The sequence below is a fragment of the bacterium genome, from assembly GCA_035559435.1.
Lineage (GTDB): Bacteria > Zixibacteria > MSB-5A5 > WJJR01 > WJJR01 > JACQFV01.
This window is the reverse complement of sequence record DATMBC010000050.1, coordinates 1-57,671: the sequence shown is the minus strand read 5'-3', so window position 1 is coordinate 57,671 and position 57,671 is coordinate 1. Positions and strand designations below refer to the sequence as shown.

Here is a 57,671-nt window from a genome sequence, read left to right as displayed (position 1 = left end):
TGCAGGGCGGCGACAGGCCGCCCTGCCTTTTTTTGTGTCTTGGTTGCGGCCGCGCCATCGGCTAACTTCGGCGCATGGCCAAAGACCCTTCGCCCGCCAAAAAGGGCACCAGCAAGCCAATCCACAAACCCGAACGCCCGGCCGCGGCGGGACTGTCCTTTGCCGACCGGATCGCCCTGCACCCATTGCGCTGGGCGATTATCGCCTATGGCGTTCTGACCGTGATCTTCTTCTCCAATGCGCTCTTTTTCCCGGGACGAATGATCTACGGCACGGACACGATGTCGGCCGGGGTGTTCTTCCGGACTTTCTACGCCGACTTCTGGCAGGAGCATTTCCGCATGCCGCTGTGGAATCCCTACATCCACGCGGGCCTGCCATTTGTCGACGCGATGCACGGCGACATCTTCTACCCGGCCGCCATCCTGCAGATCATCCTGCCGGTGACCTATGCGCTGGGGTTCAAGCTCATCCTGCACATCTTCCTGGCCGGCGTGTTCATGTTCCTGTTTCTGCGCGCGCAGGGGCGCAGCGACCAGGCGTCGTTCATTGGCGGCCTGCTCTACATGTTCACCCCGTGCCTGGTGTCGCTGTTCTATCCGGGGCATGACGGCAAAGTCTATGTGACCGCGCTCACGCCCCTGGCGTTCTTGATGGTTCACCGCGGAGTGACCACGCGACGGATTCCCTGGTTTCTTGGCTTCGGGCTGGTGTATGCGCTGATGATTCTGACGGCGCATGTGCAGATGTCCTACTACGCCGCCTGGGGGCTGGGGGCCTACTTCATCTTCCTGCTCTGGGATCAGTACCGTTTCCAACCGGCCAAGATTGCCGCGCCGGTCGGCGCCTTCGCCATTGCCGTCGCGCTGGCGGTGGGCGCCGCCGCCATGCAATGGATGGCTCCCTATCAGTACCTCAACAAGCACTCGCAGCGCATTCAGCACAGCGAAGGCGGCGGCTATGAATGGTCGTCCTCCTGGGCGATGCACTCAGAGGAAGCGCTGTCGCAACTAAACCCCGCTCTGCCCGGGGCGAACCTGGCCACCGAACCGGCGACCTACTGGGGCGACAATCCGTTCAAGCTGAATTCCGAGGCGGTCGGTGTGATGGCGGTGATGCTCGCGCTCGTCGCGATTCTCGTTGCCCGCTCGCCGATGATGTGGTTTTTCGCCGGGCTCTCGATCGTCGCGCTCCTCCACGCGCTGGGCGATTCCACGCCCGTGTTTCGATTGTTCTTCGAGTTCGTGCCCGGGGTGAAGAAGTTTCGCGCGCCCTCGATGATCTGTTTCCTCTTTGCCTTCTCGTGGGTCGTCATGGCGGCGCGGGCGCTGGATGTGCTCGGACAGTTCCGCGGACAGCCGTCGGCGACGGGCAAAAAGGCGAAAGACCCGATGAACACGATGATGATCGTGGCCTTCGCCTATTCGGCGATCGCCATCATCGGACTGATCGGCGGCTCGACGTTCATGAGCGGCTGGTTGTCGCTGACCGGCGGCGCCCTCACGACCGAGAAGGCGATGGCGATCACCAACAACGAGAATCACGTCCGCATCGGCTTCCTGATCGGCCTGGTCGTCGTGTGGGGACTGGTCGGGCTGTTCCGGTTGCGTCGCGGCGGCTCGTTGGGCACAACCGGGCTGACCGCCGGACTGTCGGCGCTGGCGGTGCTGCCGCTGTGGCAATTCGACGCGCGCTTTGTCGAAACGATCACCCCCGCGCAGGTTAACCAGTTCTACGGCGAGCGTCCGATTCTCGGCCTCATCCGCGGCAACGCCCCGAAGCAGCCGTTCCGGGTGCTGAATTTGCCTCGCACGTTGGAGGACAACTACCTGGCGCTGCATGGCATCGAAGAGCTCTCCGCCACCGCCATGCATGGCAACCATCTGCTCTTGCATGACAACTTTGTCGGACGGCATGATGCGTCCCCGGCGCTGATGACCAACCGCGCCACGCGCAACCTCTTAAACACCGTGTTCATTGTCTCGCCACAACAGGGAAACGAGGCGGGATTGACGCTGGTCGGGCAGACGCAGGGGTTGTACCTGTATCGCAACGAGGACGCGTTGCCGCGCGCGGCGGTCTTCTACCAGTACGAGGTGGAGCCGGACTCCAACGCCACCTTGGCGCGCCTGCGCGATCCGGCGTTCCCGTACCGGAGCCGCCTCATCCTCGACCAGGCGCTGAGCCAATTGCCGCCCAGCGAAGCGAGCGCGTCGGAGGCGCCGTTTACCCCCGCGCGGGTGATCGAATGGGATGTCGATCGCTTTGTGGTCGAATACACCGCCGACCGCGACGGGATTCTCTGGCTGTCGGAGAATTACTACCCCTGCTGGCACGCCACCGATGAGAATGGGCAATCGCTGCCGATTTACCGCGCCGATTATGCGTTCCGCGCCGTGGAGGCCAAGGCCGGCACGCACCGGGTGACCTTTGCGTTCCATAACAAGGTCTTCTCGATGTCGGTCTGGATCTCGCTGGTCTGCGGCGTGATTCTGCTGGCGGGAACCGTGTGGGCGGTCCGCACCGGTTCGACCACCCTCAACGCCATCGACCACAAACCGAGCCCGGCACACGTCAAATGACGGACCGCAACGACTTCCGACCGTTCGTCGCGCCAACCGAGTCACTCGCTGAGTTCACCGTCAAGTCGGCGGTCGCCGGCGTCATCTTCGGCGTGCTGTTCGGCGCCGCCAACACGTACCTCGGGTTGAAGGCGGGCCTGACGGTTTCAACCTCGATTCCGATCGCGGTCATGACCATTGCGATGTTCCGCGCTTTTCGGATGGCCGGCGGAAGATCGACCATTCTTGAGCACAATCTCTCGCAGACGATCGGCTCGGCATCGTCATCCCTGGCCTCCGGCACCATCTTCACTATCCCGGCGCTGTATCTCTGGGGCGTGGCCCCGTCCTTCCTGTACATCTCCCTGTTGGCCTTGCTGGGCGGGGTGCTGGGGACGGCGATCATGATCCCGTTGCGCCAGTATCTGATCGTGCAGGAGCACAAGAATCTTCCTTACCCGGAAGGGACCGCCTGCGCGGAGGTCCTCGAGAGCGCGGAGGGTCATGGCGCGCAATCGCGACCGCTGTTTCTCGGAATGGCACTGGCGGGGATCTACGAATTCGGTCTTGGATTCTTGCGCCTGTGGAAGGAGTCGCCGCGTACCGGGATCATCGGTCTCCCGAAGGCCGAGGTGGGCCTGGAAGCGTCACCGGCGCTGCTGGGAGTCGGCTTCATTCTCGGCCCGCGGATTGCCGCGGTGATGGTCGCCGGCGCGGGGTTGTCCTGGGTCGTGCTGATCCCGATCCTCCATTGGTATGGCACCACGCTGACGGCGCCGCTCTTTCCGGAGACCGCTAAACTGCTGCCGGACATGACGACTCAGGAAATCTGGGGGAAATACATTCGCTATCTCGGCGCCGGGGCGGTGGCGATGGCCGGCATCATGACCATCATCAAAGCCGTTCCAACCATGGTGCAGTCATTCAAACTGGGATTGCGCGGGCTCCGTCACGGAACGGCGGGCGACACATCCCGACCGCGCACCGAGCGCGATTTGTCGATGCGGATCGTCCTCGGGCTGGTGCTGGCGATCGCCGCGGCGATCGTGTTTATCCCGCATCTGGTCGGCGGATTCGAGACCATCGCCGCACGAATCGTCGTCGCGCTGGCGATCTGCATCTTCGCCTTCTTCTTCGTGACCGTCTCGTCGCGCATCGTTGGCCTGATCGGTGTCTCGTCGAATCCGGTCTCGGGCATGACGATCGTGACCTTGCTGGGCACCTCGTTCGTGTTTTACCTGCTCGGTTGGACCGATGGGCTCGGGCAGATGACGGCGCTGTCAATCGGCACCGTCGTGTGCGTCGCGTCATCGATTGCCGGTGACATGTCGCAGGATTTGAAGACCGGCTATCTGGTCGGCGCGACCCCTTACAAGCAACAGTTGGGCGAATTCATCGGCGCGATCACGTCGGCCTGGGGCGTGGCGTACGCGGTCGACGTGCTGCATCACGCTTATGGGTTTGGCACGGTCGCGCTGCCGGCGCCGCAGGCGATGCTGATGAAGACGGTGATCGAGGGTGTGCTTTTCGCGCAGCTGCCGTGGACGCTGGTCTTCATCGGGGCGGGCTTCGCGCTGCTGGCCGCGCTGCTGCGCATCCCCGCGCTCCCGTTTGCCGTCGGGCTCTACCTGCCCCTGACCACCATGACCCCGATCTTTGCCGGCGGCCTGGTCCGCTGGCTGGTGGACCGTCGCGGCCGGGCCAACGGCGACAGCGGCGATCGCGATCGTGGTGTCCTGCTGGGATCGGGATTCATCGCCGGGGTCGGACTGGTGCGCGTGGGGCTGGCCGCCTGGATTTATTTTGTCGGCCTTCCGGAAGGGATCGGTGAAGAATGGGCCGGCTCCTTCTCCGGCTGGCTGGCGTTGGCCTTGTTTGGGTTCCTCGCCTGGACGCTGTGGCGCCCGGGACGGAAGACGGCCTGAGCCTTCGGCCGCATCAGTTTCGCTGTCCTGTCGCTCTGAGTCTTTCCGTCGATATCGGTGAAAAAACGGGCGGCACCGCGGGGTTCGCGAGGCCGCATGACGGTTCCGGGCTCAGCCCCGGATCACCTTGCTCACAATATCCCGTCGCAGGATCAGGCCGGCTAATCGGCCATCCTCATTGATGACCGGAATGCGGCGGATGTTGCGGAAGAGCATGAGCGCCGCCACCTCGACAATCGGCGTGTCCTCGGTGGTGGTGTAGAGGCGGGTGGTCATGATGTCTTTGACTTTGATCTCATCCTCGCGGCGCAGGAGATCGTCGAACGGCTCCGTGTCGGGGGACAGCGACAGATTCTGGATCAGCGATTCGAAGTTGGGGAGGGCGGCCTTGATCAGGTGTCGCTCCGAGATCATGCCCACCGGCTTGCCTTCGGCGTCAACCACGGGCATGCCCGACACCTTGTAGCGATAGAGTTTGTTGGCGACGTCCTTGAGCGAATCGTCGGGCGAGACGGTCACCACGTCGCGGTGCATCAGGTCGCGCACGGTCAGTTGCTTGCGGATGGTCAGCCCGGTCTCCCAGATCACGCGGACCAGCGCCTCGGCATTCGGAGCGCTGATCAACTTGCCAAGGATCTGCTCATCGCGGGCCAGTTGGGCCAGCCCGGAGAGGGTTTGCAGGTACAGCTGCGCGATATTGCGCGGCGTCAGCAGCAGGCAGACCACATGCAGCGGACGGCCATCGGGGGTGGGCGCTTTGATGCCCTTCTTGGAGATGCCGATGGCGACCAGCATTTCCTTGACCAGATCGGTCCGGGCATGGGGGAAGGCAAAACAGCGTCCGAAGGAGGTGTTCTCAATCTCCTCACGGTCGGCGATGGAGGCGAGGACGCCGCCGCGGTCGATCTCCGGATACTTCCGGACGACCAGGTCCATCAGCTCGGAGATGGCTCCGGCCTTCGACTCGGCGCGCAGGTCGGGCGCGACCAGCGCCGGATCCAACATGGCTGCCAAACGCATGGGAATTATGCCTCCACCAATTTCGGCGCGGTCCGCTCGATGACCGTCGGGGCGGCGAACCCGCCGGAGACGATAAACTTGACCGCCTCTTCGGTTGTCATCGCCAGATCAAACACCTCGGATTCGGGAACCAGCACGACAAACCCGGTGACCGGCGTGGGTGTCGACGGCACAAAGACCGCCACCATCTGCTCTTCGGCGGCGCCGGCGCGCACCCGCGGCCTCGACGACACAAACCCGACCGTGTACAGCCCCGGCCGCGGGTATTGAATCATGACCGCGCGGCTGAAGGCCTTGCGCTCGGTCGACGTGATCGCCTCAAGCAACTGCTTGGCGGCGGTGTAGACCGCCCGCACCAGCGGCGTGCGGACAAAGATCAGTTCGCCCAGTCCGAAGAGACGCGACCCCAGCACATTCCGGGCAATCACACCCACCAGAAAGATCAGAAGCAGTGTCGCCAACAGCCCCATTCCCGGAATCTGATGCTGCAGATACCGGGCCAGGATCGGGGACAGCAGGCCATCGACTTTCTGGAAAAGGAAATACAGGACATAAACCGTCACCGTGACCGGAACAACGACCAGCACGCCGGACACGAAGACACGTTGCAGTGTGCGGAGAATCTGACGGCCCCACGGGCGCGCCGCTGGAGGGTCGCTGTCCATGACCTGTGCCCTTGTGAGGGCTGGCACACAAATACACACCCCCGGCAACGTCTGTCAAGACGTAACGGGGGCGCGACGGCTACTCGAAGAGCGGCGGCTTGGGGGAGTCGCCGGGGGCGGGTGGAGTGGGGGCGGCCGGCGCGGTGACGGCGGGCGCGCCGTAGGCGGCCGCGCGCAGGCGCAGGAACACCTTGGTCCAGACCAGTGAGTCAAAGGTCCCGAAGTAGGCGCCCACCAGGATCACAAACGGCGCCAGCACCAGGATGCCGTAGACGATCGCCAAGGGCTTGCTCACCGCCCAGATGCCGATCGCCGGCAACATCAGGACCAGCCCGATTCCCATCAGACCGATTCCCACCGCGATGGCGATGGCCAGCTTGATGAGCAGCACCGTGACCGTCGGCTGCCATTCGCTCTTCACCAGCGACCAGCCCTCGCCGATTGACTCGATCACCCCGCGGTCTTCGAGGACGACATACCGTTCGGCGTAGGCCCAGACCACCACCACCGCGGCGATCCCGAAGAAAAAGAGCGGAATGGCCGGTAGCAGCGAGAGAACTCCCAACGGCACTGAGATGGCGAAGATGGCGACTTCGAGCAGGATCAGGATGACGACGAAGGAGAACATGATCAACCATTGGGTAAGCGTCACACCCAGCATCGGCCAAAAGCGTTTCAGGCCGAAGTCCCAGCCGCCGGAGAGCGTATGCGCCCCGCCGGTCTCAATCTGGTAGGCGTTGTAGATGAGCGCGGACTTGGAAATGGTGTGCAGAGTGATAATGATCACGCCCACCACAAATCCCACGAGCAGGATCATCGCCAGCGCGGCAAGGATCCAGGCCTTGATCTCGTCAATCCGTTCCAGCCCGCCGCCGCTGTCGCCGGGGATCTGCAGTCCGCCGCCGGCGCCGCCGGCAAACAGGCCAAACAGCCAGAGATACTTGTAACGCCAGGCGATGGCGAACGAATCGCGGATGATCTCGGAGATCGGGAGCGTGGTCATGCCGGCCCTCCTGGCGGCGAAGTGCGCCCACAAGGACTCGAACCTTGGACCCGCTGATTAAGAGTCAGCTGCTCTACCAACTGAGCTATGGGCGCAGAACGGACAACAAAACGCGGTGCAAGAAAACGGGATTGACCGCCCGAGGTCAACCGCTTTCACGGAGGGCGCGGCCTACCGCTTGCAGGGATGGGGGCAATTCGTCGGGTATGGGTAACAGTCGGCGGCTTCGCAGAACGCCTGCGGCGCGCCGCGGAAGGCCACCTCAATCAGTCGCACCACATCGACCACATCGGTCGTGCCGGTGCAATCGACATCGGTCAGTGGGGCCGGCTGGTAAATGCAAAGGGGCGGATCGGCCCCGCGGAATGCCGCACTGACGGTGAGGACCACATCCTGCACGCCTATCAATCCATCGCCTGAGGCATCACCCATGCCGCAGGGAAACCAATCGACAAAACCCAGCATGCACATCGAGTTTGCGTCAACGGCCCGCTCGCCGGCGATCCACTGCGACGGCGCGGTCAGGTGCGTCGAATCGGGGTTCAACACGAGGTCATCGGTCACGAAAGTCGCCACACAGGGGATCGAGTCTGCCACGCCAGTTTGCGCCGCGCGAACCGCAGTCAGATAGGGATATGGATCACCCGGAGCATGGGCCATGCCCGACGGCAGACGGCCGACAGTTATGCCGACCTGATCTGACACGGACCATGATTTCATCCGGCAGATTAGTCGATTGAGGAGATCCCCGAATTCCTGGGCCGCTGCCGCGCTTTGGGCATCGGCCTCTCCGAGCATCAGGACAAAGTCCAGCCGGTTGATGACATGCCCATCCGCTTCCAGCGTGGCCGCCGCCGTATTGTAGACGGCCTCCAGTTGATCGACCAACAGCCCGGTCGAATCGGGATGCCACTCGACGCCTAGACGCGTGCCGTTGAACGCGAACTTCACGATCGCCAGGGAATCGAAGGCGTTTTCGGACTGAAGCAGGTCCGTGGTGTGTCGGCCAAGCCCCAATTCCGGTCCGCCGCCGCTGACATATCCGCCGAAAACCGCTCCGGTCGGGTCGGTTTGGGGCTGCAGGGGCACAAAGCCGTTGGATGAGAGTCGCAGAGCAGGATTGGCGATGGCCGCGAACGTCCCCTCTTCATACCAGAAGCGCACATCGGCCTGCGGCGCCTGTTGCTGCGGCGTGAGATCGGCGACGTTGGCGCCATATCCCACTGCGTGAGCGTCGCCGGCCACAACGATGACGACATAGCTGGCCGCCGATGCCGTATTGGCGGCCAGAACGGCGCAAAACGTCGCAACGAGAACCTGCGCCGCCAGCCGGCGGCACTCGGTCAATCGAACGATCTTCATAGGCCTCGACTTACTCGGGGATGCCGAGATGGTCCAGGATATAGGCGAACTCGAAGGCGATGTCTTTCAGGTAGTCGTACCGTCCGGTCGCGCCCATGTGCCCGGCGCCCATCTCTACCTTAAAAACTAAGTCGTTCCGGTCGGTTTTCAAAGCGCGAAGTTTGGCCACAAACTTCGCCGGTTCCCAATACCCGACACGGGGATCGTTCAGCCCGGCGTCGATCAGCATGTGGGGATAATCCTGCGCCCGGACATTGTCGTAGGGCGAATACGACAGCATGTAGTTGTAGAATTCCCTGTTCTTCGGATTGCCCCATTCATCAAACTCGATGACCGTCAGGGGAATGGACTCGTCAAGCATGGTGTTGATCACGTCGACAAACGGCACACTGGCAAAGATTACCCGGAAGAGGTCGGGGCGCATGTTGGCCACCGCACCCATCAAAAGCCCGCCGGCGCTGCCGCCAAAGGCCGCCAGGCGGTCGGCCGCGGTGTACTTGGCGGCAATCAGGTGCTCGGCGCAGGCGATGAAGTCGGTGAATGTGTTCTTCTTCTTGAGCAACTTGCCGTCGTCATACCAGGCGCGCCCCATCTCGCCGCCGCCGCGCACATGGGCGATGGCGTAGATCACGCCGCGATCCAGCAGACTCAGACGATTGGACGAAAACGTCGGGTCGCTGGTGGCTCCGTAGGCGCCATAACCATACAACAGCAGGGGAGAGGAACCATCCAGCGGCGTCCCTTTTTTGTAGACCAACGAAATCGGAACCTTCACGCCGTCGGCGGCGGTGGCGAAGATGCGCTCCGACTGGTATTGCGCGCGGTCATACCCGCCGCGCACCTCATATTCCTTCTTCAGTTCGCGCGCCCGGGTGGTCATGTCGTAATCGAAGACCGACCGCGGCGTGACCAGCGAATTGTAGGTGAAGCGCACCACGTTGGTGTCGAATTCGGGATTGGCCGCGCCGAAGAAGGTGTAGACCGGCTCGGGGAACTCCACGTAGTGGAAATTGCCGGTGGTCAGATCGATGATGCGCATCTTCGGCAGGCCATTCTCCCGCTCATAGACCACCATGTGGCCGGCAAAGCACTCGACCTCGTCGACCTTCACGTTCTCGCGGTGCGGCAGAAACTCGGACCAGTTGGCCACGCCGGGGTTGTCGATCGGCGCGAAGACGACCTTGAAATTCCGGGCGCCGTCGTTGGTCACGATGTAGAACCGGTCGCCGCGGTGGTCGACCGAGTATTCGACATCGGGGCGACGCGGCGCGATGACCTTCCACTCGCTGTCGGGGGCATCGCTGCGGATGTAGCGGTACTCGCTGGAACTGATGCTGCCGAGGCCGAGCAGGAGATACTGCCGGCTTTTGGTCATGGCGATGTCCATGTAGAAGGACTCATCAGCCTCCTCATAGACAAGTTTGTCGTCGCTGGGAGGAGCGCCGAGGGTGTGCTTCCACAGTCGATAGGGACGATGCGCCGGGTCGAGGGTCGTGTAAAACAACGTTTTGTTGTCGGCGGCCCACTTCACGCCGTAGGTGTTGGGGATGGCATCGGCAAGATTCTGGCCGGCGGCCAGGTCGCGGATGTGGATGGTGTACTCTTCCGCGCCGTTGGTATCGACCGAGTAGGCGAGCAGGCGGTGATCGGGGCTCACTTCAAAAGCGCCGACGTCGAAATGCTCAAACCCCTCCGCCTCCTTGTTGACGTCCAGCAGAATTTCCTCCGGCGCTTCCAGCGACTTGTGTTTGCGGCAATGGATCCGGTACTGCTTGCCTTCCTCGGTGCGGGTATAGTAGAAGTAATCGTCCCGCCGTTCCGGCACATCGAGGTCGGTCTCGACAATCCGCCCCAGCATTTCCTGATAGAGCTTCTCCTGCAGGGGTTTGGTGTGGGCGGTTTTCGCCTCCATGTATTTGTTTTCCGCCTCGAGGTAGGCAATCACCTCGGGGTTGGATTTGTCGCGCAGCCAGAAGTAGTTGTCGACACGGACCTGGCCGTGGATGGTGTCGACCTTGGGGATGATCTTGGCGACCGGCGGTGTGGGTTCGGATTGGGCCTGGGACTGATTCATGGGAACGATTGTGATCACGGCCGCAAGCAGGGCGGCGGTGATGGCCACGCGGCATTCCTTTCGGCTGCGCATGAAGGGCTCCTGGTGGTTCTTGCTGCGGTTTGCCAAAAACACGGAAGGCGGCGTCCGCACACCGAACGCCGCCCGGAGATTTCCGAGTTCAGTTTCCGCTAACGCAGATTCTTCTCTTTGAACAGCACATGCTTGCGCACCTTGGGATCGTACTTCATCAGCTCCAGCTTCGTGTCCCCTTTGCGCTTGTTGCGCGTGGTGACATAGAAGTAGCCGGTGCCGGCGGTGCTTTCCAGCTTGATCTGTTCGCGTTTCGACTTGGCCATGACTGGACCTGCCTTCAAGTTTCACCCGGCGCAAGCCGGGCAGACAATAAGTATAACCGATACAATCCCGTTCTGCCAGCCCATTTCACCGGCCGGGGAGCAAAAGGGCAAAGATCGTCCTGAGTCGTTGCGTATCAACACGATCCGGCAATCGGGCCGGATGCCAATCGAGGAGCCAGGCCTGCGTCGACGCAAGTTTCTAGCCATCACCGGCGGCACAATGGGGGCGCTGGGCCTGACCGGCTTCAGCGTTCGTTGCGCCTTCTCCGCGCCGCCTTATCAAGGTCCGGTGAGCGATCACTTTGACGGCAAGCGGTTTCTCAATCCCGATCCGAAGCCGATGGCCGGTGGCGGATCGATGCTCAAGTGGATTCTGAACCGTGAGCCGGGCCACTGGAATGATTGGACCGAAGTTGCGCCGCAACCGCCGCCGCCGGAGCGTGTCGGCGCCGGGCAGTTGCGCGTGACCTTCATCAATCATGCGACGGTCCTGTTGCAACTCGACGGCCTGAATATTCTCACCGATCCGATCTGGGCCGAGCGCGCCAGTCCCTTCACCTGGATGGGACCGAGGCGGCACAAGGCGCCGGGGATCGCGCTTGATGCCCTGCCGCCGATCGATGTGGTGCTGGTCAGTCACAATCATTACGACCACATGGATCCGGTGTCGCTTCAGACACTCCAGACGCTGCACCACCCACGCACCATTGTCACCCTGGGCAACCGTGCGTTTCTTGAGCCGCTGGGGATTCCCATCGCCGCCGAGTTGGATTGGTGGCAGACCGTTGACCTGAGTCCGGGGGTGCGGTTGCACTGTGTTCCCGCGCAGCACTTCTCCGGACGCGGCTTTTGCGATCGCAGCGCGACATTGTGGGCGGGGTTTGTGCTGGAGTCGATGGCCGGGAATGTCTACTTCGCCGCCGACACCGGCTGGGGGCCGCATCTGGAGGACATCGGGCAGCGTTTCGGGCCGTTCCGTCTCGCGCTTCTGCCGATCGGCGCGTTCCGTCCGCGCTGGTTCATGTCGCCGGTGCACATCAGCCCGGAGGAGGCGATCAAGGTACACAGACTGGTGCGCGCGGCCGTGACGGTGCCGATCCACTATGGCACCTTCCATCTGGGCGACGATGGCGAGACCGAGCCGGTCGAAGTCCTCCACGCCGCGCTGGCACAGGAACCCGACCCCAAACCCGACTTCTGGGTGCTCGCCCATGGCGAAGGGCGGGAGGTGGGGATGATCGCGCCGGTTGCGTCCTAACAGCCCAGATTCTGTGAGTCGTGGGAAGAAATCCTTGGAGTAGGTCTACTGAACTAAGCGGCCGTCTTGCGCCGTCGTGGCGTGCTGCGCCTCCTGGCGCCAGCCCGGGCAAGCTCTTCCTTTCTGGACTTCGCCCATGCCTTGATCTGCCGTTCCCGACGCATGGCGCTTCCCTGGTCCGGGTGCTTTTCGGTGTGCAGGAGCGACACCGGCCGCCGCTGGGCGGTGTACCGCGCGCCGCGTCCCTTGTTGTGCTTTTCCAGCCGGGCGTCGACATCATCGCTGATGCCGGTATAGATCGACCCGTCCGCGCAACGGACCAGGTAGACAAACCAAGGCTTGCGGATTTTCACCATCGGCCGCCCCCACAACCTGCACCGCACAAGCCGATGCCTGCCCAAAGCCAGCGGAGAGGCCGGGATTCGAACCCGGGAGTGGGTGTTAGCCCACTAACTGCTTAGCAGGCAGCTGCCTTAAGCCAGCTCGGCCACCTCTCCGGTATGCGGACGTCGCACGGCCGTGGCCCTTGCGGCCCGACCGTGCGACCAAACGTCACATAATACGGCCTCGCCGATCCAATTGCCAGTCTCCCGTGCGGCTGCCGGCGGGTCGCAGACGCTCTTGGAGGGTGGCGAAAATCGCCACTGAAAAAGTCCAGAATTTCTTGACACGGCCGCGGAGACCGGATTAAATCGGTGTTGCACCAGACACACGGAACTGTGTCTGCGACCTTTCAAACGAAAACATCGTGCTTATGCAGGCGCCCGAATCTCCGGGCAGGCCGCAGGCGCAATGACATGAGTGACGAGATAACGGAAGGCCAGGGGCTGACCGGGGGCGACTCCCAAGCACCTCGTTCCACACCCGCCGGAGAACCGGTGGGGCCGGAGGTGCGCCGTGTTCCGCCGACGGAACGTGGGGCGGTGGCGGCGCCAGTGCCGGTGCCGCCGCGTCCGGAGAAAAAGGCCGATGGTCTGCGGCGCACCGCCGCCGCCGAGGAATCTGACACCAACATCTGGCGCTATTCGCGCCGGGACTTCTTCGCCAAGCTGGGCTGGCTCTCGGTCTTTTCGTTTCTCGGCGTGATGCTGATCGGCACGCTGCGTTACATGTTTCCGCGCGTGCTTTTTGAACCGTCGCCGATCTTCCGCGCCGGATTCCCGGAGGAGTATCTGCCCGGCACCGTCTCCACCAAGTGGATGAAGGATTTCCGTGTCTGGGTGGTGCGCGAAGGAAACCGGATCTACGCCCTCTCGGGAATCTGCACGCATCTGGGTTGCACTCCGCGCTGGCTGGAGAAGGAAGACAAGTTCAAGTGCCCCTGCCACGGTTCCGGGTTCTACCGCACCGGGGTCAACTTCGAGGGTCCGGCGCCGCGGGCGCTGGAGCGGGTCAAGATTTCCCGCGCCGAGGATGGCACGATCCTGATCGACAAGTCGATCAAGTTCCTGTACGAAAACGGCGGCTGGGACAATCCCCAGTCGTATCTGAGCGTTTAGCCCTGCACGAAAGACGGGTCGCGCATGCCGCTTGCGGATCTCAAAAAGTCGGTCACCAAATCGCCGGTCTGGAAGTCGGTCTTCCGGCACGACTACAAGGACACCGAGCGCAACCGCTACCTGCAGATTCTCTCCAATATCTGGCTGCACCTGCATCCGACCAAGATATCACGGCACGCGGTCGAGGTGCGCTACACCTGGGGGATGGGTGGGATTTCCTTCTTCATCTTCCTGGTGCTGACGGTGACCGGCGTGGTCCTGATGTTCTACTACCGGCCGACCGACCAGTACGCCTACTACGACATGAAGTACCTGATGAACGATGTCCCGTTCGGGGCGTTCATCCGCAACATGCACCGCTGGGCGGCGCATGCGATGGTCATCACCGTCTGGCTGCACATGCTGCGTGTGTTCATGACCGGCTCCTACAAGCCGCCGCGCGAATTCAACTGGGTGATCGGCGTGATCCTGCTGGTGCTCACCCTGCTTTTGTCCTTCACCGGATACCTGCTGCCGTGGGACCAGCTGGCGATCTGGGCGGTCACGGTTGGCACGAACATGGCGCGGGCCACCCCGCTTTTGGGACATGAGGGTCCCTTGGGGCCGCAGATCGGCATGAAGCCGGACAACGATGTGCGCTTCCTGCTTCTGGGCGGCACACAGGTCGGGCCGCCGGCGCTCTTGCGATTCTATGTCCTGCATTGCGTGTTCCTGCCGGTGGCGATCGGGATCTTCATGATTGTGCACTTCTGGCGCATTCGCAAAGACGGCGGGATTTCCGGGCCGACGGGGAAGGTGTAGGGGGCGGTAGCGGATGGCATCGGTGTGTGGGAACAACGCGGCCCGGCGGGCGGCCAATGCAATCGGCGAGTGACGACAGGGTAGGTTGAGAGCATGCATCAACTCTGGGACATCGTCAGCAAGGGTGACAACATTCCGATTGTCATCATGCTTTTCCTCGTCGCCTTCTATGTCTGGTGGGGGATGAAGCAGGCGTTGCGCAACGACGCCAGTCTCGAAAAGACCGGCGCGCTGCCGGTGCCCGACAAGGTGCATGTCTGGCCCTTCCTGGTGCGGATCGAATTTCTGGCCGCGATCGTGGTCATGGCGCTGTTGACGGTGTGGTCGATCTTCATCAACGCGCCGCTGGAAGAAGCGGCCAATCCGACCCGCACCCCGAACCCATCGAAGGCGCCCTGGTATTTCCTCGGCCTGCAGGAAATGCTGGTCTACTTCGACCCGTGGATTGCCGGCGTGGTGCTGCCCAGTCTGATCATCGTCGGGCTGATGCTGATACCCTATATCGACATTAACCCGCAGGGCAACGGCTACTATTCCTACAAGCAGCGCAAGTTCGCCATCTGGACCTACATGTTCGGGTTCATCGTGCTGTGGGTGATCCTGATCTTCGTCGGCACCTTCCTGCGCGGTCCGGGGTGGTACTTCTTCTGGCCCTGGCAGACCTGGGATCCGCACAAGGTGGTGGCGTTGACCAATGTCGATTTGCATGAGCTCTTCGGCATCCACGACAAGACGATCGCGCTCATCTTCGGGTTTGTCGTTGTGGGCGGCTACTTCGCTCTGGGTCCGCTCTTTTGGCTGTGGAAGCGCAAGTCGATGCCGGTCCTGGAGAAGATGGGGCTGGTGCGCTACGCCATCGTCTCTTTCCTGTTTCTGTCAATGATGGCGCTGCCGATCAAGATGCTTCTGCGCTGGACCCTGAACATCAAGTACGTGTGGGTGACGCCCTGGTTTAACGTCTGAGACCCGGCATGAGTGAGCACACGCCCCCGATGCGCCGCACCGAGATTCCGGTCGAAAAACGCCCCTATGGCGTGTACTTCTTTGTCTTCGCGCTCGTCCTCGCGCTGGGCACGCTTTGGGCGGTGGCCGATGAGGTGATCGTCCGGCGGCCATGGAAGGACTGGCAGCGCCGTTTCAATGAATACGAATACAGCATGATCGCGGCGCGCCGCGATTCGCTGGCGGCCGCGCTGGAGCAGGCCGAGCAGACGGCCGATCCGTCGCAAACCCGCGCCGGGCTTCAGCAGCAGCTGAATGCGATGCGCGCGGCGCTGGCGGACAACAATCAGTACCATGCGCTGCAGACGGAGCTGAAAGACCGCGATTTTGATCTGTTCAAGGTCAACCGCGAGTACCAGTTCACCAAGAGCACCTACGACGAAAAATTCTACTTCTATACCGAAGCCAAACACGCCGGGCACGATTACGGCGAACTGGAGCGGGAGACCGAGTCGCTCAAGCGGGTGATGGACTCGCTTCTGCCGATCATCCGGGTCAAGGCCGCCGGGCGCGATTCGATCCAGCATACCATCGACGCCCTCGAGGGGCCGATTGATTCGCTGGCGGGATTGATTCAGGGGAAGACGCAGGAGATTGCCAAACTGGACGAGCGGCTGGCGGCGATCAAAAGCCGGCCGATCAAAGTCAAGCAGGTCATCCTGCCCGACTATGAACCCAACGAGTTTGGGAATCCGATCATCCGTGTCGACCGCTGCATGACCTGCCATGTCGGCATCGACAAGCCCGAGTTCGCCGGCGCGCCGCAGCCGTTTGCCGCCCATCCGCGCATGGATGAGTACTTCAAGAATCACCCGGTCGAGAAGTTCGGTTGCACACCCTGCCATGATGGCCAGGGACCGGCGCTGACCGAGGCGGACGCGCATGCGCCCAAGAAATACTGGGACCACCCGATCCTGGCCGCGCACATGCGCGAGGCGGGCTGTCAGAAGTGCCACCAGAACCGCATCTGGCTCAACCACGCCGAGAAACTGACGTTGGCGCAGGAAAAGGTGCGACGCTGGGGCTGCTTCGGATGCCACGACATCGAGGGGTACAACCACCTGGCGAAAGTCGCGCCGCGCTTGGACAAAGTGAACGCGAAGGTCAGCGCCGAGTGGATGTTTGACTGGATCAAGAATCCGCGGCACTTCCGCCCCGACACGCGCATGCCCAATTTCCGCATGCCCGATTCGGAAGTGGTGGCGGTCACACATTATCTGCGCGCGGTGTCAAAGGATTCACCGGGCGAGAATTGGCCGACGTACCGCGCGACCGGCGATGCGCGCCGCGGGCTGGAACTCGTCCAGTCGGTCGGATGTCTGGGCTGCCATCAGATCGGCAACCTGGCGCAACAGGCCGGCGATGTTTCACGCGCCGCAAAAATCGACCACGGTCCCACCCTTTCGCGCATCGGCAACAAAGTCTCGGGGGCATGGCTCTACGGCTGGCTGAAAAACCCGCGCGCCTACAACCCCGACACGCGCATGCCCTCGTTGCGCCTGACCGACGCCGAAGCCGAGAACATCACCGCCTACCTGCTCACCCTGCGCGATCCCGCCTACACACCCACGCCGTCGCCGTCGCTGCCGTCTTCGGCGGAGGAACTGGCGCGGCAAGGCGAATACTGGATCCGCACCTATGGCTGCTTCGGATGCCATGAGATTCCGGGCATGGAGAAGGAAGGGAAGGTGTCGGTTGAACTGACCACCTTCGGCGCCAAGGATGTCACCGAGCTGGCGTTCGGCGACGCGACCGAATTGCCCGAGACCTGGGAAGCCTGGACCATGGGCAAGTTGACCGACTCGCGCCGCTACGAAACCAAGCAGGTGGTCCAGCGCATGCCCGATTTCGCCATGAGTGAGGAGGACGCGCAGCTGATCACGATGCTGTTGCGCTCCTGGGACGGGCGCAAGGTCTATGAGGATTATCGCGAAAAGCTGGACGACCGTCGCGAACGGTTGGAGGCGGGACGCACTCTCATCGATCATTACAACTGCACCGGCTGTCATGTGCTCGAGGGGCGCGGCGGCGACATCCGCGCCTACATTCCCGACAAGGGGTATCAGCCGCCGGTGCTCACGCCCGAAGGCGCCAAGGTGCAGTCGGACTGGCTGTTTAAGTTCCTGCGTGAACCCTATCCGATTCGTCCCTGGTTGCAGGTGCGCATGCCGACCTTCGGCCTGACCGCGGCGGAGATCACGGCCATCAATCAGTATTTCATGGCGTACAACGGGGTGATCGCGCCGTTCCATTATGTGAAGGTTGAGGACCTCGACCCGGCCTCGGTGCGGCGCGGCAAGGAGATCTTCGACGACTTGCAGTGCCTGTCCTGCCATGTCCTCTCCGAGGAGTCGCTGGCCCAGCGGGGCGCGTCCAGTCTGGCGCCGAACCTGGCGTTGGCCCACGAACGTCTGCGTCCCGACTGGATCATCGACTGGCTGACCGACCCGCAAAAGATCGATCCCGGCACCAACATGCCGTCGTTCTTCTATTCGGAAGGCGAGCGACTTTACGATGACGCCGATGAACAAATCCGGGCGCTGCGCGACTACCTGTTGACACTCAAACCGCTTTAGGAGACACGACCATACGGGACACGCGCGGCGCTCGCAGGATTGCGGCGCCGCGCGGCGTTTTGGGCTCTTGGATCGACACACTGGTTGGTGTAGATTGGCCACAAGGAGCAGACCATGAACTTCCTGGATGACATGAGATGGCGCGGGCTGGTGGTCGACATGACCCCCGGCTTGGAGGAGCACTTCCAATCCCAGACCGTGACCGGTTACATCGGCTTCGACCCGACCGCCGCCAGTCTGCATGTTGGCTCGCTTATGCAGATCATGAATCTGGCGCGCCTGCAGCGGGCCGGGCACCGTCCGATTGCCGTGGTCGGCGGCGGCACCGGCATGATTGGCGACCCCAGCGGCAAGGCCAACGAGAGGCCGCTATTGACGGTGGCGCAGGTGGAGGAGAACGCGGCGGCGATCCACCGCCAGTTGCAGAAGTTCCTCGATTTCGACTATGGCGCCAGCCGCGCGATCTTCGTCAACAACGCTGACTGGCTCAATTCGCTCAACTTCGTCGCGTTCCTGCGCGACATCGGCAAACATTTCTCGGTCAACGCCATGATCGGCCGCGAATCGGTGCGCCGGCGCCTGGAAAGCCAGGAGGGGATCTCCTTTACCGAGTTCTCCTACATGCTCTTGCAGGCGTACGATTTTCTCATGCTCCACGAACGGCACGGCTGCACCCTGCAAATGGGCGGCAGCGACCAGTGGGGCAACATCGTCTCGGGCGCCGATCTCATCCGGCGCATCCGCGGCGGGCAGGCCTTCGGGCTGGTCTCACCGTTGGTGACCACCGCGAGCGGAACCAAGTTCGGCAAGACCGAAGCGGGGACCGTCTGGCTGGATGCGTCGCGCACCTCTCCCTACAAATACTACCAGTTCTGGCTCAACACCGACGACAAGGACGTGGTTGACTACCTGAAGTTCTTCACCTGGTTGGACCAGAAGACCATCGGCGAGTTGGCCGAGGCGACCCGGAGCCGCCCCGAGGCGCGCGAGGCGCAGAAGGTGTTGGCGCGCGAGGTGACCCGGTTGACTCATGGCGATGATGCGTTGGCGCGCGCCGAGCAGGTCTCGAAACTGTTCTTCAGCGGCGAATTGGCGGAGTTGTCGGCCGCGGAATTGTTGGATGTCCTCGATGACGCCCCGTCCAGCGAGATCCGCCGCGCCGAAATCGACGGCAACCGGCTGGAGCTGGCCGCGCTCCTGCATCAGGCCGGAGTGGCCACTTCGAAGAGCGATGGCAAGCGGTCGATCGAGGGCGGCGGCATCTATCTCGGCGGCCGCAAGATCACCGACCGCGATTATGCCGTTTCGATGAGCGACAGCATCGAGGGCAAACTCTTCCTGCTACGCAAAGGGAAAAAGCAGTACCACGTGGTGCGGATCACCGATTAGGCGGGACCGCGACAGTTCTCATGCCGCCACCAGCGCACCGTGTCGCTTGACCGGCACAACCGACGTCGTGTCGATCGCGGCGCACGCGGCCAGATCGGCGCCGAATCCCAGCGACATCAGGAACTGGCCGTGTTCGCTCTGCCAGAGCGCCATGTTGGGATCGTCCTTGTACCGATCCCAGAGCGCCTGCGCGGCGTAGGCGCTGTCGGTGGCCGGCTCGGCGTGCTCGGAGACCTCCCACAATTTGGCGATCAACGCGCCGGCGCAGACCGCATCCTCGAGGGCGAAGCGTCCCTCCTTGCCGGCGCAGACGATCAATGTGGTCAGCCCGATTCTGTCGATGGCCTCGGCCGCCGCCGTGAGATTCACAAACCCGGCGACCAGGGTCTCAGCCTTCTCCGGCGCGTTGGCCAGCGCCACCGCCCCGTTGGTGGAGGCGTAGAGCAGCGTGCGCCCGCCAATGGCTTCGGCTGTGTACTCGGAGGGCGAGTTGCCGCAATCGAAGCCGGGCAGTTTAACCCCGTCGCGCTCGCCGCACAGCAGGGCATCGGTCCGCCGGGCGGCACGAGCCGCCTCCACCGACGCGAAGGGCACCACCTCGCGCGCGCCGTTGGCCAGTGCGGTGCAGATTACCGTTGAGGCCCGCAGCACATCGATGACGACATAACAGCCCAGCGTGTCCTGGAATTGGGCCAGATCCTGCGCGCGGTTGCCGGGGGAGAGGGAGACAGAAATGAACATAGAGGAATGGCGCGCCACCGGTCGGGGTGGCGCGCCGAAGTTGTTCTTATCGATGGCTGGTATTGGCGACGAAGGGCGGCTTGACGACCGTGGCGGGAACGCCCTTGTCGCGGATAACGATCTCTAGCTTGGTTCCGACCTTGCTGTGCTCGGCAGCCACATATCCCATGCCGATCCCCTTGTCCAGCGACGGTGAGTGCGTGCCCGAGGTCACGGTCCCGATGGCGGCGCCGCCGGCGCGGATCTCGCACCCGTGACGCGGAATCGCTTTCTCGTCCATGACGAAGGCGACCAGCTTGCGTCGCGGGCCGGACTTCTTGATATCGAGGATGTGCTGTTTCCCGACGAACTCGAACGGCTTGTTCTCCTTGACCACCCAGCCCAGCCCCGCTTCGATCGGACTGGTGGTCATGTCGATATCGTTGCCATAGAGCGCGTACTTCATCTCCAGGCGTAACGTATCGCGCGCGCCGAGACCAATCGGCAACATGCCGAACGCTTGCCCGACCTCCATCGCCTGCTCCCAGAATCTCACCGCCAGATCATTGGGCAGGTAGATTTCGAATCCATCCTCGCCGGTGTACCCCGTGCGCGAGAAGACGATCGGGCGACCATCGTACTTCGTGTCGGCCGCCCAATAGAAGGGGATCGAGTCGAGGTCGTGTTTGATCAGCCGGCCGACCACATCCTGCGCGCGCGGACCCTGGATGGCCACCAGCGCGGTCTCGTCGGAGTGATTGGTCAGTTGGACCCCTGGCGGGCAGTGCTGCTTCAGCCAGGCGAAATCCTTGTCGATGTTGGCGGCGTTGACGACCAGCATCGCCCCCTCGGGGCGGCGGTAGATGAGCAGATCATCCACGATGCCGCCCGTGTCGTTCATCATCACAGTGTACTGGCACTGGTGTATTTTCAGCGCGCTTACATCGTTGGTGGTCATGCGCTCGAGGAACTCGATCGCGCCGGGTCCGCGGACGTCGAATTCACCCATGTGGCTCAGATCGAAGATCCCGACGGACTGGCGCACCGCGCGGTGCTCCGGGATGATTCCGGAGTACTGCACCGGCATGCGGTAACCGGCGAAGGGCACCATCCGACCGCCCAACCGCTCGTGGATCGCGGTCAGGGGCGTGAGTTTCAATGGCGCCGTTGCGGTTTCCATGTCTCCCCTCCTGCAATGCCGTTACGCGGCGTGACGGCTGGTGTAGTTGAGCAGTCCGCCTTCCATCAACACCGCGCGGTTGAAGGGCGTCAGGTCGTACGTCAGCGGGAAGTCGTACCCCTTGGTGACGTTGCGGGCCATGAGCGGCGCGCCACTTTTGATCTTGTCGGCCAATCCGGGGATGTCGAGGACATCGCCCTGATCGATGCGATCATAGTCGGCCGGGTTGGCGAAGGTCAGCGGCGGAATGCCGAAGTTGACGAGGTTGGCGTGATGAATGCGGGCGAAGCTCTTGGCGATGACGGCCTTGACCCCCAGGTACATCGGCGCCAACGCCGCGTGCTCGCGCGAGGAGCCCTGTCCGTAGTTGTCGCCGCCGACAATGATGCCGCCCTTTTTCTCCTTGGCGCGGCGCGGGAAGTCGGGATCGACACGGACAAAGACGAACTCCGAGATCGCCGGGATGTTCGACCGCAGCGGCAGCACCTTGGCGCCCGCCGGCATGATGTGATCGGTGGTGATGTTGTCGCCGACCTTCAGCAGCACTTCGCCATTGATGGCGCTGGGGAGCGGCACCTGCTTGGGCAGGGGCTTGATGTTCGGTCCGCGCTTGATCTCGACCTTCTGACGGTCCTGCGGCGGCTTGACGATCAACGCGTCGTCGAGCGGGATCTCATCCGGCAGCACGACTTTCGGTTCCGGACCCCAGGTGCGCGGGTCGGTGATCTCGCCGGTCAAGGCGCAGACGGCGCAAACCTGCGGCGAGGCGAGGTAGACATTCGCGTCCTTGGTGCCCGAACGCCCCTCGAAGTTGCGGTTGAAACTGCGGATCGACACGCCGCCCGATGGCGGCGCCTGGCCCATGCCGATGCACGGCCCGCAGGCCGATTCGAGGATGCGCGCGCCGGCGGCGATGATGTCGGCCAACGCCCCCGCCTGCGCGATCGCGGTGAACACCTGGCGCGAGCCGGGCGTCACCGTCATGCTCACGTTCGGATGCACATGCTTGCCCTTGAGGATGGCGGCGGTCACCATCAAATCGTAGAGGGATGAGTTTGTGCAGGAGCCGACGCACACCTGGTCGACCTTCAGTCCCGCCACGGTGCGCACCGGCACCACCTTGTCGGGCGAGTGCGGCTGGGCGATCATCGGTTCGAGCGTGTTCAAGTCGATGACAACCTCGCCGTCATAGGTCGCGTCGGGGTCGGCCGCCAGCGGCGTGTAGTCCTTCTCGCGCCCCTGCATCGCCAGATACTTGCGCGTGTTCTCATCCGATGGGAAGATCGACGTGGTGGCGCCGAGTTCGGCGCCCATGTTGGTGATCGTGGCGCGCTCCGGCACGGTCAGACTCTTGACGCCATCGCCCGCGTATTCGAGGATCTTGCCGACGCCGCCTTTAACGGTCAATTGGCGCAGAATCTCGAGGATGATGTCCTTGGCGGCGACCCAGGGCTGCAGTTTGCCCTTGAGATTGATGCGGATCACCTTGGGCATGGTGAGGTGGAAGGGGCCCCCGGCCATGGCCACGGCCACATCCAACCCGCCGGCGCCAATGGCCAGCATCCCCAGGCCGCCGTTGGTGGGCGTGTGCGAATCCGAGCCCAGCAGCGTCTTGCCCGGAACGCCGTACCGTTCCAGATGCACCTGGTGGCAGATGCCATTGCCCGGACGGGAGAAATCAATGCCGTAGCGGGCGGCGACGCTCTGCAGATACTGATGGTCGTCGGCGTTTTCAAAGCCCGCCTGGAGCATGTTGTGATCGACGTACGACACCGAGCGTTCGGTTCGGACCTTGTCGATGCCCAGCGCCTCGAATTGCAGGTAGGCCATCGTCCCGGTGGCGTCCTGCGTCAGCGTCTGGTCGATCCGGATGGCGATTGGCTGCCCGGCCACCGGCGTCCCGTCGACCAGGTGCGCGTTGATGATTTTTTGAACGAGATTCTGACCCATGGTCTCCTTCCTTCGCTTGATCGATGGCGTTGTATCAGGCGGCGATGTCGGCCGTCGCCCGACGGGCGGCGTCGCGGCCATTGCGCGCATTCTTCAGTTCGGCCCTCAAGAATCGCCCGGTGTGGGAGCGCTCGTTGCGCGCCACCTCTTCCGGCGTGCCGGCGGCGACAATCATTCCGCCGTCCTCGCCCCCTTCGGGACCGAGGTCGATGATCCAGTCGGCGGTCTTGATCACGTCGAGGTTGTGTTCAATCACGATCACGGTGTTGCCCCGGTCGACCAACTCGTTGAGGACGCCAAGGAGCATCCGGATGTCCTCAAAATGCAAGCCCGTCGTCGGCTCATCCAGGATATACAACGTCTGGCCGGTCGCGGTCTTTGACAATTCGGTCGACAGTTTGACACGCTGGGCCTCGCCGCCGGAAAGCGTGGTCGCCTGTTGGCCGAGGTGAATGTAACCCAGCCCGACCTGCGAGAGTGTCAATAGCTTCTGCCGGATGCGCGGAATGTTGGCGAAGAATTCGAGCGCCTCATCGACGGTCAGGTCGAGGACATCGGCAATGCTCTTGCCTTTGTACATGACCTCGAGCGTTTCGCGGTTGTAGCGCTTGCCCTTGCAGACCTCGCAGGGCACATAGACATCGGGCAGGAAGTGCATCTCGATTTTGATGATGCCGTCGCCCTCGCAGGCCTCGCAACGCCCGCCCTTGACGTTGAACGAAAAGCGACCGGGTTCATAGCCGCGCATCCGGGCCTCCGGCAACTGCGCGAACAGGTCGCGGATGAAGGTGAAGACGCCGGTGTAAGTCGCCGGGTTCGAGCGCGGCGTGCGTCCGATCGGCGACTGGTCGATGTCGATCACCTTGTCCAGCAGCTTGAGCCCGTCGATCCTGCGGTACGCCAGCGGCGGATGCTTGGCGTCGAAGAAATGCTGGGCGCAGATGCGGTAGAGCGTCTCATTGATCAAGGTCGACTTCCCCGATCCCGAGACACCGGTCACGCAGGTGAGCACGCCGAGCGGGAATTCGACGGTGACATCCTTGAGATTGTTGCCGCTGGCGCCGACGAGGCGCAACGCGTCGCCATTGCCCTTGCGGCGCAGGCGCGGCACCGGGATGGAACGACGGTGGCTGAGATACTGGCCGGTGAGCGAGGACCTGGTGGCTTTGATCTTGGCGGGCGGCCCGATGGCGACAATCTCGCCGCCGTTTTTGCCCGCGCCCGGTCCGAGGTCGACGACGAAATCGGCCTCCTCGATGGTCTCGCGGTCATGCTCCACTACGATCACCGTGTTGCCGAGGTCGCGCAGTCCGGTGAGGGTGTCCAGCAGACGGCGGTTGTCGCGCTGGTGCAGTCCGATGGAGGGTTCGTCGAGGATATAGAGCACGCCGACCAGGCGCGAGCCGATCTGGGTCGCCAGACGGATGCGCTGCGCCTCGCCGCCGGAGAGCGTCTGCGCCGAGCGGTCCAGCGTCATGTAGTCGAGGCCGACATTGACGAGGAATCCGAGCCGCTCGTTGATTTCCTTGAGAATCTGCCGCGCAATTTTCAGTTCGCGCGGATTCAGTTCAAGATGGGCGAAAAAGCGCGACGACTGTTTGATCGGCATGGTTACGACATCATGGATCGACTTGCCGCCGACGAATACGGAGAGCGCCTCGGGCTTCAGCCGCGCCCCCTTGCAGTCCGGGCAGGGGGTCATGCGCATGTACTGTTCGATCCACTGACGCACCGACGACGACTCGGTTTGACGGTAACGCCGCTCGAGGTTGGGGATGACGCCCTCGAACTTGCCGGTAAACTCCCCCTTGCCGCGGCCGTTGGAGTGCTCATAGGCAAACCGGAACTCCTTGGAGCCCGATCCATAGAGAATCACCTTCTGCGCCTCCTTGGGCAGGTCGCAGAACCGCGTGCGAAAGTTGAAGTTGAAGTGATTGGCGACTCCGCGCAGCATGAAGCGGTACCAGTTGGCCGGATCTTCGCCCCAGGGCACGATGGCGCCCTCGAAGATCGAACGGGTCGGGTCCGGCAGGACAAGATCGGGATCGATTTCGAGTTTGTGGCCCAATCCGCCGCAGGTGGAACAGGCGCCGAAGGGGGAGTTGAACGAAAACAGGCGCGGCGACGGCTCCTCGAACGACAGTCCGCAGTTGGGACAGGCCGCGTTTTCGGAGAAGACCGCCTCGTCATGCGACCCGATCACCACGCGGGCGGCGCCGGACGAGAGACGCAGCGCCGTCTCCAACGAATCGGCCAGACGCGATTTGATGGTCGGCGCGGCGACCAGACGATCAACGACCGCTTCGATGGTGTGCTTGACCTTCTTATTCAGGGCGGGCGCCTCATCGATTTCGAAGATCTCGCCGTCGATGCGCACCCGCACCAGCCCCTTCTTCTTGATCTGATCGAGGATGTCCTTGTGCTCGCCCTTGCGGCCGACCGCCAGCGGCGCCAGGATGACCAGGCGCGTCTTCGCCGGCAGGTCCATCAGCTGATCGACCATCTGCGAGACCGTCTGCCGCGCGATCGGGCGGCGGCAGCGCGGGCAGTGGGGGATGCCGATGCGCGCGTAGAGCAGACGCAGGTAATCGTAAATCTCCGTGACCGTGCCCACGGTCGAACGCGGATTGCGCGCCGAAGTTCGCTGCTCGATCGAGATCGCCGGCGAGAGACCGTCGATAAAGTCCACATCCGGTTTTTCCATCAGACCGAGGAATTGGCGGGCGTACGCTGACAACGACTCGACATACCGCCTTTGCCCCTCGGCGTAGATCGTGTCAAAGGCCAGCGATGACTTTCCGGACCCGGACAGTCCGGTAATGACGACCAGTTTGTCTCGGGGGATCTTCAGCGATAGGTTGCGCAGGTTGTGTTCGCGCGCGCCTTTGATTTGAATGAAGCCAGACATACGAGGCAGGACCTTCCGTGCCCACACGGCTCGAACGACTTAAGTGACTGTCGACAAGGCGTTAAATGCCGCCAAGCTCGTAAGGTAGCCGTTTCGGCAATAACAGGCAATCACTTACCGGAGTTTCCGTAGTCGGTGGGAATAAGCGGCGTACCCAGTTGTAATGAGGGCGTTGCGGCGGTCTGGCGGGTCGCATGTGATGGCGATCCGTCGACTTGCACGGTTGTGTCAGAGCCGTAATACGCGGGCCAGAAAGCGTTTGACTGCGGTTCGCGGAGGTGGGTAAATTCGCGGTTTCGCGTGGCTTTCTGAATGCCACACAACGGTTAAGGACAACCTTGAACGGGGAGAGGCAATTGCGTCGTATCGCGGGATTTCGTCGTCACGCCGTCGTGACGGTAGCGGCGTTGACCGGGGGGCTTCTCTTGCTGGCCGCGGCCAATGGGGAAGCCGCGGGTTTTTCGACCGCCGGGGTCGGGCTACGCGCCCGGTCGATGGGAGGAGCGTTTCGCGGGGTCGCCAGCGACTGGAGCGCGCTGAGTTACAACCCCGCCGGACTGGCGTTTCTGGAGAAAAACGAGTTGAACGCAACGCTCGGCACCTACACGCCGCGTCTGGCGTACGATCCCAACATCAGCGCCAACGGCATCGATCAGGGATTCCTGGCGGCGGACACCTCCGGCGAGCTGTATTCCACCAACGACACCTGGCCGATACCGTCCCTCGCATTGGTGATGGCGCCGCGCGAAGGGTCCAGCTGGGCGTACGGTGTCGGTGTGCTGTGGCCTTATGATGTGAACTACCAGTGGGATCTGTTCCGCTCGCCGCTGGGCTACAACACGGATTATAAGTTCAACACCAAGCGCAACTTCCACACCGACCTGGATGTGATGGACATCCACCCGACGCTGGCGCGCCGCTTCAGCGACAAGCTCGCCGTCGGCGTGGGTCTGTCCATCGCGCGCGGCGATGTGGTCTTCCGCCGCGTGATCGGGTTCGAGAACAACCTGCATGACTTGCTCGACGATTACCCGATCGACAACTTTTACGGCGACTATCGGATGGAAGGCAACGGGTTCGGTGTCGGCGCCAACATGGGTTTGCTGTGGCGCGCCTCCGAGAAGCTGAACATCGGATTCAGCGCGAAGACGCCGATGACGATCCCGATGGACGGCACCGCGGAGCTGAACATGGCGTGGCCGATCAACGCCGAGCGGCGCGACATTGAAGCCGATTTGTTCCCGGATGTGACCCGCTCGTATTTCCTCGGCGTCAGCGATCCGGTCCGCAGCGCAAAGAGTTATTTCCGTCAGACTTACGAATACGATCTCGATCTGCCCGCCGCCATCGGCGCCGGAATCGGCTACACCGCCAGCGACCGTCTGCTGTTGGCCGTGGACCTGGAGATGACCTTCTGGTCGGCGGTCGAGCAGTGGCAGATTGATTTTGCCGACTCGGGCATGGCGACCGGCGTGGGCGAACTGACCAGTCTCACCGTGCCGTTTGGCTGGGACGATCAGATTCGCGTATCCGGCGGCTTCGAGTACCTCGCCAAGGAGAACGTGGCCGTGCGCGGCGGCGTCTACTACGACGGCGGCGCGGCGGTGGACTCCACCTTCACACCCAACTTCCCGGATGTCGGCGACCGCATCGGGCTGACCGCCGGGTTTTCGTACGTGATTTCAGGGCAATGGGAATTGGCCGCGGCGCAGGAGATTGCCTTCGCCTCGGAGCGGGAGATCACGCAGAGCGGCGCCCCCGACGGCGTCCGCGTGTTCCCCGGCACCTATTCGTTGACGCGCTACGAGACGCTGCTGTCGGTCTCGTACCGGTTCTAACTGGGAGGATGATCCGTGCGTAAGCAGGCGACATGGTTTGGCCTTGGCGCGGCGGCGGTCGTCGCCGCCCTTCTGATGATCGGCTGCACCGAGCACGAAAGCCCGCTCGGTCCGCCAACCCTGTCCAGCAAGCAGCCGGTCACCACGACCTTTTCCTTCGACGCGCAACTCGACCGCAATTCGGCCGAGGACCGCGATTCCCGGCGCGTCACGGTGGTTTACGCCTCCGATGAACCGCCGACCATTCCGCAGGCGCCGTTTCCGGTACTTTATTTGCTTCACGACTTCCAAGGCGATGCCGGGTATTTCGAGCGCTACGGCCTGCAGACGCTGGTCGACGAAATGTATAAGAACGGCGAGATCGGGCGGATGCTGATCGTCACAGTGGACGCGTCGAACTATTTTGGCGGATCCTACTACCGCAATTCCGCGACCACCGGCAGGTACGAGGACATGCTCGATGCGCTCATCGACAATGTTGAGTTCACCTACAAGGTCCACACGCAGGGGGGACGCGCGGCGCGCGCCATCTCCGGCCAGGGCATGGGCGGCTACGGGGCGATGCGTTTTGCGCTCGATCATGCCGACATGTTCAGCTCCGTGTCCTCCATGTCGGGCCCGTTGTCGCTGGGCGACCCGAACGCCGGCACCGGTGTCTGGCATCCGACCAACGGCATTGTGCACCGGGTGTTCCAAGAGAACGGCACTGGTCCGGGCGATCCGCAGTTGTACGCCAAGTTGACCGCCGGCTTTGAGGTCCACGCCGAGACCCGCAATTTCCTGGCGATGGCCTCGGCGTTTTCACCCCATCCGTTGCGCGTGTTCGATTCGCTGGGTATGAAGCTGGTACCGAAGTTCCCGTTCATCGGCCGCTACGACACACTGTACAATCAGGAGTTCTACAGCCCGCGTCCGGCCGGCGCCAACACCCTGTCCTTTGACAGCCAGGTTGACACCTTCGGCGTGGGCGTCGATGTCATCTTCGATTCCAATGGCGCGATCTCCGAGCCGGTGTGGGCGCTGTGGCGCGACTCGGCCGACGTTAAGAACGTCTTTGTCGCCAAGCGCGCACAGGATCCGCAGTTCTGGAACGACCTGGACATCTATATCGATGTCGGGTTGGAGAACGAGTACGGCTACCTTGAGCAGAATCGCGACTTCCACCAGACGCTGACCCAGGCCGGTGTGGCGCATACCTATATCGAATACGAGGGCTCCGGCTCCATACGGCCCGGGCATTCCGATTTGCTGCTCACGCGGTTGCGCGAAGTCATCAAGTTCCACTCGGAACGTCTGGTCCGGCCCGCCGGCCCGCAGTGAGCGGACCGCGAGCGCGGGAGGGTTTGCGAGCGTCCCCCGGCACACGCCGGGGGACGTTTTCGTTGAGAGGGGAGCCTACTTGCGCCAGAAGGCGGGCACGGCCAGCGCGAGGACGGTGAGGATCTCGAGTCGTCCGAGGATCATCAGCAGCGCCAGCAGGAGTTTGCCGGCCGCCGGCACAAACGCGTAGTTGCCCATCGGGCCGACCGCGCCCAGACCCGGGCCGCAGCCGCCGAGGCAGGAGATGCTGGCGGTCAGTGAGGATGTCATGTCGACGCCCATCAGGGTCAACGCCAGCGATCCCAGCAGGAACAGAGCGAGATACGCGCCGATGTAGAGCGCGACCTCGCGCACGGTGCGCGGATCGATCGCGGTGCCGCCCACCCGCACCGCCAGCACCGCGTGCGGCCGGAAGCTCTTGACGAGATCATTCAGGAACGCCCGTGCCGCGACCACAATGCGCGCCACCTTGATCCCTCCGGAGGTGGAACCAGCGCAGCCGCCGATGATCATCAGCCCCATGATGAGCAGCCGGGCAAAATCGGGGTACTTGTCGAAATCGTCGGTGACAAACCCGGTCTCGGTGCTGGCGGTGACGACCGAGAAACTGCCATGCCGCAGCGCGGCCACCGGCGAGGGCTGCGCAGGCAGGATCACCGCGCTGATAGCGATGACCGCCACGGTCATGATGGCCAGGTAGGCGCGCAGTTCCGGATCGCGCCAGGCGTCGCGCCACTCCCCGCGCGCGACACGGTAGTAAAGGCCGAAGTTGATCCCCGCCAGCACCATGAATGCCAGCACGGTCATCTCCACCGCCAGCGAGTCGAAGCCGCCGATGCTCAGGTTGCGGGTGGAGAAGCCGCCAGTGGCGATGGTGGCAAACGAGTGTGTCAGCGCCTCAAACGGCGTCAGGCCGAACAGCCAAAGCATCACGACCTCGGCGAAGGTCAGGCCGATGTAGATGTACCAGAGGATGAGCGAGGTATGCCGGAGGCGCGGCCGCAGTTTCTCGGTGATCGGTCCGGCAGTCTCCGAGCGAAACAGATGCACCGCACCCAGTCCCAGCCGCGGGAAGATGGCGATGAACATCACGATGATGCCCATCCCGCCCAGCCAATGCGTGAGCGCCCGCCACCACAACAGCGCGCGCGAGAGCGCCTCGACGTCGGTGAAGGCGCTGGCGCCGGTGGTCGTGAAGCCCGAGACCGACTCAAAGACCGCCGAGGGCCAGTCGGGAAAGGCGCGTTCCAGCAAGTAGGGTAGAGCGCCGAACAGCCCCACGGCGAGCCAGACGATGGTCACGGTCGCCACCGCCTCACGGGCATGGATGTACTCAATCGGATTTTTGCGCCCCCATTGCCACGCCAAAAGCCCGATCGCGCCGGTCAGGCCGGCGGCGACGACGAAGTTCTGCACGGCGTCGAAGTCGGCATCGGCGACCGCCCAGGCAATCGACGTCGCCATGAAGAGCGCTTCGATGGCGAGGATTAGTCCCGCGACGCGGGCCAACAGGCGCAGATTCATCGATGGTCCGTTCAGAACAACGAAAGTGTTTTCTTACGGAACAACTGCTCCACTTCCTCCCGACGGTCGGGTGTCGTGAACACGATGACATGCGCCTGCTCCGGGACGACGTAGTCGCCGGAGGGAATGACGACGTCGTCATCGGTCACCACCGCGCCGATGCGGGCGCCGGACGGGAAACCGATTTCTTTGAGTGGCCGTCCGCAGATGCGTGCGCCATGGATGGTCTGCAATTCCAGCACCTCGCCCTGGCCATTGGCCAGCACGCTGACCGCCACCACACGTCCCTTGCGCACATAGCGCAGAACCTGGTTGGCGGCCAAAAGCCGCGGCGAGATGGTCGTGTCGATGCCAAGTTCCTCGTAGATGGGCGCGTAGTCGGGCTTGTGCGTCAGGGCGATGACGGTGGGGATCCCCATCTTCTTGGCCAGCAGCCCGGCCATAAGGTTGACCTCGTCGGAGCGGGTCACCACCACAAAGACATCGGCGTTGCCCAAATCGGCCGACCGCAGAAACTCGCTTTGCGTGCCGTCGCCGTGGATGACATTGGCGCCGGCCAGCTGCATGGCGGCCTGCTCGGCGACCTGGCCGTCGCGCTCGACAATGAACGAGTCGATGCCGAGTTTGGTCAGTTCGTTCGACAACGCCCGTCCGATGGCGGAGGCGCCGATGATCACCACTTTATTGGCGGGGTGGCGCGGGCCGACCAGCGCCTCGCGCGCCTCGTCGATCACGTCGGTGCGGCCAATGAGGTAGAGCTCGTCATCGACGTCGATGCGTTCGCGCCCATCGGGGATGATGAAACGGCCAGCGCGCCCGATCGCCGCAATCAGCGTGTTGGCGGGCGTGACCAGTTCAAGCAGCGTCTTGCCCACCGAGGGGGCGGCGCGGTCGTTGACACGCAATCGCACCATCACGATGCGTTCGTCGCTGAAGGTTTCAACCCAGAGGACCCCGGCCGCCTCGATGATGCGGGCCAACTCCACCGCGGCGGCGCGTTCGGGGCTGATCACCATGTCGATGCCCAGACTGGTGGCCAGCGAGCTGTCGGTGGTCAGCGGGTCGTTCGTGTCGGAGACGCGCGCCACCACCCGTCCGGCGCCGAGTTTTTTGGCCATCAGGCAGGCCAGCAGGTTGATCTCGTCGTTGTCGGTCACCGCGATGACCAGGTCGGCGGCGTCGGCTTTCGCCTGCGTCAGCGTGGAGAGACTGCCTCCGTCGCCGCAAAGCGTCATGACATCCATCGACTCCTGCGCGTGGGCCAGCGCGCTTTCGGACCGGTCGATCAGGGTGACGTTGTGATTCTCGGCAACCAGCACGGAGGCGATGTGCTTGCCGACTTCCCCCATTCCGATGACGACCACGTCCATAGTCATCTCACTTGGCCGGCGTTACCGACCCTGCGTGTAGATCCGGCTGCCGTAACGGGCGACCACGATCGAATCGCCCAGCAAGTAGCGCGCGAGGAATTCGCCGGTGAATTCGTGCCCTTGCGCGTTGAACAACTCGAATTGGCCGGCGTCCTTGTCGTAGAAACGCGGGAACTCGTCGAAGACGTTGGCCAGCTCGACAAACTCGCCGCCGGCGGCGAGCACGCCGAATCGCGCCAGACGGCGGTAGCGGTGGTGCACATGGAAGATGCCGGAGGTGTCGCTCATTCCCTCCGGCGGCCAGGCAATCGGCGAGGTCACCAGCACCGGACGCGCCCCGACGGCCAGCGATTCGCGCGTCAGTCGTTCGATGTTCTCGGAGTATTCCGTCGAGGCGACACGGCGCTGGTTGAATCCCGGCGGCGCCTGGGCGGGGAGGGATGGCGGCGCCATTGCGCTCCATCCCGCTCTCAACCAGCGCACGAGGGCGCTGCGACGCAGCCAATTGTTGACCGTCACCTGCCAGCCGAAACCGACCTGCAATTGATCGTCGGCGATCCCATTGGCCGCGGGCTGGTGATCGGCCCAGGAGTAGCAGAAGAGCACGATATCCGGTTTCAGGCGGGGCAATTCCTGCCGGGCCTGGCGCACGCCCTGCACGGTTGAATAGTTGGTGACCGCCAGATTGAGCACTTCCCAGCGCCGCTTCTGTGGGTCCAGCGCGTTGAGCCGCCGCTCCAAATGGCGCGGCCAGACCGCCTCGTCGGAGACACCCAGTCCGAAGGTATTGGATTCGCCCAGGCAGACCACGCGCGTTACGCCGGCGGGTTTGTCGATGGGATAGTCCGCGCCGCGATAGCCGTGTGTGTTGATGGTGTAGCGTCCCGGTCGGATGAACTGTCCGTCGATCACGCGGCTGGGGCGGTAGCGCCAGAAGAGTTCCGGGTCCTGTTGGACCCAATCCGGGTAACGCCACTCTTGCGCTTCGATAAAGGCGGATGTCGGCGGCAGGGGAGGTGGACCGGCCAGACGGCCGGCCAGTTCGGCCACAAGAGTGGCCCCCAGGATGACGGCGAGGATGCGTGCCCTGTGTGTCCGGCGTTTGCCCATGCGCAAATGTCAGGGGAGGCCCGGAAATGGCCGCCTCCACGGGCAAACAAGGGGCTTGACCCCCTTATTGACCAGACCAAAATCGGGGGTGCGGGCTGTCCTGAGGGCCAACAAGGGGCGTATGCCCCTCGTCGGCCGAGATGGACCGTATTGTGCGACCCGCTGGATTACCGGAGCGCCTTGGCGGACAGTTTGTCCTTCAGTGCCGGATGGACCCAGATGCCGTCTTTGCGCACGAGCGTTCCGTCCATGTAGATCTCGCCGCCGCCGAATTCCTTCGTCTGGATCAGCACCAGGTCCCAGTGGATCGCCGACTTGTTGCCGTTGGGCGCTTCCTTGTAGCACTGGCCGGGGGTCAGGTGGATCGAGCCGAAAATCTTCTCGTCGAAGAGAATGTCCTTCATCGGCCGGGTGATATTGGGATTGAGGCCAAAGGAAAACTCGCCGATGTAACGCGCGCCTGGATCGGTGTCGAGGATCTTGTTGAGTTTGGCGTTGTCGGTGGCGCAGTCGGCGTGGACGATCTTCCCGTTCTTGAACACGAAGTGCACGCGATCAAAGAGGGTCGACTCATAGATCGAGGGGCAGTTGTAGGTGATCTCGCCGTTGATCGACGTGCGGACCGGGGCGGTGTAGACTTCGCCGTCGGGGATGTTGCGGTTGCCGGCGCACTTTCTCGGCGGGATGCCCTTGATCGAGAAGGTCAGATCGGTGCCGGGTCCTTTGATGTGGACCTTGTCGGTCTTGCGCATGAGCGCCGCCAACGCGTCCTGGGCCTTGTCCATCTTGGCGTAGTCGACATTGCAGACCGAGAAGTAGTAGTCCTCAAACGCCTCGCGGGAGGTCTCGGCCAGTTGCGCCATGGCGTAGTTCGGGTAACGCAGGACCACCCAGCGGGTGCGCTCGACTCTTTGCTCGAGGTGGACCGGTTTGTAGTAGTACTTCTGGTACATCTCGCGCTTGGCGCGCGGGATGTCGGCCATGGTGAAGGAGTTGTTGGAGCCGCGCACGGCAATGTAGCAGGCCATATCCCTCATCATGCGCAAGTGCATCTGGCCGTAGGCCTTCAGTTGCGCCTCCGAGGCGCCCAGCACCCAGCGGCGCTCCACCTCTTCTTCATTATAGTAGTAGAAGGGCAGGCCGCCGGCCTCGGCGACCTTCGTAACGATCTCCTTGACCAGTTCGTGGCTGTGGTCGCCTTTGGCTTCGATCAGGACCTTATCGCCGGGCTTGACCTTGGTCGAGTAGTTGACCAGGGTGTCGGCGAGTTTGACAAGACGTGGGTCTTTCATTGTAACCCCCATTTCCGATGGTGGCTCAGCGTCCGTTGTCAGGCGGGCATGGTGCGCAAGCCCGCTTCCTGCGCGTTGTCCCGCCGACGGCACGGCGGGTGCGGGAATATACAAATCCGCATCGAAAGATGATGGCATCCCGTTGACGATTTTTGTATCCCATCAAGGGATGCGCGCGCAACCCTCGCGCACGACCTCTCAATCCATTGCTTTCCCCCTCTGCCCCGAAGGGGGAGAGGGCCGGGGTGAGGGGCTGCGCCGGCCGGACAACCGTTCGCGCGGCCGACCGAGCCGTCCAAATTTGAGGAAATCATGATCACCGTGCAGGCGCCCGAGACGAGCTCACCAGCCACCATGACCACACCGCACCGACGCATCTATCTAATGAAAGACCTTCCGCCCGAAGTGGTGGCGGTGGCCTTCGCCAAGACCTCGCGATCACCGGAGCCGTTTGACCAGATCGCGCAGGAGCTCAACGAGACCAAGTCGTCGCAGTTCCACGAGAAATGGGTGGTCGGCTACGGCCATGCGTCGGTCGCCGAGCACGCGATCCTCTCATTGGCGGTCGAGAATGTTTCGATCCTCGCGGCCAAAGCGATCGAAGACAACCGGCTGGCCTCCTACACCGAGAAATCGACCCGCTACCAGATTTATGACCCCGACCATGTTTACCGTCCGGCCTGCTTCCGCAGTCATCCTGAACTCAACCAGCGCTACGAGGAATTGATCCGCGAGTTGACCAACACCTATATCGCCTGGTCGGAGCGGGCGGTCGAACATCTGCGGAAGACCGACCCCTGTCCACCGGAGAAGTCGCCGAAGGCGTGGGAGACCCGTCTGCGTGCCAAGGCCTGCGATGCCATCCGCTATCTATTGCCGACGGCGACCTTGACCAATCTCGGCTGGACGATCAACGCGCGGGCGCTGGCGCATGCGATCCGCAAGCTGACCGGCTCGCCGCTTGAGGAATTGCAGGAGATCGGCGCCGAGGTCAAACGCGCCGCGCTGGAGAAAGTCCCGACGCTGTTGAAATACGCCGATCCCGACACCGCGCGGGTGGAAGGGGCGGGGCGTGTGGCCGAACTGCTTGCCGGAACGGTCGAGCCGCCGCGCCGTGTCGCGGCCGAGACTCCGGCGGAAGTGCGTCTGCTCAAGTATGATGGCGATGGGCTTCGTCGCCTGGCGGCGGCGGTCGCCTACGCGCATCAGCCCGCCGACTGGACGCGGATGACATCAGCGCTCGAGGGCTGGTCCGAGGAGCGGCTCTTGGAGTTGATTCGCCGCAGCGTCGAGAGTCTGGGCCCGTTCGATCCGTTGCCGCGCGCCTTCGAACATCTCAATTACACGTTTGAGATCACCGTCGATTACGGCGCCTGGCGCGACATCCAGCGCCATCGCATCGGGACCCAGACCGCGCAGGACCTCACGCCTAATCTCGGCTGGACCACGCCGGCGCTGATCAAAGAGCTCGGGTTAACGTCCGACTTCGAACGCTTGATCGAACAGTCGGCGTCGGTCTACGACGCCCTCCATCCCGTCTTCCCCAACGAAGCGGTTTATGCGCTCATGCTGGCGTTCCGCAAGCGCACGCTCTTCGAATGGAACCTGCGTCAGGTCTGCCATTTCGTCAAACTTCGCGGCGGCTCCAAGGGGCATGAGGCGTATCGGATGGTGGCCTTCGACGTGTGGCGGAGGGTTCTAGAGGCGCAGCCGTGGCTGGGTCGATTGATTGCTCCGCTGGGCGAGGATTTTAGCTGATTCATAAATCGGGCGGATTGCGATTCCCGGCTGTCGCACGAGGGCAACTGCTCTGGCGCGATCAAGCAGAGGAGAAAGCAGACCCTTCGCTCCGCTCAGGGTGACCGTGTAGTTTCTGTGTGTTCCAATACGGCAATGTGTCAGCGTCCAATTTCGACGCGCCGGCATCTGTGATCGCGGTGACGAGAGTGCCCGCCGCATTGTCAAATTCGCGATTATTGACAGACGTTCTTGGAGGCCTCGTCTCGGTCAGTGTGGCGGCGCTTCCCGCGGTTTGCGCGGTGAGACATCGCGAAATTGTCCGTCCAAATTTTGACACAAATCCCGCCCCGCGCCTTTGACTTCCCCTCGGTTGCCCCCGATGATGATCCGGCTGTGATGCGGGCGCAGCGCGCCGACGGCGGACGATCCACCGCAGGCAGCCAAGTCGTTGTCAATTATGACAAAAGGCCCCCGCATTTGCCAAACAGCGGTCCGCGCTTTCAGTAGAATACATGGCATGCGGACCGACAGACACACCCCGCGGAGGTGCCCAAAATGAGCGAACGCTCCACCATGCCCGTCCCCCCCTCGTTGCCGTGGGTCCACGTCAACAGCCGGTTGTGCAAGGGATGTGATTTCTGCGTCAAGGCCTGCCCGCCGGAGGTGCTGGGGTTTTCCACCGACATCAACGAGCGCGGCTATCGCTACTCCTACTACCTTGGCGATGGCTGCACCGGATGCGGGATCTGTTTTTACAACTGCCCGGAGCCGGGCGCGATCATCGTCTGGCGCAAACCGGCGGACAAAAAGGAAAAGAAAGTCCTCAGTTAACCGGCGGGCCGTTTCGGCCGCCGGCGTCACCGATGTCCCGATGCGGGAGGACACAGCGATGAAGATCAAAGTCGTGCTCTGCAATTGCCGCGGGATGGCAACGACGTTCGACAGCGACATGAACACGTTGCCCTACGCGCTTGAAAACGAACTCGACATCGACTACACGGTGGTGCACCCCGAACTGTGTGGGAGCGGCGGCCGCGACGCGCTCGCCGACATTCTCAAAACCGCCGACGGGGAGACTTACATCATCTGCGGCGCCTGCGATCCCCAACAGCAGGAGAAAGAATTCGAATCGCTTCTGGCGGCGCACAATTTCCCGCGCGAGCGGTTCTTCCCGATCGACATACGGCTGGCACACAACGAACGCGTGGTGGACCGTCTGCGCAACGCCGTCGACGCGGTGATTGGACGGACGGGCACGCCGTAAGGCGCCCGCGCGAAGGATGAGGTGATAGCATGCGTCAGGAATTGATGAAAGGCAACGAGGCGATCGTCCTCGGCGCGCTGTTGGCCGGCTGTCGGTCGTACTTCGGGTACCCGATCACACCCGCCTCGGAAATCGCCGAAACCGCGGCCGTGATGTTCCCGCGCTTGGGCGGGACGTTCCTGCAGGCCGAGTCGGAGGTGGCGGCGATCAACATGGTCTATGGCGCGGCCTCAACCGGTCAGCGCACGATGACGGCCTCCTCGTCACCGGGGATCTCCTTGAAGATGGAAGGAATTTCCTACTGCGCCGGTTCGGAACTGCCCTGCGTGGTGGTCAACATCATGCGCGGCGGCCCGGGGCTGGGCAACATCGGCCCGGAGCAGTCCGACTACTTCCAGATGGTCAAAGGCGGCGGGCACGGCAACTATCGCATGCCGGTCCTGGCGCCCAACGGCGCGCAGGAGATGTGCGATCTCACCATGCTGGCCTTCGAACTGGCCGACAAGTATCGCAACCCCGTGGCGCTGGTCGCCGATGGGTTCATCGGACAGATGATGGAGCCGGTCAACGTGCCCAATCCGGTGCGAACATTCCCCGACAAGCCCTGGGCGGTCAAGGGGACCGGCGACACCCGGGACAGCCTGATCAGTTCCATCCACCTCGATCACAACGAACTGGAAGACCACATCAGGCACATGTATGCCAAGTATGCTGAGATCGAGAAAAACGAGGTCCGCTTCGAGGAGTACCGTCTCGAGGACGCCGACTATGTCACCGTTGCCTATGGCATCGTCTCGCGCGTGTTGATGAGCGCGGTCGATCAGGCGCGGGCCGCGGGCATCAAGGTCGGCATGCTGCGCCCGATCACGCTCTGGCCCTTCCCGGCGCCGCGTCTCAAGCAGCTGGCCGGCCACGTCAAAGGGATCCTCGTGTCCGAGTGCTCGACCGGCATGATGGTCGAAGATGTCAAGCTGGCCGTCGAGTGCCGCGTACCGGTGCAGTTCTACGGGCGCAATGGCGGGAACATCCCCAGCGCGCGGGAGCTGTACGACGCCATCGTGAAACTGACCAACACCGTCGGGTCATGACCAAGGAGAACACCGTGAAAGACGTCTTCAAAAAGCCCGACTCATTCTACGAGTTCTTTACCCGCTCGGCGGGCGTGGACAAAGAAGCGACGCACTACTGCCCCGGCTGCGGGCATGGGAACCTGCACAAACTCATCGCCGAAGCGATCGACGATTTGGACATCGCTGATCGGACGGTGTTCGTGAGCCCGGTGGGCTGCTCGGTGTTCGGTTACTACTACTTCCATGTCGGCAACGTGCAGTCGGCGCACGGCCGCGCGCCGGCGGTGGCCACCGGCATCAAGCGCGCCCTGCCGCATTCGATCGTCATTTCCTACCAGGGCGACGGCGATCTGGCGGCGATCGGCGCCAACGAGATTCTGCAGGCGGCCAACCGCGGCGAATCGATCACGGTCATCTTCGTCAACAACGCGATTTACGGCATGACCGGCGGCCAGATGGCCCCGACCACTCTGATCGACATGAAGACCACCACCACGCCGTATGGCCGTCACGCCGAAAACGAGGGCTACCCGCTGCGCATCTCGGAGTTGCTGGCGACGCTGCAGGCGCCGGTCTACATCGAGCGCTGCACCCTGGAAGATTCCAAGTCGATCATGAAGACGCGCAAGGCGATCCGCAGGGCGCTGGAGTTGCAGATCGCCAACAAGGGCTTCTCGTTGATCGAGGTGCTCAGCCCCTGTCCGACCGGATGGAAACTGGATCCGATCGATTCGCGCGAGTGGATCACCAAGAATATGCTCAACGTCTTTCCGCCGGCGGTCTACAAGGACCGCGCCGATGCGCCGTCGCGTCCGACGCCGCCGACGCCGGTGTACGATGGCGACGAAGTCCTCAAGATCATCGGCATCAAGGAGTCGGACGCGGCCCATGTGGCTAAGCTGCCGGCCGACTTCCCGACGCACAAGCTGGTGTTGGCCGGCTTCGGCGGACAGGGCATTCTGTTGCTCGGCCAACTGCTGGCAAAGTCCTCGATGCGCGAAGGGAAGTTCGTGTCGTGGCTGCCCTCCTATGGCCCCGAAATGCGGGGCGGCACGGCCAACTGCCACGTGGTCGTCTCACGCGAGCGCATCGGCTCGCCGTTTGTGACCAACCCGACCCTGTTGGTGGCGATGAACCAGCCGTCGCTGGAGAAGTTCGCCGACAGCGTGGAACCCGGCGGATTGGTGATCTACGACAGTTCCTTTGTGAAAGATGTGAAACTGCCGGCCCATGTGAAGGCGGTGCCGGTGCCGTTCTCCGAGATTGCCAACGATCTGGGGAATGCCAAGGTCGCCAACGTCGTGGCGGCGGGTACAATCATCGGCCTGACCGGTATCACCGGCGCGGACTCGTTCAAATCGCTCCTTGGATCGCTCCGCAAGGAGCTTCTCGACGCCAATCTGAAGGCCCTGGCGGCAGGGCTGGCCGAGGCCCGGCATTTCGGGGCGATGTCAAACCAGCCGTCGGTTAAGGCCACTGTGAGTTGATCATGAATATCGGAGTGATCAGACAGACCCGGGACGATGAGCGTCGCGTGCCCATCGTTCCGGCGGGCGCGCATTTGCTGACCAAAAAAGGGCACACTGTTCACATCGAGCACGACGCCGGCGCCGCCGCGGGATTCACCGACAAGGAGTATCTCGATGCCGGCGCGCAGATCGTCTACTCGCGGGCCGAGGCGGTCGGTCGCGCCGATCTCGTGCTGGGTGTCGCGCACTTCATGCAGGAGGATGTCGATCTGTTTGTACCCGGGCAGACCGTGCTCAGTTTCGGACACCTCGCGACGCTGACGGCGTCGAGCCTGCGCGGCATGATCGACAAGAAGCTGACGGCCGTCGCCTATGAGTGGATCGAAAACGACCGTGGGCAACGGCCGATCGTGGAGATCATGGGTGAAGTCGCCGGGCCGATCGCGCTGACGTTGGCCGCGACCCTGCTGGAAACGCAGCGTGGCGGACGCGGGATTCTGCTCTCCGGGCTGCCCGGCGTTCCGCCGGCGCAGGTGGTGGTGATCGGAGGCGGATCGGTGGGCATGGCGGCCGTCCGCGCCGCCTTGGGCAAGGGCGCCCAGGTGATCCTCTTCGACAAGGATCCCGAGAAGCTCCGCGCCGCCGATCGTCTTTTCGACCGGCGGGTGATCACGTTTCTCTCCTACCGGTACACACTCGAACGCGTATTGAAAAACGCGGATGTCGTGATCGGCGCCGTGCGCGTGCACGGCTCCAAGCCGCCGATCGTCATCACGCGCGAGATGGTCCGCCAGATGAAACCCGGCTCGGTGATCGTCGACTGTTCCATCGACCAGGGCGGCATCTGCGAGACGGGGCGTCCGACGACGCTGTCGGACCCGAAGTTTGTCGTCGACAACGTGATTCACTGTTGTATTCCGAACATGCCGTCGGCCGTGGCGCGCACCTCGTCGTTCGCGCTGGCCAACACCCTGTTTCCGTACATCCGCTGGTTCGCCGAGGGCGGGTTGCCCGCCGTGCTGGCCGATCAGCCGCGTTTTGCCGAAGGGATCTATCTGCGCGAGGGGCAGGCTGTCCACCCGGTGATCAAGGCCATGACGGAGCAGTTGGGAACGTCGTCCGCGCGCTGAACGTCGCGGAATCGGCGTGGGCTGCGCACGCGCCGTGGCCCTCCCGCTTCGCTGTCTTAAGCCAGCACCAGGAGATCAACAATGCAATGGGTCGAGGATTATCGCCGCAAGCTCTGCTCCGCGGAGCAGGCGGTCCGCATCATCAATAGTGGCGACAACGTGTACTATGGCGGCAACGCGGCCACGCCGAACGGCCTGATCAACGCGCTGGCGGCGCGCGCGCCGGAGCTGACCGGCGTGCAGCTCTACCACGTGCTGCTGATGGGCGACGACCCGCTGAGCCGCCCCGAGATGGCCCCGCACTTCCGGCACAACTCGCTCTTCGTCGGCCCCGCCGACCGCGAGGCGGTCAACGCCGGGCGCGCCGATTACATCCCGGTCTTCCTGCATCAGATTCCGCGTCTCTTTTATGAACGGATCGTGCCGCTCGACGTGGCCATGGTGATGGTCTCGCCGCCGGACGACCATGGATTCATGAGTTATGGTGTGGAGGTAATGAACGCCAATGCTGCCTGCACCATGGCCAAGAAAGTCATCGTGCAGGTCAATGAGCACATGCCGCGCGTGCTCGGCGATTCTTTCATCCACGTCAGCCGTGTGGCCCACATCGTCGAGCACAGCCAGCCGTTGCCCGAACTCAAGCCGCGGCCGATCAGCGATGTGGAATGCCGCATCGGCGAGCACATCCGCGGGATGCTGACCGACGGCGCCACCATCCAGATGGGGATCGGCGGCATCCCCGATGCGGTCTGGAGCATGTTGGACGGGCTCAAGGACCTGGGGATTCACACGGAGATGTTGTCCGACGGCGCGATGAACGCGATCGAGCGCGGCATCGTGACCGGCTACCGTAAGACGCTGCATCCCGGCAAAGTGGTGATCACCTTCGCCCTGGGCACCCGGGACCTCTACAACTTCCTGGACAACAACCCGGTGGTCGAAGCGCACCCGGTCGACCATGTTAACGATCCGTTCGTCATCGGGCAGAACGACAACATCGTCGGCATCAATTCGGCGATCGAAGTCGATCTCTCCGGACAGGTCTGCGCCGACTCGATCGGGCCGAAGATCTACTCCGGGTTCGGCGGTCAGGTCGACTTCATTCGCGGCGCCGCCCGCTCGCGCGGCGGCATGCCGATCATCGCGCTGCCGTCGACCGCGCGCAACGGCCAGGAGTCGCGCATCGTGCCCATGCTCAAGCATGGCGCCGGCGTGGTGACCACACGCGCCGATGTGCACTATGTCGTGACCGAACACGGTGTCGCGCGCCTGTTCGGGAAGAACCTCCGCGAACGCGCCAAGGCGCTGATCGGCATCGCCGATCCGAAATTCCGCGATGAACTGACGCGGCAGGCCCGCGAACGCAAACTGCTCTAAGACCGTTTTGCGATTCCGGCAGACTGTGGCCGCTCCCGCCACAGTCTGTTGACTTTTTCCCACGGTTTTGGCCCGCTCCGCGTCACTCTGTGCGAGAAGTAAGCGGTTGTTCGATATCTGAACACTTCGCTATCCATCGACCCGCCAGCGCCTTGCGCGCACGACGCAAGAAAATCTGTCCGCGGGCGACGCATTTGCGAATTGGCCAGTCACACGGACGCGGCGATCAATCGGCAGTGGAGACCCGCCCCGTCCGCAGACAAAGGAGGCCGGATCCAAGAGGAAACCCGAGTTTGAACGTCCCTACGAACCCCCAGACCCATGCAATTCCTCTACGCCCCGGGTTGCCGCCCTCAGCCCGGGGCTCCCTCCTTTTGCAGTCGGAGGAGGCGCCGCACAACCTGGCTGCTTACATTCTCCACCGACGTGCGCCCGATCATGGACACCAATCTTCCGCCGCCGACGGCGCCCGAACCGTCACCCACACTCCCACCTTCGCCGTTGCGCCGCTGGGATGGGGGGATGGCGCTCATCTACTTTGTCGTCGCCGCGCTGATCTCATTTGTGGCGGCACTCGCCCTGGCGGGCACGGGGGGGTTCTACACGTCGATCATCGTTTCCGAAGTGGCCGCCTTTGTGCTGATCCCGCTGGCGCTGCGGCCTCTGTTTGACACCGGCTGGCGCACTTGGACGAAGGCACCCGATGTGGGGGCGGGATTCTGGCTCTGGTGCATGATCGCCGTGGGATCATTTGCCGTCGTGCAAAGCAATGTTCCGGTCCTGCTCGATCGGCTCTGGCCGATTCCGCAGGAGCACTTTGATTTTTACCGTCAGTATCTTGCCGCCGGCTCGCCCCTCGAATTGGTGATGCTCCTGCTAACTGCCGCCGTGGTGCCGGGGATCTGCGAGGAAGTGGCGTTCCGCGGATTGATTCAAACCGGACTGCGCCGTTCGTTTGGCCAGAACGCCGCGATCCTCTGGGGTGGCGCGCTGTTTGCCCTGCTGCATCTGAATCCGTGGAATCTCATTGGCCTGTGGACCTTCGGCGCGCTGCTGGGCTACCTGCGCGAACGGACCGGATCGGTGTACCCATCGATCGCGGCGCATGTCGCCAATAATGCGATCACGCTGGTGATCTTCTCATTGCAGCGTCCCGAGGATTGGGAGAAACCGCCGGAGTTTTTGCCGTGGTATGCGACGGCGCCCGCTGGGCTGATTCTCATCCACGCGGTTCTGCAGTTGCACCGGCACACCCGCCATACCGCGGCCAGCAAACTGCCAACCGGCCCCCTGGGCGCCGATCAAACCGCGCTGTGACAACGAGTTCGCTCATGGAGTTTTTCTGCACAAAATGCGGGCAAACTCGTATGTTTGGCGGTGAGACGGGTACAATCTGGACCTGGTCTCATCCAGGGATGATGTAGGATGGATGCCTCGACGCGCCCAAAGGGTAAGGTTGCGCCAAAATCAGGACGTCGCCACGGCTTTGTCCCCAAATCGGAGGCCGAAGCGCTGATTGTCGCCGCGCGCATGATGCACGGGACTCTGCGTCTCGATGAACTGTACTCGATCGTCACCGAGCTGTTGGCGACCCTGACCGGCTCGGAAGGGGCGGTGCTCCTGTTGCATCGGCCCCGCACGCACCACCCCGTCATCTTCAAGATCTGGACGCGGACCACCGATGGCCCGCACGATCTGCCGGTTGGCGTCGGCGGCGAACTGATCGGCTGGCTGGAAGCGCGCGGCACCGATCCGCAGCCCTTTGCCACGCCGTTGGCCAACATCGATGCGGCCATCAAGGCGGTGGCCGGTGACCACGTTCGTGTCGAACGCTGGGTCCCGCTCATTCACCACGATCATGTTTTCGGCGCCGTCGCCGCGCTGGTCAACGAGGTCAATCCCGGCGCCAAGATTGACGCGCTCTTGCAGCCGCTGGCCGAGCAGGCCGCGGTGGCCTTGGAGAACGCCCTGCTCTTTCGCCGGGCCGAGCGGCAGTCGCTGGAGAATAAGAGTCTGCTTGAGGCCAGCCGGATTCTGTCCAGCTCGCTGGATCTGGATGAGGTCCTCGAGAAAATCATGGATTCGCTCAACCGCGTGCTGCCATATGACGCCGGCGGAATCTTTCTTGTGGGCAAAGACGGGCAGGTTGAACAGATCGTCGCCCGCGGCTATGGCGCCGAAGCGCCGGCACGACCGGAATCGTCGCTGCTGGAACGCAAGGCGCGCCAGGGGCTGGTGGGCTGGGTCGCGGTCAACGGACAGCCGCTGATCGTGCGCGATGTCACCCAGGATGGACGTTACCAGAACGCCCGCCAGCAGACACGCTCGGAGATGGTCGTTCCGATATTCGCCGGCGATCGGTTGGTGGGTGTCGTCAATCTCGAACGTGACATCCCCAACGGTTTCTACGAGGCCGACCTCGATCTGGTGACGGTCTTCGCCCAGCATGCCGGGATGGCGATCGAACGGGCCCGCGACCACGCCAGCGTCGTCGAACAGCGCCGCATCAAAGGCGAGCTCGAAGTCGCCAAGAGCATCCAGCAGACCTTCCTGCCCGATGACAACCCCCGCATCCCCGGCTTCGACATCGCGGGACTGAACATTCCCTCGGCGGAGGTGGGCGGGGACTACTACGATTTCATCGACATCATCGACGGGCAGATCGGGATCGCCATTGCCGATGTGGCCGGCAAAGGCGTGCCGGCGGCGCTGATCATGGCCACCTTCCGCGCCTCGCTGATCGCCGAGATCCGCAACAACTACGCGCTGCGCAGCATCATGCAGAAGGTGAACCGACTCTTGTGCGAACGCAACGAGCGTTCGCGCTTTGTCACCGCGATTTATGGCGTTCTGGATGTGCGCAACCGTATTTTCACCTTCTCCAACGCCGGCCACAATCCCGGCATCCTCTGCCGCGCTGACGGGACGATCCTGATGCTGAAGGAGGGGGGCACGGCGCTGGGGCTGTTCGAAGATTCGGTCTTTGAGGAGCGCGCCATCGGCCTTTTGCCGGGCGATCTGATTTTCCTGTACACCGACGGCGTGACCGATGTCGTCGGATTTGACGGCACCATGTTTGAGATGAACCGTCTGATCGACGTCTTGCGGGCCAACCACGGACGTTCCGCGGAGGAGATTGTCGCCAGGGTCCGTCAGGCGGTCGACGACTTTGCCGATCCGGAGCAGTCGCGCGACGACATCACCATGCTCGCCGTGCGTGTTCAGTAGACGGCCGCAGCCAATGCGCAATCGATCCCTGCCCAACACCGCGCCGACAGGCGCGGCCGGATCCGCGGCGGACGATGTCCTTGCCGGGGTGGGCGCGTATTTTGCGCGCTTCGGTTGTCCGCGACGCGGGGGCCGGATTCTGGCCGCGGTCTCCGGCGGGCCCGACTCGGTGGCGATGTTGCGCGTTCTGATGGAGTTGGCGCCCGCCCATCGCTGGCGTGTCGCGGTGGCGCATGTCAATCACGGACTGCGCGGCCGGGAATCGCAGGCGGACGAGGCGTTCGTCCGCGCGTTGGCGCGGCGCTGGGGATTGAAGTTCCACCTCCGCCGCCTTCGCCCCTCTGCCTGCCCCGACACGGCAAATGTTCAGATGTGGGCCCGCGAGGGGCGTTACCGGTTTTTCGATTCGCTGGCGACGCGCTTTGGCTATGATCATATCGCGGTCGCGCACCAACGTGACGACCGCGCCGAGACGGTCGCCGCGGCGATTGTGGATGGGGGCGGCACATTTGCGCTCTCGGGTATTCCACCGGTGCGAGGCCGGATCATCCGGCCTTTGTATGACGTCTCGCGTCAAGCCATCCTCGCCTACCTTGCCGCTGCCGGATTGTCCTACCGGGAGGATTCCTCGAATGCTGCGGCCAAGTACCAGCGCAACCGGATCCGCGCGCGGATCCTGCCGGTGCTGGCGGCGGAAAACCCCGCCATTGTCGAAGGACTGGCGCGCTTGGGCGAACAGCTCTGGCGCCAGCGCGTCTACCTCGAGACGCGCGCGGCACGGATCGTCGAGCGGTCTCTGCGCCCCTCCCGGACCGGGATGTTGGCGCTTGATGCCGGGAAGTTGGCGCGGTATGATGAGGCGTTCGACCCGTATGTTCTGCGCGATTTGATCAAGCGGATGGGATTGGCCATTGTGCCCACGACGGCGACCGTGACGCGGTTCGCCGAACTCCGGCGACGGCACAAGCAGGCGGGGACCGTGAGTCTCGAACAGGGACAATTGATCATGACGTGGTCGCAGGGCGCGTTGCATGTCGCGCGCCGTTCGGCCCGCCCACGACCGCCGGTGCCGTCGTTGCGGACCCGGGTGGTGGCGCCGTCCGCGCAACGTCGCGCCGATGACCGTCGTCTGGCCCGCTTCGACCTCGACCGTCTGGCAGGCGCCGTCACGATCCGCTGGCCCCGCCCCGGGGACCGTTATCGCCCCCTGGGTTTGCCCGGAACCAAATCGCTCTCGGAATTGTTGGCGGACCGTAAGGTGCCGTCATTTGAACGTCCTTTCGTTCCAGTGGTGGTGGACGATCAGGGCATCGTCTGGCCGGTCGGGTTTCCGATCGCCGAGCGGGTGCGCCTGACCAGCCGGACACGACGGGTCCTGGAGGCCCGTGTGGTGGAGGGATCATGGAAGAAGACGTCTTGACGATACCCCCTGAACGGACGGTGCCTGCGATGGAAGTCTTGCTGTCCGCCGATCAGATCCATCGCCGGGTTGGGGAGTTGGCGCGCGAGATCGACCGCGGTTTTATCGATGAGACTCCGATTCTGATCGGGATGCTCAAAGGCAGTTTCATCTTCGTGGCCGATCTGTGCCGGGCGATGCATATTCCGCACCATATTGACTTTATGGCGGTGGCCGCCTACGGGGCGGGGACCGCCGCCTCCGGCGCTCCCAAGTTGTTGAAAGATTTGACGGTGAACATCACCGGACGGAGCGTCATCATTGTAGAAGACATTGTGGACACCGGAGCCACTTTGTCCCATATTCGCCGGCTCCTGATGACCCGGCAGCCCCGGCGCCTGGCCTGCGTGGCCCTGCTGGACAAGCGGGCGGTCGAGGACCCGGAACTGCCGATAGAGTATGTGGGGTTTAAAATCGACGGTGGGTTTGTGGTCGGCTACGGGCTGGACTTGGCGGAACGGTACCGCCACCTGCCATACATCGGGCGATTGAACCCGACTCAAACAGAGGAGACTGATTCGCGTGCCTGATTCATCGCCACAACGTCCCGGCGGTCTCCCCAAGGGACGCATTCCCCGCAACTCGACCGAGCCGGACGGCAAGTCGCCGTTTTCGTGGAAACGGTCCTCGCGCACCTTGGTGTTCTGGATCGCGCTGATCACCATTTCCGCGCTGTTGGTCAACTACTACAGTTTCAGCCGCGAAGTCGCCGCGGAGCTGACCTACAGTGAATTCCTGGAGCAACTTGACAGCGACAACGTCGCCTCGGTCACCTTCATTGAACGCACCGTCGAAGGCGCCTTCAAAGTCGATGTGCTCAAGACCGTCAACAACCGCGCTCGTCCGGTGAAGGAATTCCGTCTGCTTCTGCCCACCAGCGAGCCGGGCGATCTGCTCGCCCGTCTGGAGGCGCACAAAGTCGAAATCAAGGCCAAGGAGCAGGGGGTCAACTGGGTCAGTCTGCTCCTCGGGTTTGCCCCGTGGCTGCTGATCCTGGTGTTCTTCTGGCTGTTCATGTTCCGCCAGATGCAGTCCGGCCCGAAGGGCATTTTCTCCTTCGGCAAGAGCCGCGCGCGTCTGTTGGCGGAAGACCGTCCCAAGGTCACCTTCGCCGATGTGGCCGGCGCCGATGAGGCCAAGCAGGAACTGCAGGAGGTCATCGACTTTTTGCGCGATCCCGGACGGTTCCAGCGTCTGGGCGGCAAGATTCCCAAAGGCGTGCTGTTGCTCGGCCCGCCCGGAACCGGCAAGACCCTGCTGGCGCGCGCCGTGGCCGGCGAAGCGGCGGTGCCCTTCTTCTCGATGTCGGGTTCTGATTTCGTCGAGATGTTCGTCGGCGTCGGCGCCTCGCGTGTGCGCGACCTGTTCGAGCAGGGCAAGCGTTCCGCGCCCTGCATCATTTTCATCGACGAGATCGACGCGGTGGGACGTCACCGCGGCGCCGGCCTGGGCGGCGGGCATGACGAACGCGAACAGACACTGAACCAATTGCTCGTCGAGATGGACGGATTCGAATCCAACGAAGGCGTCATTCTGCTGGCGGCGACCAACCGTCCCGATGTGCTCGACCCGGCGTTGCTGCGTCCGGGACGCTTCGACCGCCAGGTGGTGGTTGACGCCCCCGACGTGCGCGGCCGCGAGGGTATCCTCAAGGTGCACACCCGCCGTATCCCGGTGGCGCCCGATGTCGATTTGAAGGTGCTGGCGCGCGGCACCCCCGGCCTCTCCGGCGCCGACCTGGCCAATATGGTCAATGAGGCGGCGTTGTTGGCCGCACGGCGCAGCCGCGACAAGGTCACCATGGAGGACTTCGAGAACGCCAAGGACAAGGTGATGATGGGCACCGAGCGGCGTTCACTGGTCATCTCCGCCGAGGAAAAGAAGACCACGGCCTATCATGAGGCCGGCCACGCCCTGCTCGGCAAACTCATCCCCAACGCCGACCCGGTGCACAAGGTCACGATCATCCCGCGCGGCATGGCGCTGGGGGTGACGCACTTTCTGCCGGTCGATGAGAAGCACACTCATTCCAAGGACTATCTCGAGACCCGGCTGATCTGGATCATGGGCGGGCGCACCGCCGAACGGCTGGTGTTCAACCAACTGACCACCGGCGCCGGCAACGATCTCGAACGCGCCACCGCGCTGGCGCGGAAGATGGTCTGCGAGTGGGGCATGTCGGAGAAACTCGGCCCGATGACCTTCGGCAAGAAGCAGGAGGAGATCTTCCTGGGCCGTGAAATCGCGCAGCACCGCGACTACTCGGAGCGCACCGCGCAGATGATCGATGACGAGGTCAAGCGCATCCTCTCCGAATCGGAAGAGAAGGCGCTGAAGTTGCTGTCTGAGAACATGGATAAGCTGCACGCCATCGCCAAGGCGCTTCTGGAGCGCGAGATTCTCGACGGCGAGCAGATCGACATCCTGTTGCGCGGCGAGGCCCTGCCGCCCGTCACCGAGACCGCCGCCGCCAAGAGCCAGACTGCGCCGGTCATCACACCGGCGCCGACGACGCCGCGACCGGTCGGACCGCTCGGTGACGTCGCCCCGGGCGCCAGCCCGGCATAATTGATTCTCCGTCCGGAATGTCATTCCTTGGGGGGCGCGGAACACCGCGCCCCTTTTCCTTGAGGCGCCCATGCCCGACTCCCTCTGGCCCGCCGGTCCATCCCCTTGGATCATGGGGATATTGAATGTTACGCCCGACTCGTTCTCTGACGGCGGCCAGTTTATCGACCCCGTCCATGCGGTCGAGCAGGCGCGGCGGATGATCGAAGAGGGCGCCGACATCATCGACGTCGGCGGGGAATCGACCCGCCCCGGCGCGCAGTCGGTGCCCGCGAAGGCGCAAATCGAGCGTGTGGTGCCCGTAATCCAGGCGATTCGTCGCTTCTGGGACGGGCCGATCTCCATCGATACCACCCGCGCGCAGGCCGCCGAAGCCGCGCTCGACGCCGGGGCAAGCTGGATCAACGACATCTCGGCGTTGCGTGATGATCCAGCGATGGCCGTCCTCGCCGCGCGCCGCGGCTGCCCGACGGTGCTCATGCACATGCTCGGCACGCCGCGCGACATGCAGAGTGCGCCCCACTATGATGACGTGGTCGGGGAGGTCTGCGGCTTCCTCGCCGACCGGGCGCGCACCGCCGATGCGATCGGGATCGCGCGCGACAGGCTCATCCTGGATCCGGGCATCGGTTTCGGCAAGACGCTCGAACACAACCTGGCCCTTTTGCGACACCTTCCGCGCCTGACCTCGCTGGGTTATCCGGTGCTGATCGGGGCCTCGCGCAAATCGTTCATCGGCCATCTGACCGGCGCCGCGGTGGACAACCGCCTGCCCGGCTCGCTGGCGGCCGCGCTGGCTGCCGTGGATGCCGGCGCGGCGATCGTGCGCGTTCATGATGTGGCCGCCACCCGTCAGGCATTGACGGTGCACGCTGCCCTCCGGCCTCGCTGATTGGGTGGGCGGGCCTGATTGACCGCGGCGCGCGGCGTGCGTATTATGCGGTGCACGTTGCCCACTCGGCCGCGGAGGGACGGTGGAACTGTTCCACATCGGTTTTCTTCAGTTCCGTCTCATCGACCTCATCGATGTGCTGGTGGTGTCGTACATCTTTTACCGGATGTTCCTGCTGGTCAAGGGGACACGTTCGGCGCACATCGTGGCGGGTCTCATGCTCGTCGGTGTGCTTGCCTTTCTGGCGCTCTGGTTTCAGTTGCGCGGCGTGAGTTGGCTGTTCACCAACCTGGCGACTGTGGGCTTCATCGTGTTGGTGGTGGTGTTCCAGCCGGAATTGCGCGGCGCGCTGGCGCAGATCGGCCAGTCGCGCCTCTTCCGGTCGCTGTTGCGCATTCAGGACAGCACCTCGATGGACGAGGTCATCCGCGGGGTGGAGCGGCTGACCGAACTGGGATGGGGCGGGCTGATTGTGATCGAACGCGATGTTGGGTTGCGCAACATCGCCGAGACTGGCAAGTTCGTCAATTCCAAGGTCTCGGCCGAACTGCTGGTCACCATCTTTACGCCGCATTCGCCGCTGCACGATGGCGCGGTCATCATCCGTGGCGAGAACATCAACGCGGCCGCCTGCACGCTGCCGTTGACGCTCAACGAGGAGTACGCCGACCTCTTCGGCATGCGCCACAAGGCCGCGGTGGGAATCACTGAAGTCTCCGACGCGATCGCCATCGTCGTTTCGGAGGAGACCCGCCAGATCTCGCTGGCGCACGGCGGACGCCTGTACCGCAACATCCCGTTGGATAAGTTAAGCGAGAACGTGTCCGCGCTGATGTCGTCGTAGGCGCACCCATCACGTTCCCCCGAGGCGCGATGCAATTCGTCGATGAAGTCATTGTGCGCATCAGCGCCGGTCGCGGCGGGGCCGGCTGTGTGTCGTTTCGCCGCGAGAAATTCGTGCCGAAAGGCGGGCCCGACGGCGGCGACGGCGGCAAGGGCGGGGATGTGGTCGCCGAAGTCGATCCCAACCTGGCCACTTTGTTGGATTTGCGATACAAGAAACACATCCGCGCCAGGAACGGCGAGCACGGTTCCGGTGCCCTGCGCGCCGGCGCCGGGGGCGCCGACGCCATCATCCGCGTGCCCCCCGGCACCCTGATCTTCGATCAGGAAGAGGGGCGCCTGCTGGCCGAACTGATTCATCCGGGCGAGCGGGCGATCATCGCGCGGGGCGGCGCCGGCGGCAAGGGCAACGCCCACTTCAAGACCGCCACACGGCAGGCGCCGCGCCGCGCCCAGTCGGGCATGCCCGGCGAGTCGCGGCTGATCAAAATCGAACTCCGTCTGATCGCCGATGTCGGCCTGGTCGGCTACCCCAACGCGGGGAAATCCACCTTCCTGAAAGCCGTCTCGGCCGCCGAGCCGAAGATCGCCGCCTATCCTTTCACCACCCTCCAGCCGCAGTTGGGTGTGGTCGAGCGCCACGACTTCCGTACTTACACCGTGGCCGATTTGCCCGGACTGATCGATGGCGCGCATGAGGGAAAGGGACTTGGCTTCCGCTTCCTCCGCCACATCCAACGCACACGCGTCTTGCTGTTCGTCCTGGATATCACAGCCGATTCTCCGGGCGACGATCTGGCGCACCTGCTTGCGGAACTGCAGGCGTACGACCCCCTGCTGCTGGAAAAGCCGCGTCGGGTCGTACTCAATAAGATCGACCTGCTGCCGGGAGGATCGGTTGATCTGGCCGATTACCCGTTCGCCGACTTTGCCATCTCCGCCATGACCGGGCGCGGCATCGAGCCGGTCCTGCAATCGCTTGACCAGTTGCTATTGCCCGGCGAAGTTGTGACGCGGCCGGGCGCAGAATGACAAAGTGATCGCCGCCCCTCAGGCCGAGTATTCTCATTACCCGTCATGTCCGTCTCCGATCCCCGCTTTCCAGTCGACGCCGAATACTGGCTGGCGCTGTCGCGTTTGCCGGGAGTGGGACGCGCCACCTTTCTGCGTCTGGTCGAGGCCTTTCAGTCGCCGCGCGGGGCATGGGAGCGGTCTGATTCCGAATGGAACGGGGCGGAGGTGTCGCGAACACGTCTGGAGACTCATTCGGCGCGCGGCGAGGCGCTGGCCTGGGCCCAAAAACAAGTCGACCAGTTGGCGGCCAGCGCCTGGCGGCTTATCGTCTACGGCGGCCCCGAGTATCCTGCGCGGCTTTCGATGCTGCGCTATCCGCCGCCCTACCTGTTCGTGTTGGGGGAAATCCCCGAGCCGCCGGCGTTGGCGATCGTCGGCTCACGGAAGGTGACGGAATACGGCGCCCGAATCACTCAGCAGTTGGCCGAAGATCTGGCGGCCGCCGGCCTGGTGATTGTCTCCGGGTTTGCCCGCGGGATCGACACGATCGCCCACAAGGCGGCGATCGCCATGAAGGGGAAGACCATTGCCGTCTGGGGAACCGGACCGGATCAGGTGTATCCGGAGGAAAACCGGGATCTGGTCAACGAAGTGGCGGCCCATGGCTGTATCCTGACCGAATTCCCCTTTGGGCTGGCACCTGACGCCGCCAACTTCCCCGTGCGGAATCGACTGATCTCCGGGATGTCCGATGGCGTCCTGGTGGCGCAGGCGCGCCGCAATTCGGGGGCGTTGCTGACGGCCGAACATGCTCTCGAGCAGGGCAAGGAGATCTTTGCCATTCCCGGCGAAATCGGGCAGGAGGCATTCGCCGGCACCCATGGCCTGCTTAAGCAGGGGGCGCGGATTGTCACCTGCGCCGAGGATATTCTGAGCGCCTTCCAGCTGGCGGCGCCCGCGCGCGTCCGCCGCGGTGCGGAATCGACCCCGGCGGTGGCGGCGCCGATGCCGCCGCTCAACGACATCGAACGGCGTGTCTACGAGGGCATCGGAACAACCGCTTGCCACATCGACCGGCTGGCGGTTTCTTTGAACCTGTCGGTCGGCGAGACCGCTCGCGTCCTGACCATGCTGGAGTTGAAGGGTCTGGTGACCAAACAAGCCGGCAACTTGATTGCCCGCGCGCGCTGACCGCTACCGACGCAAACCTTGCCGGCCACCGCGACCGTGATTGAGAAAAACGTGACCGTCAGCAACCCGTTGGGTGTCCACGCCCGCCCTTCGGCCATGATTGTGCAAACCGCCTCGAAGTTCCGCTCCGATGTCTGGCTGATCAAAGACGGCAATAAGGTCAATGCCAAAAGCATGCTGGGGGTGATGACACTGGCCGCGGAAATGGGGTCGGTGGTCACCATCGGCGCGGAGGGTTCCGACGAGGAGAAAGCGGTCGACGCGCTGATCAAGGTCTTTGAGATGCGCTTCGGCGAGCGATGACCATGCCGACTCCGGAGATGGCCCGTGATGTGCGCCTGCGCGGCATTGCCGCCGCGCCGGGCATTGCGCTGGGCCCGGCGTTTGTGTACCGCGTGGGGCACGAAGCCCCGCCGGTGCGTTACCTGATGGCGGAGGAGAGCCCCGACGCCGAATGCGCCCGTCTGGATGCGGCGCTGGCGGCGGTCCGCGCCGATCTGCTGCGCCTGAAGAAGGAGTCGCCGGGGACCGTCGGATCGGCCCTGGCCAAGATTTTCGATGCGCAGGTGATGATCGTCGATGATCCGGCGATCTGCGCGCAAGTGAAGGATGCGATCACCACGCAACGCCTCGGCGCGGAGAGCGCCTTTGATCGCGTGGTCGGCGAGGCACAGAAGGCGATCGAACGCTCGCAGGACCAATACCTCCGCGAGATGGCCAACGACATCGAAGCGGTCAAGATGCGGGTCATCAATCAACTGATGGGCCACGGGATTTCCGCCGAACACCATCCCAGCTCGCCGTCGGTCATCCTCGCCAACACCATCACCCCGGCCGACATCATGAGTTTGAGCAAGGGACTGGTGCTGGGCGTGGTGACGCAGACCGGCGGGCAAACGTCGCACACCGCGTTATTGGCCAAGTCGCTGGGGATCCCGGCGGTGTCGGGCGTGGACTTCGACATGCGCACCGTGCGCCCGGCGACCATGCTGGTGGTCGACGGCTTTTCCGGCGTGGTCATTCTCAACCCGGCCCCCCAGACCATCGAGTTCTTTGAGCGCAAAAAGAAGCGCACACACTCACCCTGGCCGAAGAAGCTGGATGCGCTGCGCGATCTGCCCGCCGTAACCACTGATCGCCACCGCATCGCGATCCTGGCCAACATCGACTTGGCCGCCGAGACCGATCTGGCGCTGGCGGCCGGGGCGGGCGGTGTCGGACTGTATCGCACCGAGTATCTCTTTCTGCAGAAAGGCGGATACCCGCCCGAGGCGCGCCAGGTGGAAATCTATCGCCAGGCGATCGCCGGATTGCAGGGACGGCCGCTGGTTGTGCGCACCTTTGATCTGGGTTCCGACAAAGCGGCGCCCGATGCGCCGCCGGAAGCCAATCCCGCGCTGGGCGTGCGCGGTATCCGCCTGTCGCTGGAGAAGTCCGCCACGTTGCTGGCGCAGTTGCGCGCGCTTCTGACCGCCTCCGCGGCGGGACCTATCTGGGTGATGGTGCCGATGATCGCCACGGTGGAGGAGTTTGACCAGGTGCGCGCCCTCTGGTCGCGCGCCAAACAGGAATTGCGCGCGCGCAAAATCCCGTTCGATCCCGCGACCAAACTGGGGCTGATGGTCGAGACCCCTGCGGCAGTGCAACTGGCCGACGAACTGGCGGCCCGCGCCGATTTCTTCTCGGTCGGCACCAACGATCTGGTGCAGTACACCACCGCGGTTGACCGCGGCAATCACCGGCTGCATGCCCTCCAGCACTACTGGCATCCTTCCCTCTGGCGTCAGTTGGCGCAGGTTGTCAAGGCCGGGCACAAAGCCGGCATTCCGGTTGGTATCTGCGGCGAGATGTCGGGCGATCCGAAGGCGGTTCTGCCGCTTCTGGGCATGGGGTTCGACTCGCTTTCCCTCCACCCGAATTCCATCCCGCGGGTCAAGGCGCTGGTGCGCGCGGCCTCGTATGCGCAGTGCCGCCAGACCGTCGCACGCATCCTCGGCGCGTCCACGGCCGATCAAATTCGCAAGCTTGCGACCACGTTGCATGACAAGACGGTGCGCGCGATACGGGTGTAACCGTCAAGCCGACACGACCGTGCTGCCAACCGTCTCGATCATAGCCCCCGGCAATCCGCGCATCATTGCGGCGCTCGATGACGCGTCCGTCCATCGGCGTCTGGACACGGCCGGGATGTGGGATGCGATCGCGGCTTTCCCGGCGCACCTAAAGGAAGCGCCGGCGCTGGCCCAACAGGTGGATTGGCGCTCCTACAAGCCCACGACCCCCGCCGGCGTCTGTGTCTGCGGAATGGGAGGCTCGGCCATTGGCGGCGATCTGGCGCGCTCTTACTGGGAATACGAGTCGCCGGTGCCGATGCTTGTGGTCCGCGCCGATCGTCTGCCGGAGTACATCAACCGTTTTTGGATGGTGATTGTCTCCAGCTACTCCGGCAACACCACCGAGGCGCTGGCGGCCGCCGACGATGCGTGTGCCCGCGGCAGCAGCATCCTCGCGCTGTCCGCCGGCGGGGAACTGGCCGAACGGGCGCGGGCGCGACGCTGGCCGCTGATCACCGTTCCCGGCGGCTTGATGCCGCGCGCCGCGCTAGGTTACTCTTTCGGTCCTGTCATGCTGGCGCTGATGCGCTGGGGAGTCGTGCCGGACCGCGAGGCGGACTTGCTGCGAACCGCCGGGCAATTGGCCGATGCCCGGGCCGCCCTGGAGCCGACGACACCCGCCGTGTCCAACCCCGCCAAACAGGCAGCGGCGGCATTGGCGGGCCGCATTGTCTGTGTCTATGGCACGACGGGTTACACCGATGTGGCCGCGGTCCGCTTAAAGTCGCAACTTTGCGAAAACGGCAAGGCCGTGGCGTTCGCCAGTGCCCTGCCGGAACTGAATCACAACGAGATCGTCGGACTCGATGCCAGCGGCGACCCGGAGCGGTTGGCGGTCGTCGTTCTGCGTTCCAGCGAAGAACCGAAGCCGGCGGCGCGCCGTCTCGACTGGCTCGAACGCCGTGTCGCCGCGCGCGGCATTCCGCTGGTGACGCTTTCCAGCAATGCAACCGACCGTCTGTCGCACCTGTTGTCGCTGGTGCAGATGGGGGACGCCATCAGTTACTACGTGGCCATCGCCACGGGCCATGATCCGACACCCATTCCCGCCATCACGGCGCTCAAAAGGGAGATTGGGTGAGGACACGACTCTGGACCCTCATGCTTGCCGTGTTCTGTCTGCTGCCGTTGCTGCTCGGCGCAGGCGAAGGCGCGCCGGCCGATGGCGGAGGCAACGGCGCCTTCCGTATTGAACGTCTGAATGTGATGATCTTCGCCGCGATCTTTGCCGCGGCGGTGCTCTGGTATATCCGCCGCGCCATGCGGGGCGAGAAGTTCTATATCCGGCCGCTCACCGGCCTTGGCGCGGTCGATGAGGCGGTCGGACGCGCCACCGAGATGGGGCGGCCGGTGATCTTCATCCCCGGCACCGGCGAACTGGATCAGATCCAGACGATCGCCGGGCTGTCGGTCCTCGGACGGGTTGCCGCGGCGACGGCGCGTCTGCGCACGCCGCTGCGCGTGCCGGTGCTCTACCCGTTGCCGATGGCCGCCGCGCAGGAGACGGTCAAGCAGGCCTACCTGGACGAGGGCAACACCGATCCGCTGGATCCGCAGACGGTGCAGTATGTCGCCGGCGAATCATTCTCCTATTCGGCGCGCATCGGCGGGATGATGGCGCGCGAAC

General features: G+C 63.5%; 45 protein-coding genes and 2 tRNA genes. 30 read left to right on the top strand and 17 right to left on the bottom strand.

What is annotated here, in order from left to right:
• Positions 1–74: 74 nt before the first annotated feature.
• A complete protein-coding gene (locus VNN55_05750) occupies positions 75–2,582 on the top strand; it encodes a YfhO family protein (protein HWO57050.1) in 2,508 nt (835 codons plus the stop codon).
• The gene (locus VNN55_05745; GenBank protein HWO57049.1) at positions 2,579–4,486 is read left to right on the top strand and encodes an oligopeptide transporter, OPT family; all 1,908 of its coding nucleotides are present in this window, start codon (positions 2,579–2,581) and stop codon (positions 4,484–4,486) included. Before VNN55_05750 ends, VNN55_05745 begins: the two co-directional genes overlap by 4 nt.
• 111 nt (positions 4,487–4,597) lie before the next feature.
• Here the strand turns inward: VNN55_05745 and VNN55_05740 are convergent, their stop codons facing one another.
• From VNN55_05740 to rpmG, 7 genes are all read right to left on the bottom strand, one after another.
• The gene (locus VNN55_05740; protein HWO57048.1) at positions 4,598–5,506 is read right to left on the bottom strand and encodes a CBS domain-containing protein; all 909 of its coding nucleotides are present in this window, start codon (positions 5,504–5,506) and stop codon (positions 4,598–4,600) included.
• 5 nt (positions 5,507–5,511) lie between these two features.
• Complete coding sequence (locus VNN55_05735; GenBank protein HWO57047.1) at positions 5,512–6,171, bottom strand: DUF502 domain-containing protein; 660 nt, start codon at positions 6,169–6,171, stop codon at positions 5,512–5,514.
• A gap of 79 nt (positions 6,172–6,250) precedes the next feature.
• Entirely contained in the window at positions 6,251–7,174 is a 924-nt protein-coding gene (locus tag VNN55_05730; protein HWO57046.1) for a hypothetical protein, read from the bottom strand.
• Positions 7,175–7,196: 22 nt separating this feature from the next.
• Positions 7,197–7,269, bottom strand: a tRNA-Lys gene (locus tag VNN55_05725).
• Between the two features lie 76 nt (positions 7,270–7,345).
• Positions 7,346–8,536, bottom strand: coding sequence for a sialate O-acetylesterase (locus tag VNN55_05720; GenBank protein HWO57045.1), 1,191 nt, complete (start codon positions 8,534–8,536; stop codon positions 7,346–7,348).
• A gap of 10 nt (positions 8,537–8,546) precedes the next feature.
• On the bottom strand, positions 8,547–10,682 hold the full coding sequence (locus VNN55_05715; protein ID HWO57044.1) for a S9 family peptidase: 2,136 nt from the start codon (positions 10,680–10,682) through the stop codon (positions 8,547–8,549).
• 98 nt (positions 10,683–10,780) lie between these two features.
• Positions 10,781–10,948, bottom strand: coding sequence for a 50S ribosomal protein L33 (gene rpmG, locus VNN55_05710; GenBank protein HWO57043.1), 168 nt, complete (start codon positions 10,946–10,948; stop codon positions 10,781–10,783).
• A 220-nt stretch (positions 10,949–11,168) separates the two neighbouring features.
• On the opposite strand from rpmG, the gene VNN55_05705 reads away from it, so the two are divergent.
• On the top strand, positions 11,169–12,206 hold the full coding sequence (locus VNN55_05705; GenBank protein ID HWO57042.1) for an MBL fold metallo-hydrolase: 1,038 nt from the start codon (positions 11,169–11,171) through the stop codon (positions 12,204–12,206).
• 53 nt (positions 12,207–12,259) lie between these two features.
• Here VNN55_05705 and VNN55_05700 read toward each other — a convergent pair whose 3' ends face one another.
• On the bottom strand, positions 12,260–12,562 hold the full coding sequence (locus VNN55_05700; GenBank protein ID HWO57041.1) for a GIY-YIG nuclease family protein: 303 nt from the start codon (positions 12,560–12,562) through the stop codon (positions 12,260–12,262).
• Between the two features lie 51 nt (positions 12,563–12,613).
• A tRNA-Ser gene (locus VNN55_05695) sits at positions 12,614–12,703 on the bottom strand.
• Between the two features lie 300 nt (positions 12,704–13,003).
• On the opposite strand from VNN55_05695, the gene VNN55_05690 reads away from it, so the two are divergent.
• The 5 genes from VNN55_05690 to tyrS all read left to right on the top strand — a co-directional run bounded on the left by VNN55_05690 (position 13,004) and on the right by tyrS (position 19,473).
• Positions 13,004–13,705, top strand: coding sequence for a Rieske (2Fe-2S) protein (locus VNN55_05690; protein HWO57040.1), 702 nt, complete (start codon positions 13,004–13,006; stop codon positions 13,703–13,705).
• 24 nt (positions 13,706–13,729) lie between these two features.
• Entirely contained in the window at positions 13,730–14,506 is a 777-nt protein-coding gene (locus VNN55_05685) for a cytochrome b N-terminal domain-containing protein (GenBank protein ID HWO57039.1), read from the top strand.
• Positions 14,507–14,599: 93 nt separating this feature from the next.
• Positions 14,600–15,469, top strand: a complete 870-nt coding sequence (locus VNN55_05680) for a cytochrome C (protein ID HWO57038.1) — start codon at positions 14,600–14,602, stop codon at positions 15,467–15,469.
• Positions 15,470–15,477: 8 nt separating this feature from the next.
• Positions 15,478–18,084 carry a c-type cytochrome gene (locus VNN55_05675; GenBank protein ID HWO57037.1) on the top strand — a complete coding sequence of 869 codons (2,607 nt, stop codon included), beginning with the start codon at positions 15,478–15,480 and terminating at the stop codon, positions 18,082–18,084.
• 114 nt (positions 18,085–18,198) lie between these two features.
• Positions 18,199–19,473 (top strand): tyrosine--tRNA ligase, encoded by a 1,275-nt coding sequence (gene tyrS, locus VNN55_05670; protein ID HWO57036.1) that lies wholly within the window; start codon positions 18,199–18,201, stop codon positions 19,471–19,473.
• An 18-nt stretch (positions 19,474–19,491) separates the two neighbouring features.
• Here the strand turns inward: tyrS and VNN55_05665 are convergent, their stop codons facing one another.
• From VNN55_05665 to uvrA, 4 genes are read right to left on the bottom strand one after another with little or no spacing between them, the layout of a single operon-like run.
• Complete coding sequence (locus tag VNN55_05665) at positions 19,492–20,214, bottom strand: 2-phosphosulfolactate phosphatase (GenBank protein ID HWO57035.1); 723 nt, start codon at positions 20,212–20,214, stop codon at positions 19,492–19,494.
• Between the two features lie 46 nt (positions 20,215–20,260).
• Positions 20,261–21,352 (bottom strand): glycine cleavage system aminomethyltransferase GcvT, encoded by a 1,092-nt coding sequence (gene gcvT / locus VNN55_05660; protein ID HWO57034.1) that lies wholly within the window; start codon positions 21,350–21,352, stop codon positions 20,261–20,263.
• A gap of 42 nt (positions 21,353–21,394) precedes the next feature.
• A complete protein-coding gene (locus VNN55_05655) occupies positions 21,395–23,323 on the bottom strand; it encodes an aconitate hydratase (protein ID HWO57033.1) in 1,929 nt (642 codons plus the stop codon).
• Positions 23,324–23,357: 34 nt separating this feature from the next.
• On the bottom strand, positions 23,358–26,231 hold the full coding sequence (gene uvrA, locus VNN55_05650; GenBank protein HWO57032.1) for an excinuclease ABC subunit UvrA: 2,874 nt from the start codon (positions 26,229–26,231) through the stop codon (positions 23,358–23,360).
• 356 nt (positions 26,232–26,587) lie between these two features.
• On the opposite strand from uvrA, the gene VNN55_05645 reads away from it, so the two are divergent.
• Both VNN55_05645 and VNN55_05640 read left to right on the top strand, forming a co-directional pair.
• Complete coding sequence (locus VNN55_05645) at positions 26,588–28,069, top strand: outer membrane protein transport protein (protein ID HWO57031.1); 1,482 nt, start codon at positions 26,588–26,590, stop codon at positions 28,067–28,069.
• A gap of 15 nt (positions 28,070–28,084) precedes the next feature.
• Complete coding sequence (locus VNN55_05640; GenBank protein HWO57030.1) at positions 28,085–29,389, top strand: alpha/beta hydrolase-fold protein; 1,305 nt, start codon at positions 28,085–28,087, stop codon at positions 29,387–29,389.
• A gap of 75 nt (positions 29,390–29,464) precedes the next feature.
• Here VNN55_05640 and VNN55_05635 read toward each other — a convergent pair whose 3' ends face one another.
• The 4 genes from VNN55_05635 to VNN55_05620 all read right to left on the bottom strand — a co-directional run bounded on the left by VNN55_05635 (position 29,465) and on the right by VNN55_05620 (position 34,685).
• The gene (locus tag VNN55_05635) at positions 29,465–30,913 is read right to left on the bottom strand and encodes a TrkH family potassium uptake protein (GenBank protein ID HWO57029.1); all 1,449 of its coding nucleotides are present in this window, start codon (positions 30,911–30,913) and stop codon (positions 29,465–29,467) included.
• A gap of 11 nt (positions 30,914–30,924) precedes the next feature.
• Entirely contained in the window at positions 30,925–32,283 is a 1,359-nt protein-coding gene (trkA, locus tag VNN55_05630; GenBank protein HWO57028.1) for a Trk system potassium transporter TrkA, read from the bottom strand.
• A gap of 21 nt (positions 32,284–32,304) precedes the next feature.
• On the bottom strand, positions 32,305–33,393 hold the full coding sequence (locus tag VNN55_05625) for a GDSL-type esterase/lipase family protein (GenBank protein HWO57027.1): 1,089 nt from the start codon (positions 33,391–33,393) through the stop codon (positions 32,305–32,307).
• 167 nt (positions 33,394–33,560) lie between these two features.
• Complete coding sequence (locus tag VNN55_05620; protein ID HWO57026.1) at positions 33,561–34,685, bottom strand: aminopeptidase; 1,125 nt, start codon at positions 34,683–34,685, stop codon at positions 33,561–33,563.
• A 312-nt stretch (positions 34,686–34,997) separates the two neighbouring features.
• Here VNN55_05620 and VNN55_05615 point away from each other — a divergent pair, with 312 nt between their 5' ends.
• The 20 genes from VNN55_05615 to VNN55_05520 all read left to right on the top strand — a co-directional run.
• Complete coding sequence (locus VNN55_05615; protein ID HWO57025.1) at positions 34,998–36,443, top strand: FAD-dependent thymidylate synthase; 1,446 nt, start codon at positions 34,998–35,000, stop codon at positions 36,441–36,443.
• A gap of 537 nt (positions 36,444–36,980) precedes the next feature.
• Positions 36,981–37,256 carry a 4Fe-4S dicluster domain-containing protein gene (locus VNN55_05610; GenBank protein ID HWO57024.1) on the top strand — a complete coding sequence of 92 codons (276 nt, stop codon included), beginning with the start codon at positions 36,981–36,983 and terminating at the stop codon, positions 37,254–37,256.
• Between the two features lie 58 nt (positions 37,257–37,314).
• A complete protein-coding gene (locus VNN55_05605) occupies positions 37,315–37,689 on the top strand; it encodes a hypothetical protein (GenBank protein HWO57023.1) in 375 nt (124 codons plus the stop codon).
• A 29-nt stretch (positions 37,690–37,718) separates the two neighbouring features.
• Positions 37,719–38,777: a 3-methyl-2-oxobutanoate dehydrogenase subunit VorB gene (locus VNN55_05600; GenBank protein ID HWO57022.1), complete on the top strand. Its 1,059-nt coding sequence runs from the start codon at positions 37,719–37,721 to the stop codon at positions 38,775–38,777.
• A gap of 14 nt (positions 38,778–38,791) precedes the next feature.
• Positions 38,792–40,246 carry a 2-oxoacid:acceptor oxidoreductase family protein gene (locus VNN55_05595; protein HWO57021.1) on the top strand — a complete coding sequence of 485 codons (1,455 nt, stop codon included), beginning with the start codon at positions 38,792–38,794 and terminating at the stop codon, positions 40,244–40,246.
• Positions 40,247–40,248: 2 nt separating this feature from the next.
• Positions 40,249–41,358, top strand: coding sequence for an alanine dehydrogenase (locus tag VNN55_05590; protein ID HWO57020.1), 1,110 nt, complete (start codon positions 40,249–40,251; stop codon positions 41,356–41,358).
• A gap of 81 nt (positions 41,359–41,439) precedes the next feature.
• Positions 41,440–42,735: an acetyl-CoA hydrolase/transferase C-terminal domain-containing protein gene (locus VNN55_05585; GenBank protein ID HWO57019.1), complete on the top strand. Its 1,296-nt coding sequence runs from the start codon at positions 41,440–41,442 to the stop codon at positions 42,733–42,735.
• A 438-nt stretch (positions 42,736–43,173) separates the two neighbouring features.
• Entirely contained in the window at positions 43,174–44,052 is an 879-nt protein-coding gene (locus tag VNN55_05580) for a type II CAAX endopeptidase family protein (protein HWO57018.1), read from the top strand.
• 213 nt (positions 44,053–44,265) lie between these two features.
• Positions 44,266–45,963 carry a SpoIIE family protein phosphatase gene (locus VNN55_05575; protein HWO57017.1) on the top strand — a complete coding sequence of 566 codons (1,698 nt, stop codon included), beginning with the start codon at positions 44,266–44,268 and terminating at the stop codon, positions 45,961–45,963.
• Between the two features lie 13 nt (positions 45,964–45,976).
• On the top strand, positions 45,977–47,383 hold the full coding sequence (gene tilS, locus VNN55_05570) for a tRNA lysidine(34) synthetase TilS (GenBank protein ID HWO57016.1): 1,407 nt from the start codon (positions 45,977–45,979) through the stop codon (positions 47,381–47,383).
• A complete protein-coding gene (hpt, locus tag VNN55_05565) occupies positions 47,365–47,952 on the top strand; it encodes a hypoxanthine phosphoribosyltransferase (protein HWO57015.1) in 588 nt (195 codons plus the stop codon). The genes tilS and hpt overlap by 19 nt, the downstream gene beginning before the upstream one ends.
• A gap of 127 nt (positions 47,953–48,079) precedes the next feature.
• Positions 48,080–49,990 (top strand): ATP-dependent zinc metalloprotease FtsH, encoded by a 1,911-nt coding sequence (gene ftsH / locus VNN55_05560; protein ID HWO57014.1) that lies wholly within the window; start codon positions 48,080–48,082, stop codon positions 49,988–49,990.
• A 70-nt stretch (positions 49,991–50,060) separates the two neighbouring features.
• Complete coding sequence (folP, locus tag VNN55_05555; protein ID HWO57013.1) at positions 50,061–50,882, top strand: dihydropteroate synthase; 822 nt, start codon at positions 50,061–50,063, stop codon at positions 50,880–50,882.
• Positions 50,883–50,964: 82 nt separating this feature from the next.
• A complete protein-coding gene (cdaA, locus tag VNN55_05550) occupies positions 50,965–51,726 on the top strand; it encodes a diadenylate cyclase CdaA (GenBank protein HWO57012.1) in 762 nt (253 codons plus the stop codon).
• A 29-nt stretch (positions 51,727–51,755) separates the two neighbouring features.
• A complete protein-coding gene (gene obgE, locus VNN55_05545) occupies positions 51,756–52,757 on the top strand; it encodes a GTPase ObgE (protein ID HWO57011.1) in 1,002 nt (333 codons plus the stop codon).
• Positions 52,758–52,802: 45 nt separating this feature from the next.
• Positions 52,803–53,930, top strand: a complete 1,128-nt coding sequence (gene dprA, locus VNN55_05540) for a DNA-processing protein DprA (GenBank protein HWO57010.1) — start codon at positions 52,803–52,805, stop codon at positions 53,928–53,930.
• A 36-nt stretch (positions 53,931–53,966) separates the two neighbouring features.
• Positions 53,967–54,233, top strand: coding sequence for an HPr family phosphocarrier protein (locus VNN55_05535; GenBank protein ID HWO57009.1), 267 nt, complete (start codon positions 53,967–53,969; stop codon positions 54,231–54,233).
• A complete protein-coding gene (gene ptsP, locus VNN55_05530) occupies positions 54,230–56,002 on the top strand; it encodes a phosphoenolpyruvate--protein phosphotransferase (protein HWO57008.1) in 1,773 nt (590 codons plus the stop codon). Before VNN55_05535 ends, ptsP begins: the two co-directional genes overlap by 4 nt.
• A 19-nt stretch (positions 56,003–56,021) precedes the next feature.
• Positions 56,022–57,125 (top strand): bifunctional phosphoglucose/phosphomannose isomerase, encoded by a 1,104-nt coding sequence (locus VNN55_05525; GenBank protein HWO57007.1) that lies wholly within the window; start codon positions 56,022–56,024, stop codon positions 57,123–57,125.
• A partial coding sequence (locus VNN55_05520; GenBank protein HWO57006.1) for a DUF6754 domain-containing protein occupies positions 57,122–57,671 on the top strand: 550 nt, incomplete at its 3' end. The genes VNN55_05525 and VNN55_05520, both read left to right, overlap by 4 nt.

Excerpts from the sequence above, each read along its gene's own strand:
- VNN55_05625 (HWO57027.1), bottom strand. The coding sequence starts at position 33,393 with ATGGGCAAACGCCGGACACACAGGGCACGCATCCTCGCCGTCATCCTG.
- VNN55_05680 (HWO57038.1), top strand. The coding sequence starts at position 14,600 with ATGCATCAACTCTGGGACATCGTCAGCAAGGGTGACAACATTCCGATT.
- obgE (HWO57011.1), top strand. The coding sequence starts at position 51,756 with ATGCAATTCGTCGATGAAGTCATTGTGCGCATCAGCGCCGGTCGCGGC.
- VNN55_05675 (HWO57037.1), top strand. The coding sequence starts at position 15,478 with ATGAGTGAGCACACGCCCCCGATGCGCCGCACCGAGATTCCGGTCGAA.
- rpmG (HWO57043.1), bottom strand. The coding sequence starts at position 10,948 with ATGGCCAAGTCGAAACGCGAACAGATCAAGCTGGAAAGCACCGCCGGC.
- VNN55_05620 (HWO57026.1), bottom strand. The coding sequence starts at position 34,685 with ATGAAAGACCCACGTCTTGTCAAACTCGCCGACACCCTGGTCAACTAC.
- VNN55_05655 (HWO57033.1), bottom strand. The coding sequence starts at position 23,323 with ATGGGTCAGAATCTCGTTCAAAAAATCATCAACGCGCACCTGGTCGAC.
- VNN55_05590 (HWO57020.1), top strand. The coding sequence starts at position 40,249 with ATGAATATCGGAGTGATCAGACAGACCCGGGACGATGAGCGTCGCGTG.
- folP (HWO57013.1), top strand. The coding sequence starts at position 50,061 with ATGCCCGACTCCCTCTGGCCCGCCGGTCCATCCCCTTGGATCATGGGG.
- dprA (HWO57010.1), top strand. The coding sequence starts at position 52,803 with ATGTCCGTCTCCGATCCCCGCTTTCCAGTCGACGCCGAATACTGGCTG.
- VNN55_05715 (HWO57044.1), bottom strand. The coding sequence starts at position 10,682 with ATGCGCAGCCGAAAGGAATGCCGCGTGGCCATCACCGCCGCCCTGCTT.
- VNN55_05605 (HWO57023.1), top strand. The coding sequence starts at position 37,315 with ATGAAGATCAAAGTCGTGCTCTGCAATTGCCGCGGGATGGCAACGACG.
- VNN55_05610 (HWO57024.1), top strand. The coding sequence starts at position 36,981 with ATGAGCGAACGCTCCACCATGCCCGTCCCCCCCTCGTTGCCGTGGGTC.
- VNN55_05705 (HWO57042.1), top strand. The coding sequence starts at position 11,169 with ATGGGGGCGCTGGGCCTGACCGGCTTCAGCGTTCGTTGCGCCTTCTCC.
- VNN55_05735 (HWO57047.1), bottom strand. The coding sequence starts at position 6,171 with ATGGACAGCGACCCTCCAGCGGCGCGCCCGTGGGGCCGTCAGATTCTC.
- VNN55_05750 (HWO57050.1), top strand. The coding sequence starts at position 75 with ATGGCCAAAGACCCTTCGCCCGCCAAAAAGGGCACCAGCAAGCCAATC.
- ptsP (HWO57008.1), top strand. The coding sequence starts at position 54,230 with ATGACCATGCCGACTCCGGAGATGGCCCGTGATGTGCGCCTGCGCGGC.
- hpt (HWO57015.1), top strand. The coding sequence starts at position 47,365 with ATGGAAGAAGACGTCTTGACGATACCCCCTGAACGGACGGTGCCTGCG.
- tilS (HWO57016.1), top strand. The coding sequence starts at position 45,977 with ATGCGCAATCGATCCCTGCCCAACACCGCGCCGACAGGCGCGGCCGGA.
- VNN55_05580 (HWO57018.1), top strand. The coding sequence starts at position 43,174 with ATGGACACCAATCTTCCGCCGCCGACGGCGCCCGAACCGTCACCCACA.
- trkA (HWO57028.1), bottom strand. The coding sequence starts at position 32,283 with ATGGACGTGGTCGTCATCGGAATGGGGGAAGTCGGCAAGCACATCGCC.
- VNN55_05745 (HWO57049.1), top strand. The coding sequence starts at position 2,579 with ATGACGGACCGCAACGACTTCCGACCGTTCGTCGCGCCAACCGAGTCA.
- VNN55_05615 (HWO57025.1), top strand. The coding sequence starts at position 34,998 with ATGATCACCGTGCAGGCGCCCGAGACGAGCTCACCAGCCACCATGACC.
- VNN55_05635 (HWO57029.1), bottom strand. The coding sequence starts at position 30,913 with ATGAATCTGCGCCTGTTGGCCCGCGTCGCGGGACTAATCCTCGCCATC.
- VNN55_05690 (HWO57040.1), top strand. The coding sequence starts at position 13,004 with ATGAGTGACGAGATAACGGAAGGCCAGGGGCTGACCGGGGGCGACTCC.
- uvrA (HWO57032.1), bottom strand. The coding sequence starts at position 26,231 with ATGTCTGGCTTCATTCAAATCAAAGGCGCGCGCGAACACAACCTGCGC.
- VNN55_05585 (HWO57019.1), top strand. The coding sequence starts at position 41,440 with ATGCAATGGGTCGAGGATTATCGCCGCAAGCTCTGCTCCGCGGAGCAG.
- VNN55_05700 (HWO57041.1), bottom strand. The coding sequence starts at position 12,562 with ATGGTGAAAATCCGCAAGCCTTGGTTTGTCTACCTGGTCCGTTGCGCG.
- tyrS (HWO57036.1), top strand. The coding sequence starts at position 18,199 with ATGAACTTCCTGGATGACATGAGATGGCGCGGGCTGGTGGTCGACATG.
- VNN55_05720 (HWO57045.1), bottom strand. The coding sequence starts at position 8,536 with ATGAAGATCGTTCGATTGACCGAGTGCCGCCGGCTGGCGGCGCAGGTT.
- VNN55_05730 (HWO57046.1), bottom strand. The coding sequence starts at position 7,174 with ATGACCACGCTCCCGATCTCCGAGATCATCCGCGATTCGTTCGCCATC.
- VNN55_05575 (HWO57017.1), top strand. The coding sequence starts at position 44,266 with ATGATGCACGGGACTCTGCGTCTCGATGAACTGTACTCGATCGTCACC.
- VNN55_05600 (HWO57022.1), top strand. The coding sequence starts at position 37,719 with ATGCGTCAGGAATTGATGAAAGGCAACGAGGCGATCGTCCTCGGCGCG.
- VNN55_05685 (HWO57039.1), top strand. The coding sequence starts at position 13,730 with ATGCCGCTTGCGGATCTCAAAAAGTCGGTCACCAAATCGCCGGTCTGG.
- VNN55_05740 (HWO57048.1), bottom strand. The coding sequence starts at position 5,506 with ATGCGTTTGGCAGCCATGTTGGATCCGGCGCTGGTCGCGCCCGACCTG.
- VNN55_05665 (HWO57035.1), bottom strand. The coding sequence starts at position 20,214 with ATGTTCATTTCTGTCTCCCTCTCCCCCGGCAACCGCGCGCAGGATCTG.